31 protein-coding genes, 1 tRNA gene and 1 pseudogene (1 of these 33 running past the window's edge) are annotated in these 57671 nt (G+C 35.7%); 28 read left to right on the top strand and 5 right to left on the bottom strand.

Annotated elements, in window-relative coordinates:
* Window positions 1-1131, bottom strand: partial view of an AMP-binding protein gene (locus Q0940_RS15730; protein ID WP_299270653.1) — the 5' portion only. It extends 534 nt beyond the left edge of the window; the window shows 1131 of its 1665 coding nt (coding positions 1-1131); it begins with the start codon at window positions 1129-1131; the stop codon falls past the left edge of the window.
* Between the two features lie 236 nt (window positions 1132-1367).
* Window positions 1368-3398: a methionine--tRNA ligase gene (gene metG, locus Q0940_RS15725; protein ID WP_299270650.1), complete on the bottom strand. Its 2031-nt coding sequence runs from the start codon at window positions 3396-3398 to the stop codon at window positions 1368-1370.
* A 203-nt stretch (window positions 3399-3601) separates the two neighbouring features.
* On the opposite strand from metG, the gene Q0940_RS15720 reads away from it, so the two are divergent.
* From Q0940_RS15720 to Q0940_RS15655, 14 genes and pseudogenes are all read left to right on the top strand, one after another.
* Entirely contained in the window at window positions 3602-4738 is a 1137-nt protein-coding gene (locus Q0940_RS15720) for an Mrp/NBP35 family ATP-binding protein (protein WP_299270646.1), read from the top strand.
* Window positions 4739-4821: 83 nt separating this feature from the next.
* Window positions 4822-5406 carry a dCTP deaminase gene (dcd, locus tag Q0940_RS15715; RefSeq protein ID WP_299270644.1) on the top strand — a complete coding sequence of 195 codons (585 nt, stop codon included), beginning with the start codon at window positions 4822-4824 and terminating at the stop codon, window positions 5404-5406.
* Between the two features lie 102 nt (window positions 5407-5508).
* Window positions 5509-8142 (top strand): EAL domain-containing protein, encoded by a 2634-nt coding sequence (locus Q0940_RS15710; protein WP_299270641.1) that lies wholly within the window; start codon window positions 5509-5511, stop codon window positions 8140-8142.
* 154 nt (window positions 8143-8296) lie between these two features.
* Window positions 8297-8373, top strand: a tRNA-Pro gene (locus tag Q0940_RS15705).
* Between the two features lie 533 nt (window positions 8374-8906).
* Window positions 8907-10124: pseudogene (locus Q0940_RS15700) on the top strand (hypothetical protein); the annotation flags it as partial.
* A gap of 705 nt (window positions 10125-10829) precedes the next feature.
* Window positions 10830-13529 (top strand): TonB-dependent receptor, encoded by a 2700-nt coding sequence (locus Q0940_RS15695; protein WP_299270638.1) that lies wholly within the window; start codon window positions 10830-10832, stop codon window positions 13527-13529.
* Window positions 13530-13685: 156 nt separating this feature from the next.
* The gene (gene dapE, locus Q0940_RS15690; RefSeq protein ID WP_299270635.1) at window positions 13686-15005 is read left to right on the top strand and encodes a succinyl-diaminopimelate desuccinylase; all 1320 of its coding nucleotides are present in this window, start codon (window positions 13686-13688) and stop codon (window positions 15003-15005) included.
* Between the two features lie 95 nt (window positions 15006-15100).
* Window positions 15101-17056, top strand: coding sequence for a methyl-accepting chemotaxis protein (locus Q0940_RS15685; RefSeq protein WP_299270632.1), 1956 nt, complete (start codon window positions 15101-15103; stop codon window positions 17054-17056).
* 137 nt (window positions 17057-17193) lie between these two features.
* Complete coding sequence (locus Q0940_RS15680; RefSeq protein ID WP_299270629.1) at window positions 17194-18003, top strand: DUF3450 domain-containing protein; 810 nt, start codon at window positions 17194-17196, stop codon at window positions 18001-18003.
* A 101-nt stretch (window positions 18004-18104) separates the two neighbouring features.
* Window positions 18105-19469: a MotA/TolQ/ExbB proton channel family protein gene (locus tag Q0940_RS15675; protein WP_299270673.1), complete on the top strand. Its 1365-nt coding sequence runs from the start codon at window positions 18105-18107 to the stop codon at window positions 19467-19469.
* Window positions 19470-19479: 10 nt separating this feature from the next.
* Window positions 19480-20013, top strand: a complete 534-nt coding sequence (locus Q0940_RS15670; protein ID WP_299270627.1) for a MotA/TolQ/ExbB proton channel family protein — start codon at window positions 19480-19482, stop codon at window positions 20011-20013.
* A 42-nt stretch (window positions 20014-20055) separates the two neighbouring features.
* Entirely contained in the window at window positions 20056-20469 is a 414-nt protein-coding gene (locus Q0940_RS15665) for a biopolymer transporter ExbD (RefSeq protein ID WP_105052246.1), read from the top strand.
* A 41-nt stretch (window positions 20470-20510) separates the two neighbouring features.
* Window positions 20511-21122 (top strand): energy transducer TonB, encoded by a 612-nt coding sequence (locus tag Q0940_RS15660; RefSeq protein ID WP_299270670.1) that lies wholly within the window; start codon window positions 20511-20513, stop codon window positions 21120-21122.
* A gap of 39 nt (window positions 21123-21161) precedes the next feature.
* Window positions 21162-22475: a tetratricopeptide repeat protein gene (locus tag Q0940_RS15655; RefSeq protein ID WP_299270622.1), complete on the top strand. Its 1314-nt coding sequence runs from the start codon at window positions 21162-21164 to the stop codon at window positions 22473-22475.
* Between the two features lie 381 nt (window positions 22476-22856).
* Here Q0940_RS15655 and Q0940_RS15650 read toward each other — a convergent pair whose 3' ends face one another.
* The 3 genes from Q0940_RS15650 to Q0940_RS15640 all read right to left on the bottom strand — a co-directional run bounded on the left by Q0940_RS15650 (window position 22857) and on the right by Q0940_RS15640 (window position 30586).
* Window positions 22857-24848 (bottom strand): methyl-accepting chemotaxis protein, encoded by a 1992-nt coding sequence (locus Q0940_RS15650; protein ID WP_299270619.1) that lies wholly within the window; start codon window positions 24846-24848, stop codon window positions 22857-22859.
* A gap of 180 nt (window positions 24849-25028) precedes the next feature.
* Window positions 25029-28109: an ATP-binding protein gene (locus Q0940_RS15645; RefSeq protein ID WP_299270615.1), complete on the bottom strand. Its 3081-nt coding sequence runs from the start codon at window positions 28107-28109 to the stop codon at window positions 25029-25031.
* Window positions 28110-28111: 2 nt separating this feature from the next.
* Window positions 28112-30586 (bottom strand): EAL domain-containing protein, encoded by a 2475-nt coding sequence (locus tag Q0940_RS15640; protein WP_299270612.1) that lies wholly within the window; start codon window positions 30584-30586, stop codon window positions 28112-28114.
* A 183-nt stretch (window positions 30587-30769) separates the two neighbouring features.
* On the opposite strand from Q0940_RS15640, the gene Q0940_RS15635 reads away from it, so the two are divergent.
* The 14 genes from Q0940_RS15635 to bcsG all read left to right on the top strand — a co-directional run bounded on the left by Q0940_RS15635 (window position 30770) and on the right by bcsG (window position 57452).
* On the top strand, window positions 30770-35254 hold the full coding sequence (locus Q0940_RS15635; RefSeq protein ID WP_299270610.1) for a response regulator: 4485 nt from the start codon (window positions 30770-30772) through the stop codon (window positions 35252-35254).
* 1 nt (window position 35255) lies between these two features.
* The gene (locus tag Q0940_RS15630) at window positions 35256-36191 is read left to right on the top strand and encodes a diguanylate cyclase (protein WP_299270608.1); all 936 of its coding nucleotides are present in this window, start codon (window positions 35256-35258) and stop codon (window positions 36189-36191) included.
* A 203-nt stretch (window positions 36192-36394) separates the two neighbouring features.
* Window positions 36395-38440: an NAD-dependent DNA ligase LigA gene (gene ligA / locus Q0940_RS15625; protein WP_299270605.1), complete on the top strand. Its 2046-nt coding sequence runs from the start codon at window positions 36395-36397 to the stop codon at window positions 38438-38440.
* On the top strand, window positions 38440-38772 hold the full coding sequence (locus Q0940_RS15620) for a DUF3392 domain-containing protein (RefSeq protein WP_299270602.1): 333 nt from the start codon (window positions 38440-38442) through the stop codon (window positions 38770-38772). The genes ligA and Q0940_RS15620 overlap by 1 nt, the downstream gene beginning before the upstream one ends.
* Before the next feature lie 136 nt (window positions 38773-38908).
* The gene (locus Q0940_RS15615; RefSeq protein ID WP_299270599.1) at window positions 38909-40387 is read left to right on the top strand and encodes a sigma-54-dependent Fis family transcriptional regulator; all 1479 of its coding nucleotides are present in this window, start codon (window positions 38909-38911) and stop codon (window positions 40385-40387) included.
* Between the two features lie 131 nt (window positions 40388-40518).
* On the top strand, window positions 40519-40698 hold the full coding sequence (locus Q0940_RS15610; RefSeq protein ID WP_299270597.1) for a hypothetical protein: 180 nt from the start codon (window positions 40519-40521) through the stop codon (window positions 40696-40698).
* A gap of 35 nt (window positions 40699-40733) precedes the next feature.
* The gene (locus Q0940_RS15605; RefSeq protein ID WP_299270593.1) at window positions 40734-41489 is read left to right on the top strand and encodes a cellulose synthase operon protein YhjQ/BcsQ; all 756 of its coding nucleotides are present in this window, start codon (window positions 40734-40736) and stop codon (window positions 41487-41489) included.
* 2 nt (window positions 41490-41491) lie between these two features.
* On the top strand, window positions 41492-44131 hold the full coding sequence (gene bcsA / locus Q0940_RS15600) for a UDP-forming cellulose synthase catalytic subunit (RefSeq protein ID WP_299270590.1): 2640 nt from the start codon (window positions 41492-41494) through the stop codon (window positions 44129-44131).
* A gap of 120 nt (window positions 44132-44251) precedes the next feature.
* Window positions 44252-46879, top strand: coding sequence for a cellulose biosynthesis cyclic di-GMP-binding regulatory protein BcsB (locus tag Q0940_RS15595; protein WP_299270587.1), 2628 nt, complete (start codon window positions 44252-44254; stop codon window positions 46877-46879).
* Window positions 46879-48015, top strand: a complete 1137-nt coding sequence (gene bcsZ / locus Q0940_RS15590; RefSeq protein ID WP_299270584.1) for a cellulose synthase complex periplasmic endoglucanase BcsZ — start codon at window positions 46879-46881, stop codon at window positions 48013-48015. Before Q0940_RS15595 ends, bcsZ begins: the two co-directional genes overlap by 1 nt.
* Window positions 48005-51853 carry a cellulose synthase subunit BcsC-related outer membrane protein gene (locus Q0940_RS15585; RefSeq protein WP_299270581.1) on the top strand — a complete coding sequence of 1283 codons (3849 nt, stop codon included), beginning with the start codon at window positions 48005-48007 and terminating at the stop codon, window positions 51851-51853. The genes bcsZ and Q0940_RS15585 overlap by 11 nt, the downstream gene beginning before the upstream one ends.
* A gap of 1 nt (window position 51854) precedes the next feature.
* A complete protein-coding gene (locus Q0940_RS15580; protein WP_299270578.1) occupies window positions 51855-54128 on the top strand; it encodes a metallophosphoesterase in 2274 nt (757 codons plus the stop codon).
* A 6-nt stretch (window positions 54129-54134) separates the two neighbouring features.
* Window positions 54135-55694: a BcsE family c-di-GMP-binding protein gene (locus Q0940_RS15575; RefSeq protein ID WP_299270575.1), complete on the top strand. Its 1560-nt coding sequence runs from the start codon at window positions 54135-54137 to the stop codon at window positions 55692-55694.
* 153 nt (window positions 55695-55847) lie between these two features.
* Window positions 55848-57452 carry a cellulose biosynthesis protein BcsG gene (bcsG, locus tag Q0940_RS15570; RefSeq protein ID WP_299270572.1) on the top strand — a complete coding sequence of 535 codons (1605 nt, stop codon included), beginning with the start codon at window positions 55848-55850 and terminating at the stop codon, window positions 57450-57452.
* Window positions 57453-57671 lie beyond the last annotated feature (219 nt).

Genomic DNA, 57671 nt, shown 5'->3' with positions numbered 1-57671 from the left:
TAGCAGTTCGCCTTCATCTGTGGTTTTTATTTCACAACCTGGTAATGCACGGCCAATCGTTCCAATAAGTTTTTCTTCAAACGGAAAACAACCAACTGCGTAAATACAGTTTTCTGTCATGCCCCATGCTTCACAGACATTCAAACCTATTTTGTGATACCAATGCAGGATTGAAGGTGAGATAGGTGCAGAGCCACAAGCAAGTAATCTTGCATCTTGTAAGCCTAACCCTTTTTGGATTTTACGTTTAATAAGGCTAGATACTAAAGGAACCGATAACAAAAAGTTAAGTTTGCTGTTACCAATTTTATCAATAATATTTTTCTGGAACAGGCTCCACAAGCGTGGAACTGAGAAGAATGCGGTAGGATTTGCATATTTTAAATCCTCGACAAAAAACTCAAGTGACTCAGTGAAGTATAATGTTGTATTAGCGTGATAAGCCACACCTTCAACAAAACAGCGTTCGGTAATATGTGCAAGCGGTAAATAAGACAACATTCTGTCTTTATCTGTTATTTCTAACAAGCTAACAATTTCAGAGTTTGCCCAGTTAAATGCACGATAGCTAATAACCGCACCTTTAGGATTACCTGTGCTGCCCGACGTATAAATAATAGAAATGGTTTCATCTAAGTCAGGTGCATGTATTGGTAATGCTTCATCATGAGCGACTAAAGTTTGCAGTTTACGCCAGTCGTACTGACAAGGCATAGTTTCGTAACCCATAGATAAACGAACAACGGCACCTTTAACGCCAACGTCAGCATCTTGCCATTTATCTAATTTACCGATAAATGCGGCTTTTGACTCTGAATGCTCTAACACATATTGAATAGTCTCAGCATTGGCAGAAGGGTAAATAGGAACGCTGATCATGCCAGCGCGCATTATTGCTAAGTCAGCAATTAACCATTCAGCACAGTTTTTTGAAAGAATGGCTATTTTATCGCCTTTGGTAAAACCAAGGTGATGTAGTGAAGCTGCGATGTTTTCTACTTTCGTTTTCACTTCAGACCAAGTATGAGTTTGAACCACTCGGTTTACTGGTTGGTGTAAAAATACTTTATTTGGCGTTGTTTCAGCCCAATGATCTAACCACTGTAATGGAGTGAATTGGCTTTTATCCATTGATTCCGCCTTTTATATTTATTATTAAATAATCTGTTGATTGAGATTGTGTACTTAGTATCAATTAACTTGTTAATTGATACTTTTATTTTTTAGCTTAACGCATTATGAATAAAAAAAATCATTTAGGCTAGGGGCTATTTCTCCTTCATTTAAGCTTATTTATTTACTTTTAGCTACAAAAAAGCAGAGATGTTATCTCTGCTTTTTGTTAGTTAGCTTATGAATAATAAGGATTACATCACTCGCATGCCAGGCTGAGCGCCGTCGTGCGGTTCTAAAATCCAAAGCTCTTTTCCACCAGGACCTGCGGCTAAGATCATGCCTTCTGACATGCCAAAACGCATTTTTCTAGGTTTAAGGTTGGCAACAACAACGGTTAATTTACCTTCCAATTCTTCTGGCGTGTATGCCGCTTTTATCCCAGATAATATTTGACGAGTTTCACCGCCAATATCTAGTTGGAATTTAAGCAGTTTTTCAGCACCTTCAACGTGTTCCGCTTTTACGATTTTAGCAATACGTAAGTCGATTTTAGCAAAATCATCAAATTCAATTTCTGCTGCAATTGGATCATCTGCTAATGGGCCTGTTGCAACTGGTTTTGCAGCAACCAAATTGTCTTTAGAGTCATCAACCATTTTGGCTACTTTATCCATATCAACACGCTGCATTAACGCTTTGAATTTATTAATTTCATGACCCATTAAGTTATTATCAACTGAAACCCAAGTTAACTCAGAATTTAAGAAGCTTTCAACTTCCGCAGCCATATTTGGTAATACAGGTTTTAAATACACCATTAATATACGGAATAAGTTAATACCCATAGAGCAAACATCGTGAGTTTGTTGTTGTAATGCATCGTCTTTAACGGTGACCCAAGGGGCTTTGTCATCAATATATTTGTTAGCTTTATCAGCAAGAGCCATGATCTCACGAATTGCTTTGGCAAATTCACGATTTTCATAACATGTAGTAATACTTTCTTTAGCTTGTTGGAATTCAGCTAGTAACTCTGGGTTATCTATGTTGTCAGATAACTTGCTATCGTAACGTTTTTTAACAAAACCGGCACAACGGCTGGCAATGTTAACCACTTTACCAATTAAGTCTGAATTTACTTTTTGACCAAAATCATCAAGATTTAAGTCTAAGTCAGTAATGCCGCTATTTAACTTAGACGCAAAGTAGTAACGTAAATATTCAGGGTTTAAATGATCTAAAAACGTTCTCGCTTTGATAAATGTGCCACGAGATTTCGACATTTTTTCACCATTAACGGTTACAAAACCGTGGGCGAATACATTGGTTGGCTTACGGAACTTAGCGCCTTCAAGCATGGCTGGCCAAAATAGGCTGTGGAAGTAGATAATGTCTTTACCAATAAAGTGATAAAGCTCAGTATCTGAACCTTCTTGCCAAAACTCGTCAAAGTTAACGCCGTTTTTGTTACATAAGTTTTTGAAACTTGCCATGTAGCCAATTGGCGCATCTAACCAAACGTAGAAATATTTACCCGGTGCATTTGGTATTTCAAAACCAAAATAAGGCGCGTCACGGCTAATGTCCCACTGTTGTAAACCTTGTTCAAACCATTCTTCTAGCTTGTTAGCCATTTCTGTTTGAATGCTGCCACTGTGTAACCATTGTTTTAACATAGGTTCGAATTTAGGCAGATCAAAGAAATAATGCTCAGAGTCTTTCATTATTGGAGTTGCACCAGAGATCACTGATTTAGGATTTACTAAATCAGTAGGTGTATAAGTTGCGCCACATTTATCACAGTTATCGCCATTTTGATCATCTGCGCCACATTTAGGGCAAGTACCTTTGACAAAACGGTCCGGTAAAAACATTTGCTTTTCAGGATCAAATAACTGGCTGATAGAACGCTTAGCAATAAACCCAGCGTCATTCAGTTTGTTATATATTAATGCCGATAACTCTTTGTTTTCTTCACTGTGGGTGCTGTGGTAGTTATCAAACTCAATTAAAAAATCATCAAAATCTTGTTTGTGTTCAATACCTGTTTTAGCAACCATTTCCTCTGGTGTAATGCCTTGCTCTTGAGCTTTAAGCATAATGGGTGTGCCGTGGGCATCATCCGCACAAACGTAATAACATTCGTGGCCTTGAGATTTTTGAAAGCGCGACCAAATGTCAGTTTGAATATATTCAAGTAAGTGACCTAAATGTATTGGACCATTGGCATACGGAAGGGCACTGGTTATTAAAATTCTGCGGTTTGATTTGTTTGTTGGCATAACTATGAAAAAACCTTTATAAACAAGTTGTTAGATGTACCGATTGTATTAATGAATGACTAATTCATAAATACAATTGGTATTTACATAACGAGTTGGTGTGTTACTTAGTGAACAATTCATCAAAACGCTAGAGTTTAGGCGGGTGATGTTACATAATTTACCGCATATTTGCACCTATCAAGATAAAGATTAAGCCAATAATGAAATTTACCAATTTATTTTCTAAGTCAAAAAGCAATGCCAAGGCTAAGTTAGGGTCAAACTCGGAGCAAAACCAAGGGAGTAACCACGATAAAAGTGAAAGTTTAAGCGCGCAAAAACAACAATTACGACAAGCGTTAAATGATTTATCGCACCCTCTTTTTCCAAATGGAATATACGGACAAATTGCTATCGGCTTAAACAATGATACGTTTGAAGTTGAGTTACCTATTTTATTAGGAAAACTAGCACCTGAAATAACAGGTTTATTACAACAACAAACTCAACTAATAACACCTATCAAATTTACTTATAAACCAACAGTGACCAGTAAACATCAAATTGAGAATATTAAATTAGTGGTTGCTGTGGCTTCTGGCAAAGGTGGAGTTGGTAAATCAACCGTTACGACTAATTTAGCCGTTTGTTTAGCGCAACAAGGCGTGAAAGTTGGTGTGTTAGATGCTGACATCTATGGTCCTTCTGTTCCTATTATGTTTGGTTTGGCTGGTAAGTCTATTACCTCTAAAGATGGTAAAACCATGGAGCCGTTTGAGCGTTTTGGCGTTTCTTTAAATTCTATCGGCTTTGTGGTTCCTGAAGATAAAGCAACAATTTGGCGTGGGCCAATGGCATCTAAAGCATTAATGCAGGTTATTAATGAAACTAACTGGCCAGAACTCGATGTATTATTAGTGGATATGCCACCGGGTACTGGCGACATACAATTAACTATGTCTGAAAATATTAAATGTGATGGTGCTTTAATTGTGACAACGCCACAAAATGTTGCGTTAGCAGATGCTGAAAAAGGCATAAATATGTTCAATAAAGTGAATACACCGATATTGGGCTTAGTTGAAAATATGAGTCAATTTATTTGTGATGGCTGTGGAAAAACGCATTATTTATTTGGACAAAACGGCGGACGTGATTGTGCGAACAAACATAACGTAGCCTTGTTAGCTCAGTTGCCTTTATTACCTGTGGTAAGAGAATGTGCAGATGAAGGCACTCCTTATGCAGTTAATAAAGCTGCTACTGATGAAAATTCGGCGTTGGAGTATCACCAACTGGCATTTTCACTTATGATGCAGTTATCAAAACAAACTGAGTCGGTGATCACTCTCGGTTAGTTAACATCTCAATTATTTTAAATAGGGAACTATCAGCGATAGTTCCTAATGAATACAATACTTAACCTAAATTAGGATAGACAATGCGTCTTTGCGACACAGATATTATTAAATGCCTTAATGATAATAAAATTGGTATATCACCTCGCCCATCTGATGATGCTATTTCTGGCGTTACGGTCGATTTAACTTTAGGTAATAAATTTAGAGTGTTTCAAGAACATTCTGCACCGTATATTGATTTAAGTGGACCAAAGCACGAAACAGAAATTGCATTAGAGTCAGTTATGAGTGATGAGATCACAATTGATGCAGACAAAGCCTTCTTTTTACACCCAGGTGAACTTGCACTAGCAATGACTTATGAGTCAATAACTTTACCAAGTGATTTAGTTGGTTGGTTAGACGGACGTTCGTCATTAGCCCGTTTAGGTTTAATGGTTCATGTTACCGCACATAGAATTGATCCCGGTTGGTCTGGCAACATAGTGTTAGAATTTTATAACAGTGGCAAGTTACCTTTAGCATTAAAGCCACAGATGAAAATAGGTGCGTTAAGTTTTGAAACTATGTCAGCACCTGCGGCTAAGCCTTATACATCAAGAGTTGATGCAAAGTATAAAAATCAAGCAGGCGCAGATGGTAGTCGTATTAATCAAGATGGATAAAGCCGTTTATATTAATAAATAGGTTATGAGTGTGTAGTAAATAAAAGGCCTAGTAAGATAATTTTAGGACTTTTTCTTTATTGAATTTTAATTGGGTATTGGTTGTCAGGAGAAATACGGGTTGGTCATGCGGTTTTTTATCTAAGTTACCTTCAATCAATTTGTACTCGTTTTTTTACTGAACCAAACGGAGTTGGCAATCAAATGTCTTTACGTAAACATAAAGTGATTCAAGTTTTAATGGTGCTGGTTGCTATCGTTATTGCGATTCTTGCCTTTGAAATTCATAGAGATAAAGCTCCTGATAACAATTCGGTTTCTAGTAAAAGCCAACCATTTAAAAATAAATTTAATATAAATTATATAGATGACAGTGAAAATAAACTGTCATTACCTCAAGTTTCTAAACTGCCTTCTGGTATGTATGCCGATTCAAATAAAGAGATACACTCTCCAGATTCATTGGTTTTTAGTGTTTGGTATAAAGTAACTTTAAAACCAAATGAAGATGTTTTATCCCAGCCTTTTAACGTTACAGTTGATAACCCCACATTAGATAAAATCACCTTTTACTTAATGAGTAAGGATAAAGTGATACACACTAAAAAAGTAGGAGATACGGTTTACTCTAAAAATAATTTTGTTTATGTTATCCCTCAAATAAACATAAATCATGGCATGCATCATAATCAATCTTTATATATTCATATAGAAACCAATGGCGCTAGCGGCTCTCCCATTGTTATTGAGCCTGTGGATAAATCTCAGTTAAGAAGCAGCGCCCAATTAATGCTAATTGGTGGTTTTATCGGTGTTGTACTGATCATGATTATTTATAACTTTATTATGTTCAGAGGAATAGGCGACCCGTCATATTTTAATTATATTGGCTATATTATTTTTGGTGGTCTTGCGATTGTTTTAATTAATGGATTTGCGTTTTACGTTTTTCCATTTACCGTTGCTAAATGGCTCAATCAACATTTAATGCTTACCCATTTTTCAGGTTTAACTTTTGCTCTTACCTTTGCTATTTCATTTCTACGTTTTGATAAAATAAAACCTTGGTTTGTCAATTTAGGTATGGTTGCATCAAAAGTGATTTTAGTGTTTGCTTTAAGTGGTTTGTATTTTACGGAAGCTACATTAACGCCTTTTTATTTTGCTGCTGTTTTATTTGTTTATGTTTACGTGCTTAGTTTGATGGCTATGGTAATTAATGCACGTTTGATGTGGGTTAGATATTATTTATTGTCTTGGTTACCTCTATTTTTAGGTGTAGGTATAGGAATTGCGACATTTAATGGTGGTGTTTCTTATAGCTTTCTTACCCGAAATGCTGCTTTGTTAGGAGTACTCGCAGAAATTTCTATTATGGCTATTGCTTTAATGGATAGATTTCATGCTAATGAAATAGATAAAGAATATAGAATTAATCATGACTCTGTTACACGATTACCAAATAAAACTGCGTTAGAATCGGCTTTACAAAAATTAATTAACGATAAAAAATCATTCACTTTAGTTTTATTTGAAATTCCAGAAGCAAATACGCTTATCCCAAGTTTAGGTAAAGATATATCAGATGAATTCTTTATTCAGTTATTTAATAACGTAGAAGGTTATGCTGATGGTTTAACTTCTGTTTATGAGTTTGAAAATAACCTTGAAAATGAAACTTTTCATGTGGCGCGTGTTGGAGAGTCCTGTTTTTCACTTGTTTTTGTTGGTGACTTATCTGATGAAGCGTTATCAGATAATTTTTTAGCTATTCAGGAGGCTGTTTCTACCTTCATTTCAGTTAACCGTGCGGCTATTTCAGTGTCTTGTTATGCGGGGGTAGTTAGTTATCCAAATGATACTACTGATAAAGAAAATATTATAACCTTAGCGTTTCAAGCTCTATTGGGTTCTACACAAAATAAACATGATTGGACTAGATACGAACAACAAAAATCTGAAAATATTAAAAAACGCTTTGAGCTTGCGGCTGAATTACAAACTGCAATCGACTCAGATGATCTTGAGCTGTTTCATCAACCACAAATAAATATGGAAACGGGTGAAGTTTCAGGCAGTGAATTATTGCTAAGGTGGAACCATAACGAATTAGGTTATATTTCTCCTAGGCGAATTATCAGTATTGCCGAAGAAACTGGAACTATAAATCATTTAACTGAATGGGTGATCACGCAAGGTTTAAATCAACACGCTAAACTCTACAAACTTGGCTTTGAGCACACAGTATCAATTAATATATCTAGTAAAGATTTAACCGACAATGGACTTATTGCTCATATTTTAACAATAATCACTGAAAGTTTAGTACCTCCTGCCTCTGTTATTTTTGAGTTAACTGAATCGGCAACTCTTGAAGAGCCTGAGGCGGCTAAAACTGTTATCACTGAATTACACCAGCAAGGGTTTAAAATTGCTATTGATAATTTTGGTACAGGTTATTCAAGTTTGGATTACTTAAGCCAATTACCTTTTTATCAACTTAAAATTGATAAACGCTTTATGAACATAGACAAATCACCGAGTAATAGAACCATTACTGAGATGGCTATGATGTTAGGTAATCGGTTAGGTGTTTCTGTTGTTGCTGAAGGCGTTGAAACTCAAGGTACTGCCGATATATTAAAAACACTTTCATGTCCTTTAGCTCAAGGTTATTTGTACGCCAAACCTATGGCATTTATAGACTACATGAGATGGCTACAGAAAAAGCCTTAATAGTTTAATTTTAGACGGGCGATAGCCGAACTAATTAATCGATATTCACCCGTGTAAAAATATAACCTATTGATATTTATTATGTTTAGAGTCTGATAATTTCACTGTTCTAGTGGATATTTATAAAATCAAATGGTATTTTAGTGATCAAAGTCGGTATGTAGCGCAGCTTGGTAGCGCACTTCGCTGGGGGCGAAGGGGTCGGAGGTTCGAATCCTCTCATACCGACCAATTAACACTGCGTTAACTTTGTGGATAATTCACGGTTTACTTAACTAATGACTTTTCTTCTCTTGTTTTTGTTAAAAAATATTAAGAGAATAAAACTTAAATTATCCAACTTTGATAAAATATATAAATAAAAACCTTCAATTACTCAAAATAATCTACTTTAATTATATTCTATAAAGTAGCTATTAAAATACACCCCGCTAAATACGTGGCTTACAAGAATCTTGTCATTGTTACGTAATAAAACTGTCAAGTTAATGTCTTTTTACAGTCACTGTTTTGTCATTTTAAGTCCTTAATCTACACCTCGATATTTAAATTCAATCAAACTATAAATGTATTTGGAGTATGTAATGGAACTTAAAGACTTATTTAAACTTTCTGCAATAACACTAGCATTAACTATGACTGCCGCTTGTGACAGTGATGACGATAAGGTAACTGAAGAAGTAGTAGAAGTAGTTGTTGAACTTACAGCTGAAGAAGAGCTAGAAGCTGAGTATTTAGAAGCGACTGGTGAAACTGCTGATATTGAAATTATCTCAGGTACAATTACATCAGATATGACATTAACTGCAGATAAAATATACGCACTAAGCGGTCCTGTTGCAGTTGGTAATGATAATGAAGACAGTACAATATTAAGCATTGACCCAGGTGTTACTATTTTTGGTGAAACAGGTAATGACTATTTAGTTATTAGCCGCGGTTCACAAATTGAAGCTGAAGGCACAGCAACAGATCCAATTACTATGACATCTAAAGCTGATGTACTTGGTGAAACTGTTGGTGCTGGACAATGGGGTGGACTTGTTATTCTTGGTAATGCAAGTTCTAACAAATGTCCAGATGACGGCACAACATGTTCTTTGCAGGTTGAAGGTGCATTTGATGGTGCTGTGTTTGGTGGAACGGATGATGAAGATAACTCTGGTACATTAAACTACTTAGTTATTAAATACGCTGGTTATGAAATTGAAAGTGGTAATGAATTAAACGGTATCACATTTGGTGGTGTAGGTTCTGGTACTGAAGTTGATTATGTTCAAGTACATGCAAATGCCGATGATGGTGTAGAGTTCTTTGGTGGAACTGTTGACGTTAAACATTTAGTATTAACAGAAAACCAAGATGACTCTGTAGATTGGGATAATGGCTACCGCGGAAATATGCAGTTTGTTCTTATCAAGCAGCATGCAACTGAAGACGCTAACCGTGGTATTGAAGCTGATAACGATGGTTCAACACCTGAGTTAGAACCATTTTCTAACCCAACAATCTCTAACATGACAATCATTGGTGGTTCTTTCGATGGAGATGATGATTCAGAAGGTATCTACTTACGTGAAGGAACTAAAGGTTCTTTCTATAATGTAATCGTTACTAACGCTCTTGGTGAATGTTTAGAAGTTGAAGGTAATTCAGTTTCTCAAGGTCACTTAGAAGATGGTGAAATTAATTTCCATAGTTCAGTAATCGCGTGTGAAGAAAACTTTAAAAACGGTAGCACGGATGACTTTCCAAGTGTGACTATGACTGACTTATCAACATGGTGGACAGCTAGTGCAACTAACTCTGGTAACTCTACAGCTGACGATATGGCTGCAGTGTTAAACGGAATATTCACAATCGATACAACGGCTGTTACTCAACCGACTGGAACATTCTTTGATACTGTTGATTTCATTGGTGCAGTTAAAGACTCTGCTAATGATTGGACTGCTGGTTGGGCTGTTGGTTTAGAAGACTAATAGTAAATACTTGCAGTATATGTACCGCAGCTTTTAACTGGAACTACAGTTAAAACTAATAAAAACCAGCTATTCGTAGCTGGTTTTTTTATGCGCCTAATTTAACAATTTAATTAGCTATACAAGCCGAGTTATACCAACAGATCTATAAAAAGCTCTGTATAAAATGTAAATAAAAATAGAAAGGGTAAATAAAACAAACATATTTAAGACATTTATTTGTCATTTAAAGCATTTACACTAATAGCATATTAAGTTACTCGTTAGCTTTAATATGTGTTTTAAACCCCTGTTGTATTCGGCCGCAAATAATATTTGCGGCTTTTTTTTACTTATTTTTTATAGCCTGTTAACCCGAGTTTAACTTATTAAAATTAATCAAAATAATGTTACAGATGACATATTTTAGACATGCAAACCTATTATTCTGAATGGGTATTAATATCTTATAGATGTTAATAAACGAGTATGTTTTTTCATGTGAACATGTTCATTTGCCGCAATTATATTTGCGGCTTTTTTTTGCTTTTAGAAAAGTCAGAGCTGTAATTGTTTATGTGGAGTTTAGACTAACAAAGCCAGTTTAAAATCCACCAAACAGTCTTTGTCATAAAGTTGTAACTATTGGTTAATGAAACTGTCACATATGACTCCTAATATGTCATCAAAATTATTAATAGATTACTGATGACTCAGGAGTAACCAATGAGCCAATCGTCACCAATTTTTACTTTATCAGCAATGACACTTGCTATTGTATCTTCACTAATACCAATATCTTCTTATGCTGTAGAAGATGATAAAGCCGTAGAAGATGATTATATTGAAGAGGTTGTTGCCACGGGTACACGCCTAAAAGGCAGCGCAGCTGCGGTTATTGAAGAGAGACGTAATCAAGCATTTGTTGCTGACATCATGGGTGCTGAGCAAATTTCACGTTCCGGTGATGGTGATGCTGCTGCGGCACTACGCCGTGTAACGGGCTTAACCTTAGTTGACGGTAAATTTATTTATGTACGTGGTTTGGGTGAGCGTTATTCATCAACTCAATTAAATGGTGCTGCAGTACCAAGCCCAGATCCGACTCGTTCTGTTATTCCACTGGATTTATTTCCTGCTGAAATAATTGAAGGATTAGCAGTTCAAAAATCTTTTTCTCCTTCAATGCCCGCTGCTTTTGGTGGTGGTAATGTGGATATTCGTTTAAAAAGTATTCCTGATAGTCATGTATTTAATATTAGTGCAAGCATTGGTGGAAACACGAATAACTTTGATGATGGTTTAACTACAACCGGTAGTGATACTGATTGGTTAGGCCAAGATGATGGTACTCGTGATGCGCCATCTTCCATTTCTCAATATTGGGCTGGAATTGGCGAGTCCTCAGATTCTTTAGATTACTTATCCAGCTCTGAAAGTGTAGAGGGGATAATGGACTTAAATAAGGATTTAACACCTAAATTAACAGCCATAGGTCCAGATGTTGGTTTTAATGTCGTATACGGAGACGTTTTTGATACATCTTTAGTTGGCAACAGCTTAGAGTTCGGATTCTTAGCGACATTTGCTTATGATAATTCATGGCAAGTTGCGCAGGAATACCAACTAGAAAGCTGGAGTGCTAATGAAACTGATGAAGGAACCAACTATACCTTTATACGTGGTTACGATGATATTTTAAGTACAACTCACAATGTTAAAACATCTTATATGATCAATTTAGGTGCTAATTATAATAAAGCACATGAATTAACGCTAAATTATATCGCACTTAACGATACAGAAGATGAGTCAAAAGATAAGTTTGGCCAGTCAAACAATATATCGCCAAACGAAAATAATGCGATATTGAATGTCAAAGAAACAACGTATGAAGAGCGTTCTTTAACCGCATTACAAATAAGCGGACAACATACCTTTGCCGATTTAAACCTTCTTGGTTTTGATTGGATTTATTCTGACTCTGAGTCAAACCGTTATGCGCCAAGTAATGTGGAAGCAATATACATAATATCTGACGATAATAACGATGGTATTTATGATAGTGAAACTGAATCGTCTGTAAGCTCAAGTAATACAGCGGTTCGTTTTGGCTTTCAAGACTTAGTTGACGATGTCCAACATTTCTCATTCAACGCCTCTTTACCGATTTATTTGTCTGGTTTAGAAATGGAATTTAAAGTCGGTGCTAGCTTTGTAGAAAAAAAACGTGAAGCAATTAATCGTCGATTTAACCTTGATACTCGTAAATTACCATCAGATTTTGATTTAAGTGGGAATGATATAAATCAGATATTATCTAATGATAAGTTAGAAAATGTATCATTGACTGGCTCTATATTGAATGACACGACAAATGATGGTGATTTATATACTGCCGAGCAAAATATAGATGCTTATTATTTTGAAGCCGACTTCTTTATTAATAACAAATATCGTGTCTCTGGTGGTTTCCGCTTTGAAGACTTTACCCAGCTGGCAATCCCTTACAATCCATTTTCCGGTGAAGTTGACTTTACCCGTGAACAAGAAAGCGTTGCTGATTTAATCTACGCGGATGATGGTATTTATCCTGCGTTAGCCTTAACTTATTTGTTAAACGATGAAATGCAATTTAGAGCTAGCTTTAGTCAAACGGTTGTACGTCCAGATTTAAGAGAAGTTACTGTTTCTACTTACAGAGATCCGTTAACTGGATTTCCAGTGTCAGGTACACCAGATTTGAAAACAACGGATATGACCAATATTGATCTTCGTTGGGAATGGTATATGCCAGCAGGTAATAATCTGTCAGTGGGGGTATTTACTAAGTCGTTAGAAAATCCAATTGAGTCAGTTCAATCACCAGCTCAAGACGGTCCACCACTTATTCGTATTGCCAACGGTGAAGATGCAACTGTAACAGGTATCGAGTTTGAGTTTTTACAAGATTTGAACAGCTTGAAAGGTTTGTTTGGTCAGGTTGCTGAAAACTCATTTGTCTCTGGTAATGTTACCTTAAGTGACTCAGAAATCACTTTGGATAGACAAAATATTGTTGAGCAGACTGGTGTTTCTACATCCATTACAAACTTAGAACGCCGCTTAACTGGGCATTCTGAATACGTTGTTAACTTACAATTAGGTTACGATTCACCAAATGGGGAACATTTAGCCACTGTGGTATATAACGTATTTGGTGAGCGCGTTATTATTTCTGGAATTGATGGCTTTGATGATGGAATGGAACAACCATTTCACTCATTAGATGTTAACTATACTTATTTCCCAACTTATTCTAGTCAGCTTAAATTTAAAGTAACTAATATTTTAGATGAACAAAAAGAGATCACATTTGATGATGAGCTTTTACGTTCTAGCACTAAAGGTGTTGGCTTTAGCATGAGCTATAAAGTTGAGTTTTAAATTAAACCAGGGCAAAGGTTGGGCTGTTATAGCCCAGCCGTGCGTCATATTAGGTCATTAATAATTAACAGTATTACTACAGCTATATCTGTTTCAGTTATTTAATTTAATAATTATAAACAGATGAGCGATAAATGTATGCAAGTTGGAACACACATGAGAGCTAACATAAATCCGCCACAAGTATCAGAGATACCATTAAAGTCATTTTGTGATGAGGCCGATTTAAATGCAATTAAAGTGCATTTAACTCAGCTGTTGCATAGACCCTCAATTACACCAAATGATGCGGGTTGCCAACAATACTTAAAACGTTTTTTCAAAAACTTAGGTATGACTGTTGATGACTTTGAAGTCGAAGGGGTTAGTAATTTAATCGCAAAAATTGGCCGCGGTTCTACACGCGTTGCATTTTGTGGTCATACCGATGTTGTGCCAGCACTAAATACAGATTTATGGCACAGTGAGCCATTTTCTCTGTCAGAGCGAGACGATAAATTATATGGACGTGGTATTGCCGACATGAAGGGCGCGATAGCCTCTATGTTAACGGCGTTTGAACAAATACTACCTAACTTAGACTTAGAAAAATTTAGCTTTTACTTTTTGATCACCAGTGATGAAGTTGGTGATGCTGAATATGGTACAAAAGAAATTGTATCTCGTTTAGCTCAAACCCAAGAATTACCGCATTATTGCATAGTTGGTGAGCCTGCCAGTCTTGACCAGTCTGGCGATGTATTAAAAATAGGCCGTCGTGGTTCTATTTCAGCCGAAATAACCATTATTGGTAAATATGGTCATGTGGCATTTCCGCAAAATGCAAAAAATGCCTCACATACTGCTGTCGTAATGGGAAAATGGTTAACTCAGCAATCTTGGGATCAAGGTAGTGATGATTTCCCTGGGAGCCATTTAGAGATCACGAGCATTCAAACTTGTGACTCTGGCGATAATGTAATTCCAGGTGAGTGTAGTTTAAAGTTTAATGTGCGTTATTCTCATAAAGAGACAGAGGCAAACATTAAGCAACGTATTGTTAACGGATTAGTGCAACTAAAACAGTTAGCTAATGATATATCAATTCGCTGGTATCGCTCTTGTGAGCCATATTACACGTCCGGCGAAACGGCAAACAGTATGAACGATTCAGCACCGTCCAATATTGAACCTATCCATAGTGAAATATTAACCGAAGAGCCTCTAACCGCAGAAACGTCATTGCCGATAGATATTGATTTAGTTGCTGAGGTTGAACAAGCCATTTTTGATGTGACAAAACGGTTTCCACGTTTATCAACCGCTGGCGGTACATCAGGCGGGCGATTTATTGCAAAAAATGGTTGTCAGGTTATTGAGCTAGGTTTACCAAGCCATACTATTCATCAAGTTAATGAATATGTTACAGAAAAAGATATTCTGGATTTAACCAATCAATATATGCAAGTGTTATATCGAGTGGCTGGGAAACAATAGTCACTTGATTTTACTTGTCATATTTTCGTCATAAAGTGGTCACAGTTTTTAAATAGACTGCGCATAAATTATGCTGACATTAAGATTGCTACAAAATGAGAATATCAAGTTTAGTTAAAGTAACATCAGTTGGAATATTAGCCGCCGTAGTACTGATGACACTTTCCACTATTTGGGCTAATGTAAAACTCACTGACTCCGATCTTGTTTACGCTAAATACCGCTCTATTTATCACGCAATCACTGTAAAGCTTTATCGAGATGTTCAAAGTTATTTGGTCACAGGTAACGCGGTAAAGTTAAGTGATGCAGAAAGCCAAGTTGATAGTATTTTAGTTGCATTATCCTCAGCCAATATTGATGAAAATCTTACTTCAAAATTGACCCTGCAGTTACAAGTATTAAAAACTAAAATGTCTGGTAAATATCGAGCGTTAGGAAAATTAAGCGGTAATGAACAAGCATTATTAGAAAATGCAGAACGTAATATATTGGACACTATCGACAGCTTAGTTGCTTATGCACAAGAAGGTGCACCGAACAACGAAGTAGCGGCAAAACAATACTTAGGCCTATCATCAAAACTTTTATATCGAGTGTATGACTTAACAAGTACTCGTCAAAGCTTCATTCATTCTCAAAACCCAACGACTAAACAAAACTTAATTGTTAACTTAAATGAGACTAAGCAACTAGCAACAAACTTAGCATTATTACCTTTATTAGATGTTTTTGAACAAACAGATGATGATGACTTTTTTGGCGGCGATGACTTATTTGAGGATGAAGACGAAGAGCAAACTGACAAAGGTGAAGATTTAATATCAGAGTTACAAAGCTTGTTAAATCGTTACCCAAAAGAATTAGACAATACTTCAGCAATTATTTTACAACGTACCTCTTCACTGGCAGAAATTAAAACCGACATTGATGAGCTTGAACTATTAGCAAACGATGTGGAGATAGCTGTGTTTGCCAGCCGAGATAAAACGTACTCTCAGGTGGCCATGATCATAGCCTCTATGTTGGTGTTGTTTTTAATTGGTTCTGCCATGAATTATCTGGTCATGTATAAACTTGTGTTAACACCATTACGTTACTTACGCGATGCATTTAATAACTTAGTGACACAAGGCTCTATTGAGCGGATAGATGACAAATCAACGACAGAATTTGGTGAAATAGCTCGTTTTTTCAATCAATTATTGGATAACGCTGAATCCGATAACGATAAAAAATCGCAGCAAATGAATGTAGTGTCACAAGCGTTAAACTCCCTTGGCACTGAAACTCAGCAAATTTCAGATGCAACAATTAATACACAACAACAAGTTCAGCAATCACAAGATGTCTTAGCTAATTTGTCACAAATAAATAAGCAATTAAATGCCTTAGCTGGCGAAGTACAGGAAAATGCTAACCAAACTCTACAAGCTATGGTTTCTGGCCGTGAAGGTGCCAACCAAATGCAGCAAGCTAATTTAGCAACCGTCAGTAAAATAAATCAAAGCAATAGCACTCTTGATGATTTGGTTGTTAGTGTCGATAAAGTGCAGGAAGTCATGGATGTATTAAAGTCGATAGCCGACCAAACAAATCTACTAGCGCTAAATGCGGCTATTGAATCAGCTCGAGCGGGTGAGCAGGGACGAGGTTTTGCGGTTGTGGCTGATGAAGTAAGAAAGTTGGCAATAAAAACGCAAGAGTCATTACTCGACACTAGCCAAATTTTAGATCAATTAAACAATTATAGTCGTTTGTTACAAACTAATATTGGTGAAATATCCTTGGCTGCTGAACAGCAAACAAGTTTAGCGGCTAATTTAATAGAGACCACGAACTTAGTTGAGCAAAAGGCCGTTAAGTCATCCGAAGTTTCATTACAGACCATGAGTTGTGCCAAAGAACAACAAAGTGATTTTGAAACATTTTCGGCATTAATGCAGCAAGTAGATCACACAGTAGAAGAGGCTCATCAGCAGGCTAAGTCAGTGCAAGGTTCTGTTGCGCAACAAGGTCAATTGATCTCTCAAACCTTCAACATAAAGTAACTACCCATTTATTAATTGGGTTTGAAATAAGTCAAATTAATGCATTTATTACATTGTCATTAAACTGACATTTAACCGAAACGGTATTGTCACATTTGTCCTCTACTATTCACCCTATAAACTTATGGGGTGAACTAATGAAAACTATTTCTAAAATCGGACTTTCTAAGAAAGTGTTATCCACAGCGGTTGCAACAGTACTTATGAGCGCAAGTTCTATTTCAGTACAAGCCGCAGCAATTCAACAAGTAATTTCAGCAAGCACAGAAATTACGACTTCAGCAGCAAAATCACAGAAAAAAATCGATAAAATTGCAGAGCAAGTTCAAGAAAAACTTTTGCAATTTAGAGCTATCGAAAAAGAAACTGCTGGTTTAGACGTTTATAACGGTCAAATTCAAAAACAAATTAATAGCCAAATCGAAGAGATGGCGCAGTTGAATAAAGACATAGACCAGGTATCTGTAATTGAGCGTCAAATAACACCGTTAATGTTACGCATGATTGATGGCTTAGAAAGCTTTGTTCAGTTAGATGTTCCTTTTTTACCAGTTGAACGTCAAACACGTTTAACGTCGTTAAAAACAATGATGGATAAAGCAGATATTGCTGTTTCTGAAAAATTCAGACGTGTAATGGAAGCCTACCAAGTTGAAGTGGATTATGGCCGCAGCATTGAAGCATATTCTGGTTTGTTAGAGCTTGACGGACAAGAGCGTGATGTTGACTTTTTACGTATCGGACGTGTGGCACTTATGTATTTAAGCCGTGACGGTTCTTTAATTGGACGTTGGAATAATGAGAAAAAGTCATTTGAAAAACTAGATCCAGAATACCGTATGCATATAACTAAAGGCTTGCGCATGGCTAAGAAACAGTTAGCGCCAGACTTACTAACTATGCCAATTCCTGCACCAGTTTTGGTTTCATCTAACACCGCGCTTTAGTAGCCGTTAAATATATTGAATTTAAGGTAAGAATAATGAACGTATTTATAAAAAGCCTAGTAAAAGCGCCAGCTGCAATATTACTAGTATTAGCGACAGCGATGCCAACGTTTGCCGCTGACGAGAAAACACCATTGGATTTAGACCAATTGTTATCTCAATTACAAACCGGTAAAGCAAAGCAAAATCAAGAAAATAAAACACGTGAACAAGCATTTTTACGTGAACGCGCAGACCAAGATAAAATGTTAAAGCAAGCAACAAATACACGTGATAATGCGTTGAAGTTGTCTGAAAAATTAGAGACTAATTTTGAGAAAAACGAATTCCAACTAGCTGATTTATCAGAAGCGTTAAATAAACGCATGGGTTCATTAAAAGAACTATTTGGTGTTTTACAGCAAGTGTCTGGCGACGCTAAAGGCAAAATGCAGTCTTCAAATGTATCAGCTCAGTTTCCTGGCCGTGATGTGTTTTTTGAAGAGTTAGCACAAAGCATGGGTGGCAGTTCAAAACTAGCGTCAATTGAACAAATTGAAACAGTTTGGTTTGAACTACAACGTGAAATGACAGAGCAAGGCAAAGTTGTAAAATTCAATACCGATGTGGTTGAAGCAAACGGTAATAAAGTAAACAAAGAAGTGGTTCGTGTAGGTGCATTTGCATTAGTATCTGGCGGTCAATATTTAGAGCTTAACCCTACAACTGGTACTTTGGCTGAATTAGTTCGCCAACCAGCATCTCGTTTTAACGACAGCGCTGAAAATTTACAAGAATCAACAGACTCAATTGTTCCATTTGCTTTAGACCCAACAGGCGGTTCAATTTTAAGCCTTTTAGTTCAAGCTCCAAGCATTGAAGAACGTATTGACCAAGGCGGTACGGTTGGTTACATCATTATCGCGGTTGGTTTAGTTGCTTTCTTAATTGCCTTTGAACGCTTTGTGTCGCTAGCGCGTATGAACTACAAAGTTAAACGTCAGTTAAAAGAAACTGAAGCAAATATAGATAACCCTCTAGGGCGTGTATTAAAAGTAAATCAACAATTCCCAGATGTAGCTTATGAAACACTTGAGCTTAAATTAAGCGAATCAATTTTACGTGAAATGCCGCTTATTACCAAAAATCTAACGTTAATTAAGATTGTATCTGTCATTGCACCATTACTTGGTCTATTAGGTACGGTAACTGGGATGATCAACACGTTCCAAGCAATAACACTATTTGGTACAGGTGACCCTAAATTAATGGCTGGTGGTATTTCAACAGCATTAATGACAACAGTTCTAGGTCTAGTTGTTGCGATTCCAACGGTTGTTCTTTCAAGCATGCTAAATACTCGTAGTAAAAACATTATGTTGATATTACAAGAACAAAGCGCAGGTATTATTGCGGAACGTTCTGAACAGCAGTTAGAACGTCGTCAAAATATGAAAGTTACTAGTAAAAATAATCAAGTAGCTTAAGGGGAATATCATGGTTTTATTCACTGAAACCATAGAGGCTATTCGTGAGTTCATGGACACCGGTGGTGTTGTACTCACGGCCATTGCCATTATGATTTTCTTAATGTGGTTGTTGATATTGGAGCGTATTTTATACGCTCTAAATGGCCACAAAGAAGTAAAAGCAGCACTGATAAAAAATTGGCAGGGAAGGGCAGAAAGAATGTCCTGGAATGCTGAACAAATTCGCCAAGCATTTGTTGCAAGAGCACAAATGCAATTGAATAAAAACTTAACACTTATCACAACCTTGGTCGCCTTATGTCCTTTAATGGGATTGTTGGGAACGGTAACAGGGATGATTGAAGTTTTTGATGTAATGGCAATCAGTGGTAGCGGTAATGCACGTTCAATGGCAAGTGGTGTTTCTAAAGCAACAATACCAACAATGGCTGGAATGGTCGGCGCATTGTCAGGTGTATTTGCAAACTCTTGGTTACAACGTAAATCAAAACGTGAAATTGAATTATTAGAAGATGAGTTAGTGTTAGATATTCAACACTGATCATAACGTTAACTCACTTATATAAAGTAAAAGAGAAATATTATGAGAGCACCTTTAGCAAGTCTATTACAAGAAGAAGAGCAAGAAGAGATAAACCTAACCCCTATGTTGGACGTTGTTTTTATCATGTTGATATTTTTCATCGTAACCGCGTCATTTGTAAAAGAAGCGGGTATTGATGTTAACCGTCCTGAAGCAGCAACCGCTGTTAAAAAGGAACGTGCGAGTATCTTAATTGCCATTTCTGACAAAGGTGAGATTTGGATCAACAAACGTCGTGTTGATGTACGAGCAGTGCAAGCTAACGTTGAACGTTTAAAAGCTGAAAATCCTCAAGGTTCAGTGGTTATCCAAGCTGATAAAAAATCGACAACAGAAACCTTAATTAAAGTTATGGACGCTTCTCGTGCTGCGGGCGTATTTGATGTATCAATTGCTGCCGATGACGGTAACTAAAAAGGCGAATTATTGTGAACTTAGCTGAACAAAAATACCCAATGATACAAAGATATATTATTGCTTTGGTTCTCGCTGGAACGGTTACGCTTGCTTTGTTATATGGCATGCAAGCGCTGATCAAAAACAGTGACAGTGTTTTTACTGACCCAGTAAGAGGTAATGTACTTGATTTTATTCGACTAAAACAAGATGAAACCGTACAGAAAAAAGAACGTAAACCGAAAAAGCCACCTAAGCCACAAGAGCCACCTCCGGAGATGACACAACCTCAGTTGTCGTCTGAGTCTGCAGTTGCTGACGCTTCTGGTTTTGACTTCAGTGCTAATGTAAATGCCAATACGGCAATTGGTAATGGGTTAGCGCTAGATGCAAGTGATGGTGAGTATTTACCGATTGTTAAGGTTGCACCTGTTTATCCTCGCCGTGCATTACAGCGTGGTATAGAAGGCTACGTTATAGTCGAGTTTATGGTAGATAAAACCGGTGCAGTGAAAAATCCAGTGGTGATTGAAGCTAATCCAGAAGGGTTATTTGATAGAGCTGCGATGGATGCGGCACTTAAATTCAAATATAAACCGCGTGTGGTTAATGGCACTGCAACTGAAGTTTCAGGTGTACAAAATCGTATAACCTTTGAAATGGCTAAATAATAACGGCTGCGTTTTAAGTTAACAAATTTGGATTTATTTATGAAAACATTGTTTATACGTACCACATTAGCTTGTGTTATTACGTTAACATCAAGCATGCTAGATATATTACCTAGTGTAAATATTGCTTCTGTACATGCAGCAGAGGAAGCGTCTACTGCAAAAAAACGTAAACGAACGCCAGCTTTAGGTGCACGAGTTTATAGCCAATTAGCAAGAGCGCAAGAAATCGCAGATGCGGGTGATATTACCGGCGGCTTAGAAATTTTAGACCAAGTAAAGTCTAAATCATCAAGCTTAAACAGTTATGAACGCGCTATGTTGCATAACTTTTACGGTTTTATTTATTACAATGACGGTCAAACGGATAAAGCAATAAGCGCGTTTGAGCAAGTTGTAAAGCAAGACCCAATTCCGGAGTCTTTAGAAAAAAGCACTTTGTTTTCATTAGCTCAGCTGTCTATGGCAAATGGAAATTATGGTAAAACCATTGAGTTCTTAGATAAGTGGGACCTTGTACATCAAGGTAAACCACCGGTTAATAATAATGTATTAAGAGCACAAGCATCATACCAATCAAAAGATTATACCAATGCAGCTAAATACATTGAAAGTGCAATAGTGCAGGCTGTTGAAGAAGAGAAAGCCCCTGAAGAGAATTGGTATATATTACAACGTGCCGTTTACTTTGAGCTAAAAGATAGTAAAAAAGTAACTGAAATATTAGAACAAATGGTACGTTTGTTTAACAAGCCAGAGTATTGGGTTCAACTTGCCGGTATGTATGGTGAGCTTGAGCAAGAAGATAAACAGTTAGCGGTAATGGAAGCCGCTTACCAACAAGGTTTTGTTACTAAAAAGTCTGAATTGATGACTTTATCCCAAATCTATTACTTTAATGGCTTACCGTATAAAGCCGCAAAAGTACTGAGTAAAGGCATTGAAGATAAGCTAATTGAAAAAAACGCTAAGAATTTGAAGTTTTTAGCGCAATCTTGGCAAGGCGCAAAAGAAGTGGATGAAGCTGTTGATGTGCTTACCCAATTAGCCAGTATTACAGATGACGGTAATGCAGATCTTAATATAGCGGAGATTTATCTACAAAAAGGTAAGTCAAAACTTGTTGTGCAGCATGCAATAAAAGCGATTGCCAAAGGTAAATTAAAAAATAAAGGTAATGCGTATTTAGCTTTGGGAATGGCAAACGTTAATCTTAAACAGTTTGATGATGCGTTAGAAGCGTTTAAGTCTGCAAAAGAGATTCAAAGCTCACAGCGCATGGCAACACAATGGTTGAAGTTTGTTGAACAAGAACAAAGAAGTGCTGAGCAATTAGCTGCATTAAAATCTTAAATTATTATTTTAGCCCATTACTTCAGTAGATTAGAATATTAGGTTTTGTTTAAAATATTTACATACACAAATGTGATAAACAAAACCTACATTATTCAAATACTAATATAATACTCTGCTTTACCAAACCAAACCAAACCAAACCAAACCAAACCAAACCAAACCAAACCAAACCAAACCAAACCAAACCAAACCAAACCTGAGCCATCTAGCATTGAATTAATATTAGCTTTAATACCGTCATATTAACGGTACCTGGAGTTTTTAACGATTGTTGAATGACTTTTATTTTAAACTCTATTGAGTAACTACGTCTGGTCTGGATTTTCAAGACACCTTATACCTAAAAATAGGTGCTACTTTGGTGGAGTCATATCAAGCTTAAATCTTAAAGCTATCCATTGATTGTTGTAATAATGCACCATTAGTTTCTATATCAGAGAATATACGATTCATTTTATCAATTTCAGCTAACTCATCGTCGGCGGCTTCATTAACCTTAGTCGTATTACTAGCTATTTCTGCAGTCGTAAGTGACTGCTGCTCGGCGGCCGTAGCTACTTGAGTTGTTTGAGCTTCAACTTCTCGGCTCATTGTTTGTAATTCACTGGCGATCTGAGTAGCTTCGTGGGTCACTGACATTGATTCTTTTGCTGTCTCTACATTGTCACTAATTGCGCTCATTACCTCTTGTGTTGCAGTTTGTAAGCCTGTTAGCAAGGTTGAAATCTCAGTTGAATAGGCTTGGCTACCTTTAGCTAAGTTTCGAACCTCATCCGCAACTACTGCAAATCCTCGCCCTTGCTCACCGGCTCTAGCTGCTTCAATAGCCGCATTTAATGCTAACAAATTGGTTTGATCAGAAATGGAATTAATATTCACTAATATTTCTGAGATAGCATTAACTTGCTCCTCCATGTAACCGGCTTTATCAGAAATAGAATTCATATTGTCACTAAGCTGAGAGATAGCCGTTTTAGTTTTATTACTAACATCTGCCGTTTGCTGTGCTCTTTTTAACAATTGATCACTTGAGTTTAACGTCTCTGTTGCTGATTTAGCTATTTCTGAGCTTGTTGCAGCCATCTCTTCAACAGCAGTTGCAATACTTTGGGCTAATTCTTGAGTGTTCATCGCACTGTTATGAACTTCTTTACTTGCCGTATTTAAGTCATCGTTTAAACGGGTATTGGTACCAATTGAAACTGATAGTCCAACTAATAAATCTTTAAATGAAGTGATTGTAGAATGGATTGCATTGGAAATATCACCAAGCTCATCCGATGAATTTAAACGTGAATCTAATGTTAAATCACTATTTCTCGACATGGCATTCAGTACAATGGTTAACGTATCTAATTCATGTTTGAGTCGTTTTATTAATGATAAGTTGATCCCGACTAATGCAAGTAAAGCTAATACAACTAACACCGAAATAACGACTAGATTGAACATGGCATCGTCTGCTAGTTTTTGAGCATGATAGTGGGCAACAACCCATTCTTCATCTAATAACTTCTTAAATTCACCAATTTGATTACTTGCTAATGAGAACCACTCACTCGGTGTTACAAACTCTGTTTTATTTAATATTTCTGACGATTGTAAAATTTTATTATGTACACTTTTGATAGTTTTACTATCAGTTGAGGACATAATGATTTCAAATTGATTTACTAGATTCGGAATATTGCTGTTTTTAATATAAATCTCGAGCAATTTCATATCTTCGATATAAGATGTTATTGCCGTTTTTTCAGATAATGACAACGCTCCTTTAGATAGTATGCCATTTATTAGTCCTCTAGCTTGTCCAGCTCGTTCTTTAAACCGAGCTATATTCAAAATAACATTGTTGTCTTCTTTTAATATTTGGTCAAAAACTTCAGCTTGTAAAAATTGGATAGAATCAAGAGCTACTTTATTGAGAGAGCTATAGTATTGGAACGCTTGTGATGCATTTTGTTTATCAACTTGCTGCCGAGTAGCTGGTTTGTTTTTTAAAAAATCAGTTAACAAATGGGTATATTGTTTTACATTAAGGTGGCTGCCCCAGTCTTTGTCGATTGCTTGTTGCATTTTTACAACAGCTTCATCGGCAATTTGTCTTTGTTTATTGAGTTTTGATTTATCATTAGCCGATTTTGAATTTAAATAACCAGCGGTTAAACCTCTCTCAACGGCATGATTATGAGAAACCTTTTCAATACTATCCATTAGCTCTGATATTTGTTTATCAAGGTTATGGCGTTGGTAGTTAGATGAGATACTAGTTATAACCCAAATAGTTAAAAATAATAACGTTGATACACCAATTAATAAGCTAATAATTGATGACTGCATAATCGTAAGTGTTTTCCGTTTACCTGGCATTAATGTGCTCTCCAAAGCTTTCCGATATACAATTATCGGCGGTTATAAATGGGTCTTAAATGAAATTTAGCTATATATCTTATCTATGCTTTAAATGTAGACAATAACTCGTTTTAATGCTCTTTTTATTAAAAATTTTGTTGGTCTAACTTATGAATTATTAGGGAATATATACTAGTGTTATTTATTGCTTTCCAACCAAGATGAAATTTTACTGCGGAAGTTAATGCCATCTAATGGTTTTATAATAAAGTCATTCATACCAGATTGAAGGCAAGCTTCTCTATCACCAGACATGGCGCCTGCTGTCATAGCGATTATATTAGTTCCACAGTTTTTACTACCCGCCTTGCCTTGCCTTATGGATTCTGTGGCTTCAAATCCATCCATAATTGGCATTTGGCAGTCCATTAAAATTAAGTCAAAGGTATTAGAAGTATTATTCAATATATCTAATGCTTCTTGCCCATTACTGGCGGTTTTAATTTCAACAGGAAGTGATTCTAATAAGCCTGCTGCAACTATTTGATTAATTTCATTATCATCAACAATTAATATTGAATACTTATTGGGTTGGTCTATTGCTTTAGTTATTTTGTTTTCTGGTTTATTTGCTGTTCCAGTATTAAAAATTGAGTCGATTATATTTAGTAATTGGTATGGCAAAATAGGGGAGGTAATAAAAAAAGCATCGTTATAAACATCAGAACTAGTTAGCTCTGATTTTGAATTTTCTAAAATTATTAGTTGGCAATTACTGTTAGTTTTAAAGTATTCAGTCCATTTACTTGTCGAATTATGGAATATATTGTTATCGATGAATAATAAGTCAGGATCGGTTGAGTTATTAATATGTTGCTCAACTTGTTGAGCATTTAATAAATGAACTTCAGCTTGCCAACGACGGAGCTGCTTTAATAGAGGTTCATATTTTTCTATTTGTTCACTGAATAATATAACTTTTTTGCCTAATAACTTAGGACTAAATAGTGGTGATATTTGATTTTTAATTAATTTTGATTGAATTGAAAATGTAAATGTACTTCCTTTGTTTAGTGTACTTTTAACATTGATACTACCACCTAGTAACTTAACTAATTTTTTTGAAATTGATAAACCTAAACCAGTTCCTCCATATTGTTTATCAGTACCTGCCGTTGCTTGTGTGAAAGGTTGGAATAATTTTTCTTGTTCATCTTCTGTCATACCAAGTCCAGAATCTTGCACTGTGATAACACAATCAACAAGTTCAGAATTAGCATTGTTTATTATGGTTTTAGCATTAACTAAAATAGTACCTTTATCAGTAAATTTAATCGCATTGCTGATTAAATTTATTAGCACTTGTTGAAACCTATAATCATCACTGACTAACAATTCATGTTCGATGTTGCTCCAATCAAACTGTAAGTCGATATTTTTTTCCATACAACGTATGGACATAGTTTCTATAACTGCACTTATCGTTTGTGTCAGATTAAACTCATCTAACTCAATATCTAGTTTTCCAGCTTCAATTTTTGATAAGTTTAGTAAGTCATTTATTAGTACGGATAAATTGGAAATACTGCTTTTTGCTAACTTAATATAATTGGTTTGCTTGTCGGTTAAAAGATCTTTATTGATCAACTCTAACATGCCTGAAATACCGTTTAATGGTGTACGGATCTCGTGACTAATATTAGCAACAAATGCACTTTTAGATTGATTGGCATCAACTGCCTTTTGGGCTAACTGTTCTAGTTGTTGGGTCCGTTGGTTTACTTCTTGTTCTAATGATTCATTGTGATTTATTATTTTTTGCTGATTAACTTTTGACTCTGTGATATCACGAATAAGTACAGCGACAGATGCCGGAGTATCTGATTTATGCGGTATGACTGGTGATAAGTTAACTGATAAAAAGACTGGGTTATCTGTATCGGTATCATTTGTTATCTCATAGGAGACTGGTTGGGTTTTATTTATAACATTGGCAAGTAGGACTTCATCTAACAAAAAATCTTTTTTAGTTACGCCTATTACCTCATTAATGTTTTTAGAGAAGGCTAGTTCATCGTTGAGGCCAAAAAGGTAAGTCGCGGACTCATTCCAACTTAGTATTTTACCTGTGACATCTACACTGATAATTGCATCGGAAGAACCTGCAATAATAGCCTCATAACGAGATTGTTGATCGTACAAAGACCATATTTTGTTTAAATATTTTTGATAATAAAAAGTCACAAGAGTTACAATAATAAATAAGGTGATTAATATGAAGATCACAAATTTGCTCTGTTGATCCCATATTTGTCCAAGTCTATTCTCCGACAGCCCACCTATGATATTTAAACTACGAAAGTCTCGAAGAGACAATCTTAATTCTGAGCCGTACATATAATATTTTTGTTGATCAAAGGTTAGTTGATTGATTTTATTATCGTTAGGCAGGGGGGCTTGGTTGGTCAATTTGGACCAAATAGCATCAGGTTTATTTAAGTCAAAACCAAAGGTTAATGCCTCTCTGTCTGCGCTAATAAAGTAACCTTGTGTGTCCAATAAATAAAAATTAAAATCGGACTGTGAAAAGGTATCTTTCATTTGTGTCAGTAAGCTTGTGGCATCTATGTTCAATATTATAAAACCAAAAAACTGATAATCCTGGTCGAAGATATTATGAGCCACTCTATACGTTGGCCAAAGAGGACTTTCTAAAACACCGTACTCTCGGTTTAATGATATATCTGAAATATAGTCTTCATCTATATGCAAAGGCTTAATTGCTTTGTAATAGTCGCTATCTTGTTTGCTTTGCAGTAAGGCATCAGGCACAACAATAATTTTATTATCTCGGCGTTCTACTCTAACTAACTCTCGTCCTTGATTTAGTTTTGATATGTATCTTATCTGCCTAATATCTGGATTGTTGACAATAAATGCAGAGAATATAACCGCTAATCGCCTTTTCCATTGTTCGGTGGTTGTATTATCTAGCGGATCGATATTATCGTTACTTAATGCCCTAGCAATGCCTTTAATTGGAGGCGTGGAGTGTAAAAATGCAATGTTACTTATATTTTTAGTAAAACTTTTATTCATTAAAGACACTGATGAATTTATAGTGACGGTTAACTTATCTAACAATTCAGTTTTTAATTGTTCTTTAGTATAGTGGCTATATATAACGTAAATAACGACGCATATTAATGCGAATCCGCCAATAGAGAATAAAAGTAACTTATTATTCTGTGTGAGTGCGTTGTCGATGTCTTTAGTCATGATTATGTCTCATTAGGATTCTTTGTTGCCGACTCCAAAAAAGTCATAAATTCTTTTTTACGTAAAGGTTTACTATACAAATAACCTTGCCCTATACCGCAACCTAATTCCATTAACGCTTGCGCTTGTTCTTCGGTTTCAACCCCCTCAGCAATTAAGGTTAATGATAAAGATTGTCCTAGTAGAATAATGGTTTTAACAATTTCATAGTCGTGTGTATTGTTGAGCATGTCGATAACAAACGACATATCAATTTTCATTATGTCTACATTGAATTTTTTTAAATAAGATAAACTAGAGTAACCAGTACCAAAGTCGTCAATCGAGATATTAATGCCCAAGCCTTTTAATACCGAGAGCTTAGTTTGAGTTTCATTAATGTCGCCCATTAAAGCCGTTTCTGTAATTTCTAATTCTAAATAATGTGGCGGTAATTGAGTTTGATTTAAGACCTCAATAATTATTGCCTCTAAGTCTGGATCGGCAAACTGAGCCGCTGCGACGTTAACCGAGACAGAAATCGGCATACCTTCTTTCAACCATTTTGCTGACTGGGTACAAGCCTTTAACAATACCTGATTTCCCAATGGCACAATTAAGCCAGAATCTTCTGCTATTGGAATAAACTCAACAGGTGAAATTAGCTGATTATTTTCATCTACCATACGGACTAATGCTTCAGCGCCCACTATATTCTTAGTTTTAAGGTTAAACTTAGGTTGGTAGACAACAATTAATTCATCATTTTCAATTGCATGGCGTAATTTGAGTTCAAGAGCATGGCGCTGTAAGAGGCTTTCCTCCAGATCTCCAGAGAAGAAACAGAAACGGTTACGTCCTTCTTGTTTGGCGCTATACATAGCAACGTCCGCATGACGAATTAATTCTTCAGCATCTTTTGCATCATCTGGGTAAACACTCACGCCAACACTGGCTGATACGTTATAAGGTTTGTCGTCTAGCATGAACGGTTGATGCATCGCCGTGACTAAATCTGAAGCTAAGCTCAAGGCTGCTTCAATCGACGGTATTTCATTCATTAAAATAACAAATTCATCGCCGCCTAACCTAGCTAGTGTAAATGCAGGAGGTAGCAATTGTTGGATCCTTCTTGCCATCTTACATATCAATTGATCACCTAGTAGATGACCAATAGAGTCATTTAAATATTTAAAGTTGTCTATATCTAATAATAAAGTTGCAACCTTATGGTTTTGTCTTGCTGCAGTTTGAATTGCAACGGTTAATCTATCTTGCAGTAGAATTCGATTAGGTAAGTCAGTAAGTTGATCATAGTTAGCCAAATGACTCATTTTCATCGCTAATGCCATGGCTTCACTAACATCATGGAAAACCATAATAGCGCCTATAATCTCACCTTTTTCATCTCTGATTGGCGCAGCTGAATCTTCAACCGCATAAACTTGATGGGAATGTGATAATAGTTCGCTATTTAGCGCCATCGCGACGGTTCGTTGTTCACTTAAAGCGAGATAAAGCGGATTTAGTAAAGGCTTTTTAGTATCAGCATCACGCAATAACATGACGTCTTCAATTTTTTCTGGTGGCGTGTCTTTAAACCGCCATCCCGTCATTCGCTCTGCAATTGGGTTGATGAAAGTAATGTAACCTTGTGTGTCGGTTGCAATAACGGCATCACCTATAGATTGTAACGTGACTCGTAGTCTTTCTTTTTCTGAATGAAGAGCTTGTTTGGCTTTTTTTGCATCTGTGATATCAACAAATGTGACCAAAGAGCCAACTAAGATGTCTTCGTTGAACGTTGCTGATTGGAAAACGCGAAAATGCTGTTCTTGCTTGTTAGTTTGTACCGACACCGTGAACTCAATTGAGTTTTTATGTTTAATCTCAGAGTGAGATAATAGTCTTTGATAAACCTCTCTAGGCAAGGACTGAGTAATATGCTTGTTTTGACTAGTCCCATTAAAGGCTTGAAACCACTTGCCAGATAAGTCATTGGAAAATATGTTATTCCAATTTTCATCCCAGTAAGTAATTAACACAGGAACTGACTCAACAAGCTGGGTCATTTCTTGTTTTGCTTGTTGCAGAACTCTAGATTGGTTTCTGAGTTTTAATTGATTGATTACCCTTAATCGACAAATTTTAGGATCGAAAGGTTTATTAATAAAATCAATCGCGCCTTTTTCTAATGCCAGTTGCTCGGCCTCAGGTTTGTCATTACCGGTTATAAATATAACCGGGATATCTGAGGTAAGGGGATTATCTTTTAATCTGGTACAGACTTCCCAGCCATCCATACCAGGCATAGATATGTCTAATAATATTAGGTCTGGTTTTAATACATCGCATAGGGCTAGCCCTTCAGGACCATTAGTAGCAAAGTGAATACTAGCTAAATCAGATAATGAGCTTTGTAAAAATAAAATATTTTGAATAACATCATCAATAATTAACACTTTTTGTGGTTGTGGGTTCAATGAGCTTATAAACACAATCTTCCCCTTTTAACATTAAATGTTGAACCAAACATCACTACACCTTCCTTGAGTAATACGCATTAAGCAAAAGATAAAAACTATTTTTAGTAATAATTATTTTTACTAAGCATAGCCTATTATTTTTCATTGACTATGCTTAGTAAAAATAATTTATTTAAATCAAGGGACTAATTAGATATGGAACGTGGAGATATAAAGCGGGTAAATATATTAAATAACCCAATACTTCTTCGATTTTTAGCGGCTTCTCTTATTATATTTGGCTGTGGTTTATATGTGGCATTCTGGGCTAAAAGCTCTGTAAAAAATGAAAATGACATTAAGTTAAATACGTTAATATCAAAAAAGTTAAATGAAATCTCCAGTGATATAGTTCTTGGTGTTGGTAAATATGAATATGGGTTACAAGGCTTAAAGGCAGCTGTTAATAGTGTCAAATTAGAAAATTTTACTTACCAGAATAATTTAGACTACTTTCAAAGTCGGAAGTACGATATTGAATTTCCCGGCTCTCGCGGTTTTGGTGTTATTAAAAAAGTAAACAAAAACGATCTAAATTCATTTTTAAAATATGCTGAAAAGGATAGGTCTGGTCCATTTGCATTAAAGCAGCTAAATAATCCACAAGACACATTATTCATCATTCAATATATCGAACCGGAAATTAATAACCAACAAGCCGTTGGTTTAGATATTGGCTCGGAACAAAATAGACGTTCAGCTGCGATTAAAGCGGCAGTTTCAAATACAACACAATTAACCGGGCCAATAACTTTGGTTCAGGCGAATAATAAACAAAATTATGGATTTTTATTATTATTATTATTACCTATTAAAAACTCAGTCAATACGAGCCAAAGTGAAAATGCAAGTATACATGGTTGGGTGTATGCGCCACTACTTATACATGAAATATTGGATGCAGTATCTGAGTTAAATGCTAACTTCCGTATTGATATTTCTGACCTTTATCTAGAGCAAGAGATTAACTTTTATAACTCTGACATGGACGCCCATGTTCATAATAGTACTCGTTTAACCAACATTATTGATATTTATGGACGAAAATGGCAGATAGCTGTTTCTCCAACAGTGCCTTATGTTGAGTCTTTGGCGCTAACAAGCCCTACAAGTGTGTTTTATCAAATCCTTATATTGTCGATTTTATTATCAGTGTTGGTGTTATTTATAGGGCGTAGTGTATCAAGACGATTAGACTCCCTGACTCGCAAATTAAGTTATGCGGCAGTAGTAAAAAACACAACAGAAGCGATTGTCGCCGTTGATAAAGACTTTTTGATTCTACATTGGAATAATTCAGCTGAAAGTTTATTTAGCACTTATATTGAAAATTTGGGACGAAGAAGAGAACCATTAATTAATTGGTTAAAACCTTATATAACAAAAGACACGTTAGTTAGCTATTTCAAACAAGTCAGTCGTGGCGAAACGATATTAAATAAATCCTTTGAATATAAAACAGACGATGTAACAACCGCTAAACAACTGCAAGTTAGCTTCATACCTTTAATGCAAAATAACGAGTTTTTTGGGGCGACGGTAAGCATCATAGATGTGACTAAACTTGTTCAATTACAGAATGAATTAGAAAATAAAAATGAATTGTTAGAGTTACAAGTAGTAGAGAAATCTGGCGAAATACAACGTAAGGCGTTATTTCAAGCTAGTGTATTAAATAGTAGCCATACTGCAATTATCGCCACAGATCTTAGCGGTGTGATCACGTTATTAAATCAAAGTGCATTAGACTTATTGCAATTAGAGCAATCAATCACCCTAGATAAAATAAATATAATTGAGTTACTGCATTCTAATACTTTTAAACACAATCCAAATATAAAGTTTACAGATTGGATCCAAAAACAACTCGAACGTCAGTCTTCTACATTAGTTACTTTTAGTCCGCAACATACAAAATTTGATATTCCAGTTAACTTAACGTCTTCAATAATTTTAAATGAACATGGTAATGAAACTGGTTATGTATTTTTTGCTGAAGATATACGTGAAACTTTATCTTTAAAACGCCATGTATCGTTAATCAATAGTGCTCTAGATAACTCACAAGATGTTTTATTGTGGCTTGATTCAAAAGGGATCGTTTTACATTTAAATGAGTTCGCTAATATTCAATTAGGACACAATACAAGCTCAGTACACAACCAGTCGATAAACGATATTATGATATTTGATGACAATGAGTCCTGGGACTCGGTTAAATATGATATTAATGAAAACAATCGGATCACCATAGAACGCTATTACCAACACTGTAATGGTGAAACTATTCCTATGCTTATATCTTGTTGTCTATTAGAAATAGACAACGAGAAAGTTTACTACCTGGCCGCAAAAAATATCTCTATGCGGTTAAAAGAAGAAACTCAATTAAAACTCGCTTTATCAAAAGTGGATGCTGCAAGTAAATCAAAAACTACATTTATCTCACAAATGAGTCATGAGTTAAGAACACCGTTGAATATAACTAGTGGTATGTTGCAAATGTTAGATCTAACGGTGTTAAATGACATTCAGCGTACTAGCGTAGATGGCGCAAAACAATCTATGAAACATCTTACTTACATCATCGACGATATTATGGACTTGAGTGATGCTGAAAGAGGCTTGTTAAAGCTAGATTGCAGTGAATTTATTCTTGATGAAGTGTTAAACGATGTTGGTTTCCAATTATCAGCGATGTTGGCTGATAAGCCAGTTGAAGTTCACTTTGATATGGACCCAGATGTTCCAATTATGTTGTTGGGTGATGTTAAAAAGTTAAGAAAAATCATACTTAGTATTGCTGCTAATGCGGTTAAATTTACCTTAAGTGGTGAGGTTGTTATTAGAATTAATGCAAAACAAGGAAAGGAAGATGATGTAACACTTTGTTTTGATATATCGGACACTGGGATCGGAATTGAAGAGGGACAGTTATCACAAATATTTGAGCTCTTTTTACAATCGGATAACTCTAGCTCTCGTCAATATGGCGGATTAGGTGTTGGATTAACCATAGCTCATCAATTTGTGCAATTAATGGGTGGTGATTTAACAGTTGTTAGTGAGGTCAATATAGGTTCTACGTTTTCTTTCCAATTACCGCTGCTGGAAGTTAAAGCGATAAATAAACTGGTACCAACAGACCTAAATAAACCTCTGAATATATTGCTTGTGGATGATAATCAAACGGCACTAAATATATTGGGTAATACCATAAAATTACTTGGTTGGCAGGTTTGTGTCGCATCAAATGCAGAAGATGCATTCACATTGTTTCAGCAAGCAATAAAAGATGAAAACAAGTTCGACCTTGTGTTACTCGACTGGAAAATGCCGAAAGTTGATGGGTGGCAACTTGCTGAACAAATCAGAAGTCTTACTCCTATTGAAGAAGTACCTTTAGTTATAATGGTTTCAGCTACCAGTCGTCAGAAATTAGCAGAAAAAGCGTCCGAGTCTAAGTCAGCACTGAATGGCTTTATTACCAAGCCAGTAACTCGGACCATGTTAGTTGATGCTATTTCTGATGCTATAGCTGCATCACAGCACAAAGGAATATCACAAAAGATAAAAGCAAAAGGTAAACCATTAATTGGCAAATCTATTTTAGTTGTTGAGGATAATCCGACTAACCAACTGATAGCCAAAACATTGTTAAAAAGCCAAGGTGCTGAGGTTGTTGTTGCCGACGGTGGACTCATTGCTCTGGAGGAGTTAGAGAAAAATACTTTTGATTTCGTTTTAATGGATATTCAAATGCCTGATTTAGACGGTTATGAGACAACTCGTCGCATCCGAGCAAATGAAAAATACGTATCCTTACCTATCTATGCAATGACGGCGAATGTCTCTGATTCTGATAAAGAGTTATGTTATCAAGCTGGTATGGATGGACATATAGGTAAACCTTTCCAGTTAAATTATGTTGTTGATCAAATATTAAAAGAAACATCAGGTGTTAGTGCATTAAAAAGTGTTTCTAATGCTAATGAAAAACTGTATCAATCTTTAAGTGATGAAGTAATAGAGTATTGTCACAGTAAAAATATTGAGATTGAGAGTAGCTTTGCCAGATTTAATTATTTAACTGACTTATATAAACGTTCGTTGGAGTTATTTATTGATGACTTAAAAGTTGATATTGTTACGTTAAGTTCAATGTATTCTAAGTCATTAGGGCAAGATGAATATATTTTATTTCATACCCTGAAAAGCTCAGCAGCAAGTCTTGGATTTAAAGAGCTATATGTTATAGCTAAAATGATTGAGCAACAGATTGACGATAAAGTATTTGAGTCCGATAACTCATTATCGCAGGTGCAGCTTAACTCTGCGATAACGTTAATGGAGAAAACAGTTAACGATAGTGAAGGATTATTAAATATATTGTTAATTGAACCGTTGGAAATTGAAGTTGTTGAGAGTAAAGTAGATTTAAAGGATGGTTTTAACGTTTTGTATCAAGATGTTGCTCAATTTAATATGAAAGCAATCGACTCATATAAAAAGATAGCGGCGTCTTTAAATTTGCTATCGATGCCGTTATGTGACGAGTTATTGCAAAACTTAAATAAATTACAATTTACAGAGGCAAAAGTGCAATTAGATGCGCTTAAAAAACTAATAGTGGAAGACTAACATGGTCAATGTATTAGATGAAAATGCTGAGTTAAGCTTAAGTCATTCAAAAATATTAATAGTAGATGATCAACCTATTAATATTCAATTGATATACAATATTTTATCTAGTGAATATACTATTTCGGCTGCAACCAATGGCGACCAAGCCATTGAGGTTTGTCAGAATGATCCCCCAGATCTAGTTTTACTTGATGTTGTTATGCCTAATATGTCAGGTATAGAAACGTGTATCATTTTAAAACAAAGACTATCTACAGCTGAGATCCCTATTATATTTATCACGTCTTGTGATGAACAAGATGAAGAGAATGCTTGTTGGGAAAGCGGTGGTGTCGACTTTATTAGTAAACCTATTAACCCAATGACCCTTAGAAATCGAGTTAAAGCGCATTTAGCTCTTAAATATCAAAGAGATATTCTTAATAGTTTAGTTTATAAAGATGACTTAACAGCTATTTTTAATCGACGTTATTTTGATGAGCATATTATTAAAGTCGAAAAAAGCGCCAATAGAGATAAAATTGATGCAGCTGTTATTTTGATAGATATCGACCACTTTAAACAGTTCAATAAAATCTATGGTCATATTCGTGGTGATATTACGTTAAAAGAAGTTGCCGATAGTATTAAAGAGGCTTTAATGCGACCAACTGACTTTGTTGCCTATATGGGAAGTGCTCTATTTGCTGTCGTTTTACCTAGTACAACACCTGAAGGGGCAATTGAAGTTGCGATTAGAATTAGACGAGCTGTATTTGCTTGTAAAATTGCCCACCCTGACTCCAAATATAAATTTATCACGGTAAGTCTCGGCGTATCGACTGTCTTCTTAGCACAGGAAAAAATGGTGCCCTTACTTGATGATGCTGAGCAATATTTATTGCAAGCAAAGGAAATAGGCCGCAATATTTGTAAGTACCCTAAGTTAGGTTAGACATTCTTATATGAAAGTATTATTCCACATAGTACAAGCTTGGGTTATATGTTTTATTATAAAAGCAGTAGCTAGCTTAACTTTAAACTAATCTTTAATTTCTATAATACCGATAAATTTCATCTTCAGTTTTAACATTTGAACTTATTTCTTTATACTCCCTTTCATTAAATCGTTATGCATTCTTTTTGGGATTATCACACATGTCTACAGACTCTATCTCTCAGCGTATAAGCCAGCTGATTTCAACGTTAAGTGACTACAACTATCAATATTACGTGTTAGATACACCTAGCGTTCCTGATGCTGAATACGACCGTTTATTTCGTGAACTGCAAGCGTTAGAGGCTCAATACCCAGATTTGTTAAATCCACAGTCACCAACCCAGAAAGTTGGTGGTGCCGCACTAGATAAGTTTGAACAAGTTACTCATGAAGTACCTATGTTGTCGTTAGACAATGCGATGAATGAAAATGAATTTGTTGCCTTTCATAAACGTATTAACGACAGATTAAAAACCGATCAAGTATTTGAGTTCTGTTGTGAGCCTAAACTTGATGGTTTAGCTGTTAGTATTTTGTATGAAGATGGAAAGTTGGTTCGCGCAGCTACTCGTGGTGATGGTGCTGTTGGTGAAAATATCACTGAAAATGTAAAAACCATTAAAAGTATTCCATTGTCGTTAATAGGCAACGGCATTAATGGCAATTATCCTAAACGTGTGGAAATACGTGGTGAAGTGTTTTTATCGTTAGATGGTTTTCATGCGTTTAATCAAAAAGCCAAAGAAAATGGCACTAAACCTATGGTGAATCCTCGTAATGGTGCTGCGGGCAGTTTACGTCAGTTAGACTCAAAAATTAGCGCTTCAAGGCCTTTGGCTTTTTATGCTTACGGCTTAGGTATTGTATCTGATGAGTTTGATTTGGCTGATACTCATTATCAACGTTTACAACAAGTTAAATCATTTGGTTTACCTGTTTGCCCAGAAATTACAGTGGCGCAAGGGATTGAAGGAGTTCTCGATTTCTATAAAAACATAAGTGAAAAACGTGCATCATTAAATTATGAAATTGATGGCACTGTATTAAAAGTAAATGATATCGATACTCAAGACGAACTTGGCTTTGTCGCTCGTGCTCCTCGTTGGGCAATTGCTTATAAATTTCCAGCTCAAGAAGAATTAACGGTATTAAATGATGTTGAGTTCCAAGTCGGTAGAACCGGTGCTATAACCCCGGTTGCTAAAGTTCAGCCTGTGTTTGTGGGTGGTGTAACCGTTTCCAACGCAACATTACATAATTCTGAAGAGATAGAGCGTTTAGGGATTATGATTGGCGATACCGTTATTATTCGTCGCGCTGGCGATGTTATCCCGCAGATAGTCTCAGTTGTATTCGATAAACGTCCAGGTGATGCTAGAGCTATCGAGTTTCCAACTTCTTGTCCTGTATGTGATTCTAAAGTTGAGAAGCTAGAAGGGGAGGCTGTAACTCGTTGTACAGCAGGTCTATTCTGTGGCGCACAGCGTAAGCAAGCAATTAAACATTTTGCCTCTCGTAAGGCATTTGATGTCGATGGGCTAGGGGATAAAATAGTTGATCAGCTAGTTGATGAAAATTTAATTCACTCACCAGCTGATTTATTTATATTAACTCAAGAACAAATAGAAAGCTTGGAACGCATGGGGCCAAAGTCAGCTCAGAATTTGGTTGCTGCGTTACAAGAGTCAAAAGCAACAACGTTGCCTAAGTTTTTATATTCCTTAGGTATTCGTGAAGTTGGTGAAGCCACAGCATTAAATTTAGCTAATCACTTTCAAACATTAGATAATATACAAGCGGCAGATAAAGACAGTTTAATTACGGTATCGGATGTTGGTAATATTGTTGCAGAGCATTTATTAGCATTTTTTCAAGAACCTCATAATTTAGATGTTATAAATCAATTAATTGGGTATGGTATTAGCTGGCCTGTTATTGAGAAAAAAGCAGAGTCAGAATTACCTTTATTAGGATTAACCTATGTATTAACCGGTTCATTAAATGAAATGGGGCGTACAGAAGCTAAAAATGTCTTAGTTTCACTTGGAGCAAAAGTCGCTGGCAGTGTATCGGCTAAAACCGACTTTTTAGTTGCTGGCGAAAAATCAGGTTCTAAATTAACGAAAGCGCAAGATTTAGCTGTGCCAGTGTTAACAGAGCAAGATATGCTGGAATTATTCACAAAGTATGGAGTTAACGTTTAATGTATTATATTTACGATGTATTGGTAGAAGTTGGGGATGTAATTCGTCCGTATAGTGATGACATTTCTTTGGCTTTAGTTGCCTCTTTATTGGTTATTGCTGGTGGAGATATAAATCGATATATAAAAAATCTTATAAGCTCTGCACACTTTCTAGTACGTATGAGTATTTTTATTGCTGTATGTACATTTGGGTATGGGGCGTTAACTGTATTGTTAACCAACATAATAACAACACAATTAGCTGTATTACCTGCAATGTATTTACCATTGGCCGTTATCGTATGTTTTGCTGGATTAGGTATTTACGCTGAGCGTAAAAAGCAGGTTTAGTTATTAAACCGATATTTTTGTCAAAATATGGTCAAAGCGTCAATTTTCAGGCGTTTTTTTCTTTTTAACACTTGCAACTCAGATCTGTACCGCTACAATCAGTTAATAATTAAAAGATAACTAGTTTAATATTAATATGATACAGCAACCTTCTTTGATACAAACTATTTTAATACTTGATGAAAACGAACGCCGCGCTAATTTAATTGCAGGACTTTTAATTTTTATTGGCGAAAAATGTGAAATCGTTAGTGAAACAAATTTTGCTAACAAATGTATCCCAGAAGATATAGTGACCTGTTGTATTTTAGGTGCTCTCTCTACAGGCGAACATGAAGCTATTGTTAAGTCTCAACCTGGTATTCCATTTCTGTTGTTGGGGGATACACTTAAGTATTTATTTGAGCAAAAAAATGTATTAGGCATTTTAAGTGAACCTTTTCTTTATCCTGTTATAACTCAACAAATTCGAGATTGCCAAGAATACAAAAGATTAATGCCTCGTGCCATAAATCCATCTCAAGGAAACAAATTTGAAGGTTTGATTGGTAATACTGAACCGATGAATGAGATTCGATTTTTAATAAATCAAGTAGCAGATAAAGAAGCAAATGTATTAATTCTCGGTGAATCAGGCACAGGTAAAGAAGTTATAGCAAGAAATGTTCACTTATTATCAAGCCGTGCTAATGGCCCATTTGTACCCGTTAACTGTGGTGCTATTCCTGCGGAATTATTAGAAAGTGAACTTTTTGGTCATGAAAAAGGGGCGTTTACTGGCGCAATTTCATCAAGAAAAGGTCGATTTGAACTTGCACAAGGTGGAACCCTATTTTTAGATGAAATTGGTGATATGCCTCTGCAAATGCAAGTTAAATTATTACGCGTACTACAAGAAAGAACTTATGAGAGAGTTGGTGGTACAAAAGCCATTAAAGCAGATGTACGTGTAGTTGCAGCCACACATCGAAATTTGGAAGATATGATTGAAGAAGGGAAATTTCGCGAAGATTTATTCTATAGATTAAACGTATTTCCTATAGAGTCGCCTTCGTTATGTCAAAGAAATGATGATTTAGAGTTGCTAGTGCAAGAATTTACTAATCGATTTGAGTCTGAGCATAAAGCTAGATTTAATTTAACAGACAGAGCGTTAGATTCATTAAAACAACACAAATGGCCTGGTAATGTACGAGAACTTGGTAATTTAGTAGAGCGTTTATTGATCATGTTTCCAAACCAAATGGTTGATGTGCATGACCTGCCACAAAGATATTGTTATACCGATGACTCGCCGTTTGTTCCTGAATATCCAGATGAAATTATGGAACGCCAAGCGCTTATTGATATGTTTGCGGATCATGATGACCCAGGTGATGATGGCTCTGAAGATTTTACTATGTCGGTGACGACAGTAGCCGATCCGACGTCAATGATTTTGCCAACAGAGGGCATAGATTTAAAAGAATTTCTGTCAGATTTAGAAGTGAATTTAATTGAGCAAGCGCTGCAGTGTACTGATTATGTTGTTGCTAGAGCCGCAGAGCAATTAAACCTAAGACGTACAACCTTAGTTGAGAAAATGAGAAAGTACGATTTAAATAAAGATGAATAATAAATTATTAATTTATTGATATTACTTACATTTTTTTAAATCTGAACTATGCTAATAAAATACTTATGACATTTGGCATAAAACTTGGGTATTATGGAAATATACCCTTAATCATAATAATTGGAGTAACTGTGATTAGCCGTAAATTACCTGAAAATGATGACGTTATTGCAACAGATATAAAACATTTAAATGACACTAAAGAAATTGTTCATTCAGTTTCTTATCGAGAGATAAACCAAACAAAAAACTGTCAAGATATCAAAGCAAATTGGATGTTATTGACCCAGTCTTCATATATGTGTAGTTAATTATCACTTCAGTATTTGGTCAATATAAATAAATCATGGCAGAAAAAGATTATAAGCTTGTCGTTGTACAAGGTGTTAAAGGTGGTGTAGGGAATACTACAGTAACGTCTAATTTAGCGGTCGCCTTGAAAAAAATTGGTTACAACGTTCTGGTATTCGACTTCTGCAAAAGTAACGATCTGAGATTACATTTTGGTATGGGGTTAGATAGAACTGACGGACTACATAAAGGTTTACTCAATGATGAGCCTTGGACTAATTATGTATTTGAAGATAGAAACAGCACTGTCTTTTTTCCTTTTGGTGAAATAGAGCAAGTTGATATATTACGACTTATTTTTCTTACACCTAGTTACTTACACGATATCCTTAATGAAATAGACTTTGAGTCCCAAGACACAATTGTTTTAGTGGATTACCCATCGTATAACTCGTTAGAAGATCCTAAATGTCTGTTAGAATACGATCTTAAAATAAATGTAGGTACCTGTGAGGTATCTAGCTATTCCAAATTTATCTCATTAGCAAATTCATTTACTGGATCAGATATACTTATGTTTAATAGATATAATCCAGAACGTAAGATTGAATCTGATATTAGAACGTTAATCTCTTCTGAGTTTGATCCATCTAAAGTTTTAGGTGTCATATTTGAAGATGAATTTATTCATCAAGCTTTGGCGCAAAATACCACTATCGTTGATCTTAATGAATATACTAAATCATCAAAAGATTTTTATCATTTGACGATGAAACTCAGCTCTATGTTATTTACATCTAGCGGAGAGTAATTTTGAATAGCATTTTACGAGTTACTTGGTCTGCAATATCAAACTATCCATTTGAACAATTAGTTAGTTTTTTGTTGCTCGTTAGAAGTGAATTAAAAAAAACACAATGCTCATTGTTTTATAAACCTTTTATTATATGTGCTTGGTTATTAAGTTGGGCGTTACTTGGAAAAAAAGTAAAAAAATATAGTTTAAGTGTTTTTTTTCAGAATGTTAGTGCTAAATATCCCCATATTAAATTCCACCGTTTTTCTTTAACCGATGTATTAAGGTTTTTTATCCAAACGGTTTATTTACTTATATTCTTCAGTGATGAACAAAGAAAAGAACGCCTAATTATCCAGCAAAATAATACAAAAATTAATGTGTTTAAAAGCCTTGTTAAATTTACCCGTTCCCAAATAATTGAGCCTGGTAGAAAATCAATTGTATCTGTGTTTAGTTTTGCCGGGGAAACGGCTCCTGCTGAGTTTAAAAGTAAATTATTAAAAATAAAATGGATAAGAGTAACGCTGACGGTTCTTATGATAGGACTTTTCTTTTGGGCGATAGTGGTTCCTTTTGAGCCAATAAACCAACTGATATTTTCATTTATCTTATGGATTATCGCTTTATGGTTGAGGTCTACTCCAGGAAGAGTCGCGACGTTAGTTATGATGTTGTTATCCATATTAATGTCTAGTCGTTATATATGGTGGCGTATGACAAGTTCATTGAATATTGACGATGGCATTGGATTTGTTTTAGGGCTCGGTTTACTCGCTGCAGAAATTTACACTTGGTTGGTTTTAGTTTTGGGCTATATGCAAACAGCTTGGCCACTACGCAGACGGATTGTTCAGTTACCGCCAAATTATGATAATTGGCCATCGGTTGATCTATTCATACCCACTTATAACGAACCACTAAAAGTAATAATCCCTACTGTTTTTGCGGCGCAAAATATTGATTGGCCAGAAGATAAATTAAATGTTTATGTGCTAGATGATGGCAAAAGAGACAATATAAAAGAGTTTTGTGAACAAAATGATATTAACTATTTAACACGCCCTGATAATTCCTACGCTAAAGCTGGAAATCTAAATCATGCGTTAACAAAAACCGATAGTGAATTTGTTGCCATTTTTGATTGTGACCACGTTCCTGTTCGTTCATTTTTGCAAATGACCATGGGTGGCTTTATTAAGAATAAAAATTTAGCTTTGGTACAAACGCCTCATCATTTCTTTTCCCCAGATCCGTTTGAACGTAACTTAGATGTATTTAACGAAGAGCCTAATGAAGGCGAATTGTTTTATGGTCAAATCCAAGATGGTAATGACTTGTGGAATGCAACTTTTTTCTGTGGCTCTTGTGCTGTATTACGCCGAGCTCCATTAGAACAAGTTGGTGGTATTGCGGTTGAGACAGTAACAGAAGATGCTCATACGGCATTAAAGTTACATAGGCTTGGTTATGACTCTTCATACGTTAATTTAAAGCAAGCTGCTGGGTTAGCAACAGAAAGTATTTCAGCTCATATAGGCCAACGAATTCGTTGGGCAAGGGGCATGTTACAAATTTTTAGAGTCGACAATCCTGTTTTTGGCAAAGGCTTAAGCTTTATGCAACGTGTGTGTTACAGCAATGCGATGTTGCACTTTTTCTATGGTTTACCCCGACTAGTATTTTTAACTGCACCATTAACCTTTTTAATTTTACATAGCTATATTATCTACGCCCCAGTAGAAACAATATTCTTATACGTGATCCCAGCTATATTCCATGCCAACCTTACAAATAGTAGGCATCAAGGTAAATATCGTAATACCTTTTGGGCTGAACTGTATGAAGCCGTTTTAGCTTGGTATATCTTCAGGCCTACATTAATGGCCTTGATCACACCGAAAAAAGGTAAGTTTAATGTTACTGAAAAAGGTGGCATGATTGAAAAAGATTACTTTGATTGGGGAATAGGGGTGCCTTATTTAATACTTATTGCCATCAATATTTTAGGTATCGGATTTGGTATTTGGCGCATTGGTTTTGGCCCTGAGGCTGAAGTCAGTACTGTCTTTATGAATATAGCTTGGACTGTATACAATCTTATGATCTTAGGTGGTGTTATGGCGATAATCACTGAATCTAAACAAGTGAGAGTCGCCCATCGAATAGAATACAAGTTACCTATGACTGTTTGCAGCAAAGGCGGGTTTATATATGAAGCTGTAATGACTGATTATTCAGAAAGCGGTGTGGGTATGGAGATTAAATCCGATCAAGATATTCAGTTTAAAGTTGGTGATACCGTAACTGTGGTATTACGCAGAAATGAAATTGTCCATTCGTTTGAAACTACAGTTAAATTTGCCTCTAAAAATATTTTGGGTGTGAAATTTAATGACGAATCTTTAGACAGCTTAAGAATGTTAATTCAAATTACATTTTCTCGTGCCGATGCATGGGAAGTACACCCGATGAAACGAGATAAAGAAATAATCAGTAGTAGACTATTGAGCGTTCTTAAAATAGGTGTACGAGGTTATGTGAGTTTATTTTCTTATGTCCATAGCTATATAAAGGACAATTACCCTCAAATGCATGTTGTGGGTTTATATTTTATATCGTTTCTTCCTAAACGACCTCGACTAACTAATAATTAGTCATTAATTTAAATTTGTAATACTTGGTTTATCACATACCTTAGGTAAAATGGGTAATTAAGTATATTTAATAATCTGAGAGTGATTTAGGTTAACTCTTATTTTAAGGCTAATTTTCTAATGAAAATAAAACATTGTTTGTTTGTATTTCTTTGTGGATTTATATCGTTTAAATCCTTCTCCAGCTCTATTTTTGTTACAACAGATTCGATTGAGCTATTTGCACAAAAAAATGAACCATCAATAGGTAATTGGCCTAAGGATATGTTGTTTACTGCGGATGTCGATAGTGAAAGATGGTTAGTGATAAACGGTTACTTTTCTTCTGTAGAGTGGGTGCCAATTAAGACACCAACTTACATTAAACAATCCAATGATGTTGAATTAACCGCTGATGATACCAAGCTAACATTAGCTGAAGTAGAAGGTTATATTGCAAGTTTAGGTGTTACTCTTGATTCATCTGACGATCAAGATGCGTTGAGTTTACAACAATGGCTAGATAAAAATTATTTTGCTCGTTGGGCCAACAGTGTTCATAAACGCCAAATGTTATTACCTCATTTAACAGATGGTGTTGATCAAGGTAAATCAGAGCAAAATGAACAGATCGTTTCAACCTTTCGTTTAAGTGATTTAGTTAATAATCAACCTTTAAAACTAAATGGAAACAAGAGTACCGTTGATTTTTCTTTTGGTACTCGTTTAGACCGTGTCGTTGAACAAGCAACATTAAATCTAGAGTTTATTTATTCGCCAACTATGGTTACTGCTCAGTCACAAGTTAAAATATATTTGAATGATGAAGTGGCTGGTGTATTAACCGTCGACCCTAAAAAGGCCGGTAAAATAGTACAAACACAAATTATTCTTCCAAGCTATCGTTTTCGTGAATTTAATAACGTAAAGTTTGAATTACTTGGTTATTACGAAACGATAAATAACCAATGTTTTGATCCTAGTCATTTAGGTATTTGGTTAGAACTATTATCAACCAGTAAAATCGTACTAGATGAACATCAACTGCCGCTAAAAAATGACCTGTCATTGTTACCAGCGCCATTTATTGATGCGAGACAAATGTCTAAACAATTAGCGACTTTTATCTTTCCTAAGTCAGTTAATACCCAGTTTGTGAATGCAGCTAGTAAAATGGCTGGTTGGTTAGGTGTACAAGCCGAATGGCGTGGTAACCAATTTGATGTGTTGTTAAATCAATTGCCTAAATCTCACGCTATCGTGTTCGCCACCAATGAGAATAAACCCTATTTTTTAAAAGATTACCCAGAAATCAATAAACCAACTGTGGTTATGGCTAATCATCCGCTTTATAAAGATTACAAATTATTATTAGTATTAGGCAAAGATGACGAGCAATTAATGACCGCCGCAGAAGGTGTGGCAATTGGCCATAATAATTTATCTGGTCAAGCCGCTCATATTAATGAAATTACTTACAGTAAAAAATTGTTACCTTATCAAGCGCCATTATGGGTTAACAATGAACGCCCAATGAAATTTAGCGAATTTGTAAATGATGAAAGTGAGTTAAAGCGTGAAGGTGCATATTTATCGCCAATAAATGTAAATATGCATATACCTGCGGACTTATTCATTTGGGAAACTCGTGGTGTGCCAGTTGATTTAAATTATCGTTATACACCACCTGGTGTTCCGGAACTTTCAACATTAAACGTTAAAATTAATAACACCTTAGTGGAGTCATTCAAGTTGACTCAAGCGGATGGTATTTGGGAAGGTGGTTCTAGAATTCGGATGCCATTTGCCAAAGAATTATTTAGCATGAATACAGAGTTAATGTTACCGAGTTTCCAACTTGGTATTCAAAACTTAATGGAATTTGAGTTCATCTTAAAAGATGACAAGAGCGCTTGTTTAAATGAACCATCACAGAAGTTTGTACAAATTGATTCAAATTCATCATTAGATTTCAGTGGTTTTGAACATTATGCTGAAATGCCAAATATGTCTTCTTTAGCATACTCAGGGTTACCATTTACTCGTATGGCTGATTTGTCGGAAACGTTAGTCATGCTACCAAATAATTTTGCAGAAAAAGAACTGGAGTTAATGTTAACTTTGTTTGCTCGTTTCTCTGCCATTACAGGTTACCCAGCGACTAAAGCACAAATAGCAAAAGCAGGTGATCATAATGTTGATATGAGTGATAAAGACATTATCTATATCAATTATTTAACTGAAGAAACAAAGACGGATCATAAAGGCTTAAATGCACTCATTGAGCGTAATAATCATAGATTATCGTTAACACAGAATTTGTTTAAGAATAATAACCAAGCCGAAAGACAGTTTTTGGATACCGATCAAGATGAGAAATTTGTATCTATTGAAAATGAAAACTGGGGAAACACCGCAATCATGCTGGAATTTGAATCTCCGGTCACATCTGGACGTTCTGTTTTGTCTATTATGTCTTCTCGTAAAAGTGGTCTCGACTTAGTCTCTCAAGTATTCCAAGACCAGCAGAAATTGTATTTATTACGCGGGTCTACGGTTATTTTTCATGAAAATAAGATAGTTCATAATACGGTTGGTAAAAAGTATTACACCGGTGAGTTACCTGTTTGGTCATTGGTTCGTTATCACTTAGCTCAACGACCTACATTAATGTTAATTATTGTTTTATTTGCCGTATTTCTAGTTGCGATGATTGCTTGGCGTGTATTGAGATTTGTTTCTTATAAACGTGTACATGGTGATCATTAATGAAACTCACTGGCTTGATTTTTAGCACTCTGTCTTCGCTAGCATTAAGTATTTTGCTAGTTACAAGCACAGCTGCAAAGTCGGTGGAAACTGAGGCCGATTGGCCTCTTTGGCAATTTTTTCAAGACCAATTTATAACTGAATCGGGTCGTGTGGTTGACCCATATGATGGTAATGATATTACTACCTCAGAAGGGCAGTCTTATGCGATGTTCTTTGCCTTAGTTAATAATCAACCTGAATTATTTGAACGACTAGTTCAGTGGACTGAGCAGAATTTAGCTCAAGGGGATTTAGCGAATAATCTTCCTGCGTGGAAGTGGGGCGAAAATGCCTTTGGCGTCGGTAACGTAATTGATAACAATTCCGCATCGGATTCAGACTTATGGATTTTATATACACTTCTAGAAGCCAGTCGTTTATGGAATAAGCCTGAATATGGACGATTAGCCGAGCAATTAGCCAATACTATTTTACAAGGGGAAGTGGTTCTTGTTCCTGAGTTAGGTTACTTCCTATTACCAGCCTCAACAGGCTTTGTTAATAAAAATAACAGTATTACGTTAAATCCCAGTTATGTGCCTATGCAATTAATGGATTATTTCTATACTTATTTATCCGATGATAGGTGGCGTAGTTTGCAGCAAACATCCTTGTTATTAACAATGGAGAGCTCATTAAGAGGTTTTTCGCCGGATTGGATAGACTTCAACATAGACAAGAAAAAATTTGAAAACCCGACGGTAGGCAGCTACAACGCAATACGTGTGTATTTATGGGCGGGGATGTTATCGCCAGAAAGTGAGCATTGGCCAATATTAAAACTTCACTTTGCCAAGTCTGTTCAATTTGTTAATAAGCTAAAGGCGGTGCCTGAATCAATTAATACTAATTTGTTAGCATATAATAACCTTGGCAATATTGGTTTTGATATTAGCTTTTTACCTTTAATTACCCGTTTGAAATATGCTGAGCTTGAACAAGCTATGCTGACTAAAATTGAGAATTCAGATTTATTTACATCGGATAGCTATTACCAAAGTGTATTAGCTTTATATGGATTAGGTTGGACTGAGAAAAGATTCGAATTTTCAGCTAATGGCCAATTAATTGTAAGTTGGAAAAATGAAAAGTAACTGGACTCATTGGTTCGCCAGCTTAATTTTTTGTAGTGCATTAATCATCACCTTTCCAGTTAAAGGTAATGAACAAGGCATTATCTACTTATTAGAACAATTGTCATTTCAAATGGGCCAGCGTGATTTATTTCAGGCTGAAAAAACCTTAACTAAAATTAGTAAAGTCGCTCCCGAAAATTTAGTGTATTTACAAGAAAATGTTCGTTTTCTCGCTGAATCTCAGCGATTTTCTCAAGCTCGTATTAAATTGTTAAAAATTAAAACTAGAATTTCCGAGCGTAACTACAGTATTTTGCTACAGCTTATCGATATATATCAGAATAAGCGTAAAGAGTTGTCTGAAGCTAGACTATTAAATACACGCCAGTTATATCAGCAGTCATTAAATAAATATGACCAGTTATTTGATAAACAAGATCCGCATTATTCCTTAGCTTTAGAGTACTGGGATATTTTGACCGAGGTCAGTCCTGAGTTAGAACCTACCGTATTATATAAGCTACAACGTTTGAATTTGCAGTACCCTGCCAATCCGCGCATAAAATTAGCTTATTTTAAGTATTCATTACGTGCGGGTAAAAACAAAAATAAAATATATGACGAGTTGTATTTATTGACCTTTAATACGGTATGGCAGTCTGAGGCTAAACGCCTTTGGCAGTATGGCTTAATGAATACTGATGTGACCTATAATAATCAGCAAAACTTTAAGCGTTATATAGAGCGCTTTCCAGATGATAATAAAGTGAGTTATCACTTTAGCGATGGCAATGCCGCATTAGAGCTGCATCGAATTTCAATGCGAGATCCTGCTTATCGAGCAAAAATCAAACTGCCTAAAATGTTAGAAGATGATGCACCTTTAAGTGAAATAGCATTGACTCTTGCTACTGCAAAAACCAAATACGCAGATGATCAAGACGTTATCATTGCAGAAGGGCGTTTTCTATTTAGAAAAAATGATTACGTAGGCGCTAAAGCCGCATTTAATCGCTGTGCTGAGCTATTTCAACCAACACCATCGGTATGTTTGTCTTTATCTATAACCACTGATTATTGGTCGTTAATAGAAAAAACAGAAACCTACCTTGACGCTCAGAAACTTACCGAAGCTGGACAAACATTAGCTAAGTTATATAAGTTTGAAGATGAAAGTCATTATCACATTTTACTCGATGGTGACCGCCAAGTCGCTTTAGGTAATTATATAAAAGCTGAGCAACTATATCTGTCATTATTAGTAATAGAACCATTAAGTCCTCAATTTTTAACGACCATGATGGAGTTTAAACTTAATTATCAAGGTAAGCTTAAAATGGATTCTTGGGTATCAAGTTTATCTTTACAGCAAAAAGATATAATTTTACCGGATTATAATTCGTTATTAGTTGCGAGAATACGTGATAAAGCAGATGCTGAGCTTGAAAAAGGCAATGAGCCAGAAGCGGAGTCTTTGTTGAAATCGGCATTACGCATTGTTCAAATGCATCCCTGGGCAAGTTATGATTTAGCTAAGTTATATATTCAACAAGGTAAAACTGATAAAGCATTAGGTTTATATAAGCCTATATCTGATAAAGTTGAAGTGAAATATTCATACAGTTTGATTTTGGCAAGTGTCGACATGTATTACAGTGCGTTAAATGTGCTTCAAAGTATCCCGTCGAAGTCCCGAACTAATAATATTAAACAAGATATACAAGACTATAAATTTGAATTGGCAATGGATAAAGTTGATAGGAGCTTACAGCAAGATCGACTTGCATTACTGACCTCAGCATCCACCCGATTTAACAATAATGTGGTGTACACCAGTCGGATTCAGCAACAGATGTTGAAATATGGCTTTTTACAGCAAAGTGCTTTATTAGCTAAATTACTGTTGGATTCGGATCAGCAGTCAGATTCTGGCAACCGAATCAATGTACTATTACAACTAGCTCAGGTGCAGTTGCTCGCTAAGCAAACGGATAAAGCCGTTAATAATGTAGCCCTAGTTTATAAAGAAACTGGCCGCTCATTTACTAATGAATTAGCGCTGTCGGATTTAACTTTAGAGTTACTAGAAGACGATCAATTACCAAAAGTTATTCAAAGCCAATTTTCAAATATGTTAGATCAACATCTTGTACAACACGATGATGTAGTCGCGGTTTGGAAAAATGACCTACGTTTTGCAGAGTTAACCTCAGATCCCATTAGAATGTTTCAGGCGTTGGATAAATTAATAGAACTTGAACCCTCTGAGTCCTATCGTTTTTATCAACTATTTAGTTTATTTGAAGAGAATAAAGGTCAATTAGATGTATCCAATGGCGAATTTAAATATGAATATTTAGTGCCATTTATTCAATCTTTTCCATTTGATCCGGTAGGTTACGATGTTGCATTTAGGTTGTATAACCAATTACCTGAGTTAGGCGATAATTCCGGCAGTTTAATGAAAAAAGGCTATTACAGTGCATTAATGGCGGATATTAGCGACAAGGCTAATTTTGATACTAGAGCATTAGCTTCAGGTGAAGAGTTATTACAAAAGACTAATTCAAGTGACTTAAGCTTTGCTCAAAAACAAAAAATTAAAGAATATTTTGTTTTAATGACGTCAGATGAAAATGTGGCTTCTATTCACGTTAATCAAGGTTCTTGGCTAGTTAATCGTTTTCAATCGGCATTAGCTCAAAGGAGCTTAAAAGAAAATAGACGTTTAGAGCTTGGAGTGAAACGTTATGATAAATCTGGCAGTGCTGGTACATCAGAATATGATTTATCTGTTTTAAGCTTAACTTATGCTGCGCCGATGGATAATGCATGGCTTGGAGATGGTGAATGGTACGTGAAAGTTGAGCCGACTATCATTAAAGCGGGCACATTAGATACCAATGACTCAGCAAACGACACGTTTGGTTTTAATAAATTGTGTGATAGCCGTTGTGATGACTTATTATTAAAACAAGAAGAAGTAGGGACTTCCATTGCGATTGGTTTTGAAACTGCATCTGTATCGGCTGATATAGGAACAAAACCAATTGGTTTTAATTTATTTGATTGGGTTGGTGGCGCTGCATACAGTGATAGTCTTTGGAATATAGGCTGGTCACTCGGCGTGAGTAAGCGTTCTGTAACTAGCTCATTGTTAAGTTTTTCTGGTAGTAAAGACCCTTATACTTCAACAACTTGGGGCGGCACAAGTCTATATAATTTAGGTTTGTCATTAAGTTACGATCAAGGTACTGGTTGGGGCATTTGGGCATTAACGGATGCGGGAAAAATAGCAGGAACACAAGTTAAGGAAAATGAAAGAACAAGAGCCATGGGCGGCATATATTGGGATTGGTTTGACCGAGACTGGTTAACGGCTAGTATTGGTTTAAATTTATTTACTTGGCAGTATGAAAAAGACTTAAGTGAATTTACCTTTGGTCAGTCGGGTTATTATAGCCCGCAAGAGTATAAGTCAGCATCTTTACCGTTAAACTTTTATGGTCGTTTAGGTGACTTTACTTATCAAGTAGACCTTTCAGTTTCTATGTCAGAATCTGCTGACGATGATAGTGTTTATTATCCGCTACATACTAATTATCAGGAAGCGTTAAAATTAATTAGCAACGATAGTTTTCTCGGTGGAGAAAGTACCGGTGAAGGTTTTTCTGCCGAGGCTATGATTGAATATAAACTGACTAATCATTGGACCTTAGGTACAAATATAACCATTCAAAAGTCAGAGTTCTTTTCACCCAATAGCCTTTATTTTTATCTAAAATATTACTTTGAGCCTAATTTACAACCCGCAAATCGCCGACCAGATCCGGTTAGCATTTACATGGATTATTAACATGCAAAAAATAATTTGGAAATCATTGATAACGTTAATACTCATGTTATCAATTCTTCAATCTTGTTCATTTGAAGATGATCCTAATGATGTCTCTATACCGGAACCTGAAACAGAATTAGTCTCCACAAATATTACAATAGGTGATACTTGTGATGCGGATGCCGAATCGCAAACCGTTAGTTTTGCTCATGTAGCTGACTTACATGCAAACTTTGCAATGAAAGAAAGAAAATTTGAAAAATTAAAATATTTTTACCAACAGATCAAACAACAAAACCCATACACCATTTTTACCAATGCAGGAGATGACTACGAAAAAGGTTCTGTAGTTGAGGCTCTATCATCAGGCGTTGCAGTAAAAGATGCGATTTTTGCTATGGAGTTTGATGTTCGTACGATTGGAAATCATGACTTTGCATGGGGGACTGAACAATTGTTAGAGTATGTACAAGACCCTCATGCAAAAGTGCTAGCATCAAATACAACATATATAGGAGATGATGGCGCAACATTTGACGCTTATGATTTTGTAAAAGCTCAGGTTGGTTGTGTCAGTGTTGGTTTTTTTGGCATGGTTTCTTTGCCATGGAATGAATTAGATGAAACATACGAAGGTCAATTTTTAGCTGAGTTAACAAACGATTTTTCTTATCAGGATGTTAGCCAAGAAATTATTTTAAACTTCGGTTCACAAGTCGATGTATTAGTGTTTATTAGCCATTTAGGTATTGTTGAGGATAGTTTTTTAGCCGATGGTATTTTAGGGATTGACCTCATTTTAGGAGGACATACTCATTCTGGTGTTTCTGAGGAAATAATTGGTGATGCATTAGTAATTCAACCCGAGTTTTATGCTGATGGCATCAGTCAGGTTGATATTGAATACGACCTAGTAAATAAGACAATCAGTAATATTACACATCAAGCATATTATACTGACGATATGGATAGTTATGATACGGAACTTGCGCAAACATTAGATGATATTGCCGATACATATGCTGCGGATCGCCACGATGCTATCGCTTATGCAGAGTTAACAGCAGATGCAACGTCAGTAGCGAATGTTTCACTGGATGCTATTTATAATATTGTACTTTCTGATAAAAAAAGTTCAGCTGAAGATAATGATGTTGTTGTATTGTTAAATCCTAATTTAGTTTGGACTGCGTGGGGGGCCGGAGAATTAAGTAAGCAAGATTTTTATAATGCATATAATGTTGAGCGTCAAAAGTCAGATACACCAGGCTTTAACTCTATTTATACTGTCACTATTACGGGTGAAAATATAAAGAAGATGGTTATTCAACAACCTTTGTGGTTATACAAAGGCGTAACTGAGTTAGATGATGAAACATCATACACAGTAGCTTTAAATAAAGCGCCTGCGATAAATATCCCTGCTTTTTTTACTGACGATATTGAATACGTTTCTGAACCTGAATTTTTCGATGAGAATTGGCAAATATTAAGTGAGTATGGTGCACAAAGAACGGGTGAATGTTTGTATCTTGATACGAGTAATACTATGGTTCGTTGCACAACAACAGAGTATTTCTTATTTGACTTTAATTCAACGTCTTCACCTTTAACCGCCACAGCATCTGGTGGTGACGTTGATATGACAGCTTTTGATCCCTCTGGGGATAGCTGGTTTGATTCTACCGATTTTGTTAATACCCCTGATGCATATGGTATCACTGCCGCAAATGGCTCAACTGGAAATATCTTAAAATTTTCTGCTTTTGATGAAGACCAAGGCATGCTGGTAACTCATAAATTAAGCCCTAATGGCTCTTTAGTGGCCGATGGTAAATTATCGTATTACACACTCATGTTTGATATATATGTACCTAGCACAGATAAAGAATGGTTAGCTATTTTACAAACTAATTCATTAAATACAGATGATGCTGACTTATTTATACATCAAGAGACTGAATTAGAAATTGGCGGTGTTGATTACTTCTCTGGCATAAATTTCAATACTTGGCATCGTATCGCTATCGTTGTCGGGATCAATGATGTTGATGGTTATACAAATGTGCATGTTGATGGCGCTTTGGTTGGCTCGATTGACCATGTTGACGAGCGTTGGGCAATAGGCTCTAGCTTTTTAATGTTTACTGATAATAATGCAGAAACAGCAAGTGGTTACATTGATAATATTTTATTAGTGAACAAACCGCTAACTGAAGCAGAAATAGAAGCATTTGGTGATGCTAGTCAATTAATGTCCACGAACCTTTTACCTACAGGAATAGATGAATAATATTATATGTCTGAATTAAATATCACAGGCTTACCGCCACTTATCAATACTCTGGAACACGGTAAACTGTATTGTATTACGGTGCAATCTGCTCGTTGGTTTGACACCTTAATGAGCCATGTTGTCAGTAAGCGTAATACACTATTGTCTTTTCGTGATATTGAGGAAGATTACCCAAGAGTGGCGGATCGCTTTAAAGATAAAAAAATTGATATTATTACAATTGAACAAAAGAGATTACAAAAGCTGTCGAAGAAAATAGATCGCTTTCTTATCGAATTGTCACAGTTACAAATAAAAGACGGTGCGCTTTATATAGATTTGTCAGACTTGTTATTAAGTAGCCAAACTAAAAATGAACAGCTGGTTATTGAGCTTAAACGTTTTGCTAGTCGTCAGAACTTAGCGATTGTATTACTTTTTAATGAAGGTGATAAAGACTCTGATGTTGAGCAGTTTTTATCGCGTCAACGTACTGACTTTTACGGCATTATGAAGCTTTCGGGCGGGGTTGAACCAAGCTCGTTACAAATAGATATTTGGTATATAGAAACGGGGTGCGTGGTAAACCAAAACTATCGTGTCCAAAATTTAAATGGGCAGTTGGCGTTATCCACTTCTGATAATGTAGATTTAGCGGTTTCGCAATTCCAGCAAGCGGATGTCATTGTTGATCAGCACTACAAAGAGTTAGGTCCCAAATTAAATAAGTCTTGGACAATTGGTAAAGACCATGATGATTTATTCCGTTTAGTAAAAGAAAATCCATCAGCCACAGTCTTGATGCATGCGCTTAAATCCACAGGACTAAAAGAGTTAGCGCAACAAATTTATAAACTTAGGCAGTTGGCAGGGCAGAACTTAAAAGTTATTATTTTAGAGGTTAATATTAATCTGCGCATGACGGAGCAAAGTATTCTACGTTGCTTAGGTGCTAACTTAATTTTACCAAGTAAAATCCACATTAATACACTCACTAATATTATTAGCTCCACGGCAAATTTGGTTTTTGTTGGAGATTTAACGGCCGATTTTTACTCTGTTTATGATGAAGGATCTATGCCGACAAAATTAGGTTATTTGGTAGCAGATACTTTTACCAAAGAATTACAAAAATTGACGGCCAGTAGTGTTAAATATGGTATATCTAGTACCTTAGTTATTTTAGAGATCCCATCAGGTATTGCGGCCATGGATACCATTAAGTATGCTCAATTTAATCGACACGGCGATATATTTACCGTTGTAGATAATGCTATTTATGTTTACTTATATGGCTGTAGAGATGCCGATGTAAACTCTACATTAACCTTTATTTTAAGTGCAGAGCCTTTACTTATATTTAGATCGGCACAGCGTTTTGTAAAATCGGATGCAATTCAATTACAAACTATTCACCTAAGTGAATATATTCAGCGAAATCCGGTCGTTGACTATCAAGATAGAATTGCTGAGTTTGCTGAGCACCGAGAGAAAATGGAAAATATGCGCGCCGATACTATGGACGCATTTGAAATTAATATAGCGATCCCCGCTCAGCTAAAGTTGAAAAATAATGAGCTTTGATAATTTTATAACAATAATTACAAGCATACTGCTTGTTGGTATTATTTTAGGTATTTTCTTGCGTAATTTTTGGCAAAAGTTAATAAGAAGCAGATTATATTATTTAGTAACGCCAAAGCTTATTAAGCAATATGTTGAAGAGAAAAAATAGATATGACCACACCGATTTCTGAACAAAATAAAACATCACCTGTCGCATTTGCAGACTTAGGCGCTTGGAATTTATATTTTTTATTAAAGCTCTATCTATTTTACAGTGGATCTATAGGTTTCCACTTTTTAGAAAATATTGCCTTCTTGCTGTTTTTAATAGCTCCTTTTCGCCATAAGTTTTTATATCAAATTAGACAAGTTATTGTCATTCCCGTTGGTATTGCACTTTTATATTACGATAGTCGATTACCTAGCTTTGAAAAAACGTTAGGCCAGTTAATGAACCTAGCTGATTTTGATGTGAGCTACTTAATGGAATTACTAATGCGGTTTGTTAACTTCAAGTTAATAGCCATGTTAGTTGTAGTTGTATTTAGTTATACCTATTTAAAAAACTGGATTAAGTTCACAAGCATCACCGTCGGTTTGTTTATGTACTTTATCATTCTTCAGTATTATCCAACCGAGTCAGAAACCGCTCCTAAAATTGCTAATGCTAACAATATGCCGGTGACCAAAAACAGTCAGACTTATAACAACCCAGATGAGCAGTTAAGCCAATTCTATCAAAAAGAGTCACAGCGAAATGTCGACTTTAATGGTGTTGAATTAAACCAACCATTTGAATTGTTGTTTTTACATGTTTGCTCGTTGTCCTGGGATGATTTAAAAGAAACCGGTTTAGATAACCATGTTTTGTTTGATAAATTTGATGTGATGTTTCAGCAGTTTAATAGCGCGACATCTTACAGTGGCCCGGCTGCTATTCGTATGCTCCGTGCTAGTTGCGGGCAAAAACCTCATTCACAGTTATATTCCGCAGCCGATAGTCAGTGTTATTTATTTAACAACTTAGCTAAGCTTGGTTTTGGTCATAAACTATTAATGAATCACGATGGTAAGTTTGCTAACTTTGAGAAGAACGTTAGACAAGATGGCGGCTGGAATGTACCAAATGATTTAAGTGTCACGACACCGCTTATTCAAAAGTCGTTTGATGGCTCACCAATTTACTCAGACCGTTATTTATTTGATCAATGGTTATCAAATATAGGGTCAACCCCAAATGCAACCTTATACAACACAGTAAGTTTGCATGACGGTAATAAAATCATTGGCAATCAATCAAGATTAAACAGTTTAGAAAGTTTTCATCCACGACTGTTAAGTTTGTTGAATGATATTAATTACCTTTTTGAAAAGATTGAGCAGTCTGGCAAGAAAGTTATGGTTGTGTTCGTTCCTGAGCATGGAGCTGGACTTAAAGGTGATAACTTACAATTACCAGGGATGAGAGAGTTTCCTAGTCACAACGTTACACACGTGCCGGTAGGCGTTCGATTATTCGGTGCGACTAAACGTCAAGCTCAAACACTAAATGTAAACTCACCATCAAGTTATTTAGCAATATCTCAACTAGTGGAGCAAGTTGTTGAGAAGAATATGTTTGGTGAACCAACGGCCACTTTAGCTGAAATTGTTAACACTTTGCCTGAAACTGATTTTGTCTCTGAGAATGACAGCGCAACCGTAATACAATACAAAGGCACTTATCAAATGAAGATTGATAAAGAAGATTGGATTGAATACGGCAACGATAATTAATTTTATCGTGATTATATAGTTGTTCTGGAATAACGATTAACAGCTATGTAATTGATAAAATGAGTAACAAAAAATAACGGGCTGTTGCCCGTTTTCTATGCATGGAGTATAGGGTGGGGGTATTTGTTATTTTGTGTTTTTCTGATATGACTCCACAAAAGTAGACACCTTTTTTTAGGAATAAGGTGTCATGAAAATCCAGAATCAACGTAAGCACAC

It is taken from the genome of uncultured Psychrosphaera sp., assembly GCF_947500655.1.
Taxonomy (GTDB): domain Bacteria; phylum Pseudomonadota; class Gammaproteobacteria; order Enterobacterales; family Alteromonadaceae; genus Psychrosphaera.
The sequence above is the reverse complement of the archived record's forward strand: the minus strand, read 5'-3'. Positions and strand labels throughout refer to the sequence as shown.

Coding starts and splice junctions, on each gene's coding strand:
- metG (WP_299270650.1), bottom strand. CDS start 3,398: ATGCCAACAAACAAATCAAACCGCAGAATTTTAATAACCAGTGCCCTT.
- Q0940_RS15720 (WP_299270646.1), top strand. CDS start 3,602: ATGAAATTTACCAATTTATTTTCTAAGTCAAAAAGCAATGCCAAGGCT.
- dcd (WP_299270644.1), top strand. CDS start 4,822: ATGCGTCTTTGCGACACAGATATTATTAAATGCCTTAATGATAATAAA.
- Q0940_RS15695 (WP_299270638.1), top strand. CDS start 10,830: ATGAGCCAATCGTCACCAATTTTTACTTTATCAGCAATGACACTTGCT.
- dapE (WP_299270635.1), top strand. CDS start 13,686: ATGAGAGCTAACATAAATCCGCCACAAGTATCAGAGATACCATTAAAG.
- Q0940_RS15685 (WP_299270632.1), top strand. CDS start 15,101: ATGAGAATATCAAGTTTAGTTAAAGTAACATCAGTTGGAATATTAGCC.
- Q0940_RS15680 (WP_299270629.1), top strand. CDS start 17,194: ATGAAAACTATTTCTAAAATCGGACTTTCTAAGAAAGTGTTATCCACA.
- Q0940_RS15675 (WP_299270673.1), top strand. CDS start 18,105: ATGCCAACGTTTGCCGCTGACGAGAAAACACCATTGGATTTAGACCAA.
- Q0940_RS15670 (WP_299270627.1), top strand. CDS start 19,480: ATGGTTTTATTCACTGAAACCATAGAGGCTATTCGTGAGTTCATGGAC.
- Q0940_RS15665 (WP_105052246.1), top strand. CDS start 20,056: ATGAGAGCACCTTTAGCAAGTCTATTACAAGAAGAAGAGCAAGAAGAG.
- Q0940_RS15660 (WP_299270670.1), top strand. CDS start 20,511: ATGATACAAAGATATATTATTGCTTTGGTTCTCGCTGGAACGGTTACG.
- Q0940_RS15655 (WP_299270622.1), top strand. CDS start 21,162: ATGAAAACATTGTTTATACGTACCACATTAGCTTGTGTTATTACGTTA.
- Q0940_RS15650 (WP_299270619.1), bottom strand. CDS start 24,848: ATGCCAGGTAAACGGAAAACACTTACGATTATGCAGTCATCAATTATT.
- Q0940_RS15645 (WP_299270615.1), bottom strand. CDS start 28,109: ATGACTAAAGACATCGACAACGCACTCACACAGAATAATAAGTTACTT.
- Q0940_RS15635 (WP_299270610.1), top strand. CDS start 30,770: ATGGAACGTGGAGATATAAAGCGGGTAAATATATTAAATAACCCAATA.
- Q0940_RS15630 (WP_299270608.1), top strand. CDS start 35,256: ATGGTCAATGTATTAGATGAAAATGCTGAGTTAAGCTTAAGTCATTCA.
- ligA (WP_299270605.1), top strand. CDS start 36,395: ATGTCTACAGACTCTATCTCTCAGCGTATAAGCCAGCTGATTTCAACG.
- Q0940_RS15620 (WP_299270602.1), top strand. CDS start 38,440: ATGTATTATATTTACGATGTATTGGTAGAAGTTGGGGATGTAATTCGT.
- Q0940_RS15615 (WP_299270599.1), top strand. CDS start 38,909: ATGATACAGCAACCTTCTTTGATACAAACTATTTTAATACTTGATGAA.
- Q0940_RS15605 (WP_299270593.1), top strand. CDS start 40,734: ATGGCAGAAAAAGATTATAAGCTTGTCGTTGTACAAGGTGTTAAAGGT.
- Q0940_RS15595 (WP_299270587.1), top strand. CDS start 44,252: ATGAAAATAAAACATTGTTTGTTTGTATTTCTTTGTGGATTTATATCG.
- bcsZ (WP_299270584.1), top strand. CDS start 46,879: ATGAAACTCACTGGCTTGATTTTTAGCACTCTGTCTTCGCTAGCATTA.
- Q0940_RS15585 (WP_299270581.1), top strand. CDS start 48,005: ATGAAAAGTAACTGGACTCATTGGTTCGCCAGCTTAATTTTTTGTAGT.
- Q0940_RS15580 (WP_299270578.1), top strand. CDS start 51,855: ATGCAAAAAATAATTTGGAAATCATTGATAACGTTAATACTCATGTTA.
- Q0940_RS15575 (WP_299270575.1), top strand. CDS start 54,135: ATGTCTGAATTAAATATCACAGGCTTACCGCCACTTATCAATACTCTG.
- bcsG (WP_299270572.1), top strand. CDS start 55,848: ATGACCACACCGATTTCTGAACAAAATAAAACATCACCTGTCGCATTT.